At 63.2% G+C, this 56,203-nt stretch carries 53 protein-coding genes and 1 pseudogene (2 of these 54 only partly in view); 31 read left to right on the forward strand and 23 right to left on the reverse strand.

Annotation, left to right across the window (positions count from 1 at the left end):
- The 3 genes from NKH13_RS22700 to NKH13_RS22710 all read right to left on the reverse strand — a co-directional run.
- Window positions 1–2,183, reverse strand: the 5' portion of a protein-coding gene (locus NKH13_RS22700; RefSeq protein WP_352914499.1) for a hypothetical protein. It extends 1,321 nt beyond the left edge of the window; the window shows 2,183 of its 3,504 coding nt (coding positions 1–2,183); the start codon lies at window positions 2,181–2,183; the stop codon falls past the left edge of the window.
- 492 nt (window positions 2,184–2,675) lie between these two features.
- Complete coding sequence (locus NKH13_RS22705) at window positions 2,676–3,500, reverse strand: L,D-transpeptidase (RefSeq protein ID WP_352721255.1); 825 nt, start codon at window positions 3,498–3,500, stop codon at window positions 2,676–2,678.
- Window positions 3,501–3,674: 174 nt separating this feature from the next.
- On the reverse strand, window positions 3,675–4,337 hold the full coding sequence (locus tag NKH13_RS22710) for a haloacid dehalogenase type II (protein WP_292658470.1): 663 nt from the start codon (window positions 4,335–4,337) through the stop codon (window positions 3,675–3,677).
- A 151-nt stretch (window positions 4,338–4,488) separates the two neighbouring features.
- Here NKH13_RS22710 and NKH13_RS22715 point away from each other — a divergent pair, with 151 nt between their 5' ends.
- The 5 genes from NKH13_RS22715 (at window position 4,489) to NKH13_RS22735 (ending at window position 10,345) form a co-directional block, all read left to right on the forward strand.
- A complete protein-coding gene (locus NKH13_RS22715; RefSeq protein ID WP_292658468.1) occupies window positions 4,489–5,367 on the forward strand; it encodes a branched-chain amino acid aminotransferase in 879 nt (292 codons plus the stop codon).
- 107 nt (window positions 5,368–5,474) lie between these two features.
- A complete protein-coding gene (locus NKH13_RS22720) occupies window positions 5,475–6,071 on the forward strand; it encodes a superoxide dismutase (RefSeq protein WP_292658465.1) in 597 nt (198 codons plus the stop codon).
- A gap of 174 nt (window positions 6,072–6,245) precedes the next feature.
- Window positions 6,246–6,689, forward strand: coding sequence for a c-type cytochrome (locus NKH13_RS22725; RefSeq protein WP_352914504.1), 444 nt, complete (start codon window positions 6,246–6,248; stop codon window positions 6,687–6,689).
- Between the two features lie 9 nt (window positions 6,690–6,698).
- Window positions 6,699–7,649, forward strand: coding sequence for a cytochrome c (locus NKH13_RS22730; protein WP_352721260.1), 951 nt, complete (start codon window positions 6,699–6,701; stop codon window positions 7,647–7,649).
- Window positions 7,650–7,762: 113 nt separating this feature from the next.
- The gene (locus tag NKH13_RS22735) at window positions 7,763–10,345 is read left to right on the forward strand and encodes an AMP-binding protein (protein ID WP_352914506.1); all 2,583 of its coding nucleotides are present in this window, start codon (window positions 7,763–7,765) and stop codon (window positions 10,343–10,345) included.
- Here the strand turns inward: NKH13_RS22735 and NKH13_RS22740 are convergent.
- Together NKH13_RS22740 and NKH13_RS22745 are read right to left on the reverse strand one after the other, a co-directional pair.
- Window positions 10,342–10,725, reverse strand: a complete 384-nt coding sequence (locus tag NKH13_RS22740; RefSeq protein WP_352914508.1) for an SET domain-containing protein — start codon at window positions 10,723–10,725, stop codon at window positions 10,342–10,344. The genes NKH13_RS22735 and NKH13_RS22740 overlap by 4 nt on opposite strands.
- Window positions 10,726–10,815: 90 nt before the next feature.
- On the reverse strand, window positions 10,816–12,945 hold the full coding sequence (locus NKH13_RS22745) for a S9 family peptidase (protein ID WP_352914510.1): 2,130 nt from the start codon (window positions 12,943–12,945) through the stop codon (window positions 10,816–10,818).
- A gap of 114 nt (window positions 12,946–13,059) precedes the next feature.
- Here NKH13_RS22745 and NKH13_RS22750 point away from each other — a divergent pair, with 114 nt between their 5' ends.
- Window positions 13,060–13,431, forward strand: a complete 372-nt coding sequence (locus NKH13_RS22750; RefSeq protein WP_352914513.1) for an SH3 domain-containing protein — start codon at window positions 13,060–13,062, stop codon at window positions 13,429–13,431.
- A 414-nt stretch (window positions 13,432–13,845) separates the two neighbouring features.
- Complete coding sequence (locus NKH13_RS22755; RefSeq protein WP_023677844.1) at window positions 13,846–14,271, forward strand: Ros/MucR family transcriptional regulator; 426 nt, start codon at window positions 13,846–13,848, stop codon at window positions 14,269–14,271.
- 103 nt (window positions 14,272–14,374) lie between these two features.
- Here the strand turns inward: NKH13_RS22755 and NKH13_RS22760 are convergent, their stop codons facing one another.
- Together NKH13_RS22760 and NKH13_RS22765 are read right to left on the reverse strand one after the other, a co-directional pair.
- A complete protein-coding gene (locus NKH13_RS22760; RefSeq protein WP_352468926.1) occupies window positions 14,375–14,803 on the reverse strand; it encodes a SufE family protein in 429 nt (142 codons plus the stop codon).
- Window positions 14,804–14,915: 112 nt separating this feature from the next.
- Window positions 14,916–15,284 carry a DUF5330 domain-containing protein gene (locus tag NKH13_RS22765; protein ID WP_352914651.1) on the reverse strand — a complete coding sequence of 123 codons (369 nt, stop codon included), beginning with the start codon at window positions 15,282–15,284 and terminating at the stop codon, window positions 14,916–14,918.
- Window positions 15,285–15,803: 519 nt separating this feature from the next.
- Here NKH13_RS22765 and NKH13_RS22770 point away from each other — a divergent pair.
- The 3 genes from NKH13_RS22770 to NKH13_RS22780 all read left to right on the forward strand — a co-directional run bounded on the left by NKH13_RS22770 (window position 15,804) and on the right by NKH13_RS22780 (window position 18,740).
- Window positions 15,804–17,549, forward strand: a complete 1,746-nt coding sequence (locus NKH13_RS22770; protein ID WP_352914653.1) for an ATP-binding protein — start codon at window positions 15,804–15,806, stop codon at window positions 17,547–17,549.
- On the forward strand, window positions 17,524–18,297 hold the full coding sequence (locus tag NKH13_RS22775; RefSeq protein ID WP_352717386.1) for a peptidoglycan-binding domain-containing protein: 774 nt from the start codon (window positions 17,524–17,526) through the stop codon (window positions 18,295–18,297). The genes NKH13_RS22770 and NKH13_RS22775 overlap by 26 nt, the downstream gene beginning before the upstream one ends.
- A 95-nt stretch (window positions 18,298–18,392) precedes the next feature.
- On the forward strand, window positions 18,393–18,740 hold the full coding sequence (locus NKH13_RS22780) for a DUF1491 family protein (RefSeq protein ID WP_352914516.1): 348 nt from the start codon (window positions 18,393–18,395) through the stop codon (window positions 18,738–18,740).
- Between the two features lie 10 nt (window positions 18,741–18,750).
- On the opposite strand, the gene NKH13_RS22785 is transcribed toward NKH13_RS22780, so the two are convergent.
- Complete coding sequence (locus tag NKH13_RS22785) at window positions 18,751–19,761, reverse strand: DUF2336 domain-containing protein (RefSeq protein ID WP_352914519.1); 1,011 nt, start codon at window positions 19,759–19,761, stop codon at window positions 18,751–18,753.
- Between the two features lie 187 nt (window positions 19,762–19,948).
- Between NKH13_RS22785 and NKH13_RS22790 the strand changes: the two genes are divergently transcribed.
- Window positions 19,949–20,134 carry a hypothetical protein gene (locus NKH13_RS22790; RefSeq protein ID WP_292658434.1) on the forward strand — a complete coding sequence of 62 codons (186 nt, stop codon included), beginning with the start codon at window positions 19,949–19,951 and terminating at the stop codon, window positions 20,132–20,134.
- A gap of 14 nt (window positions 20,135–20,148) precedes the next feature.
- Here NKH13_RS22790 and NKH13_RS22795 read toward each other — a convergent pair whose 3' ends face one another.
- From NKH13_RS22795 to NKH13_RS22815, 5 genes are all read right to left on the reverse strand, one after another.
- Window positions 20,149–20,697: a DUF1254 domain-containing protein gene (locus NKH13_RS22795; RefSeq protein ID WP_292658433.1), complete on the reverse strand. Its 549-nt coding sequence runs from the start codon at window positions 20,695–20,697 to the stop codon at window positions 20,149–20,151.
- On the reverse strand, window positions 20,690–21,274 hold the full coding sequence (locus NKH13_RS22800; protein ID WP_352449049.1) for a DUF1214 domain-containing protein: 585 nt from the start codon (window positions 21,272–21,274) through the stop codon (window positions 20,690–20,692). Before NKH13_RS22800 ends, NKH13_RS22795 begins: the two co-directional genes overlap by 8 nt.
- A 97-nt stretch (window positions 21,275–21,371) precedes the next feature.
- Window positions 21,372–23,531, reverse strand: coding sequence for a transglycosylase domain-containing protein (locus NKH13_RS22805; RefSeq protein ID WP_352914523.1), 2,160 nt, complete (start codon window positions 23,529–23,531; stop codon window positions 21,372–21,374).
- Window positions 23,532–23,707: 176 nt separating this feature from the next.
- The gene (locus NKH13_RS22810; protein WP_352914526.1) at window positions 23,708–24,340 is read right to left on the reverse strand and encodes an NAD(P)-dependent oxidoreductase; all 633 of its coding nucleotides are present in this window, start codon (window positions 24,338–24,340) and stop codon (window positions 23,708–23,710) included.
- A 20-nt stretch (window positions 24,341–24,360) separates the two neighbouring features.
- Window positions 24,361–25,254 (reverse strand): class I SAM-dependent methyltransferase, encoded by an 894-nt coding sequence (locus tag NKH13_RS22815; RefSeq protein ID WP_352914529.1) that lies wholly within the window; start codon window positions 25,252–25,254, stop codon window positions 24,361–24,363.
- Between the two features lie 130 nt (window positions 25,255–25,384).
- Here NKH13_RS22815 and NKH13_RS22820 point away from each other — a divergent pair, with 130 nt between their 5' ends.
- On the forward strand, window positions 25,385–26,281 hold the full coding sequence (locus NKH13_RS22820) for a LysR family transcriptional regulator (RefSeq protein ID WP_352914532.1): 897 nt from the start codon (window positions 25,385–25,387) through the stop codon (window positions 26,279–26,281).
- A gap of 45 nt (window positions 26,282–26,326) precedes the next feature.
- Here the strand turns inward: NKH13_RS22820 and NKH13_RS22825 are convergent, their stop codons facing one another.
- From NKH13_RS22825 to NKH13_RS22835, 3 genes are all read right to left on the reverse strand, one after another.
- Window positions 26,327–26,488 (reverse strand): hypothetical protein, encoded by a 162-nt coding sequence (locus NKH13_RS22825; RefSeq protein ID WP_352525670.1) that lies wholly within the window; start codon window positions 26,486–26,488, stop codon window positions 26,327–26,329.
- A gap of 82 nt (window positions 26,489–26,570) precedes the next feature.
- Window positions 26,571–28,190, reverse strand: coding sequence for a chaperonin GroEL (gene groL, locus NKH13_RS22830; protein WP_352914535.1), 1,620 nt, complete (start codon window positions 28,188–28,190; stop codon window positions 26,571–26,573).
- 103 nt (window positions 28,191–28,293) lie between these two features.
- The gene (locus NKH13_RS22835; protein ID WP_352914538.1) at window positions 28,294–28,629 is read right to left on the reverse strand and encodes a co-chaperone GroES; all 336 of its coding nucleotides are present in this window, start codon (window positions 28,627–28,629) and stop codon (window positions 28,294–28,296) included.
- Window positions 28,630–28,873: 244 nt separating this feature from the next.
- Here NKH13_RS22835 and NKH13_RS22840 point away from each other — a divergent pair, with 244 nt between their 5' ends.
- Together NKH13_RS22840 and NKH13_RS22845 are read left to right on the forward strand one after the other, a co-directional pair.
- Window positions 28,874–29,146 carry a hypothetical protein gene (locus tag NKH13_RS22840; RefSeq protein ID WP_352468936.1) on the forward strand — a complete coding sequence of 91 codons (273 nt, stop codon included), beginning with the start codon at window positions 28,874–28,876 and terminating at the stop codon, window positions 29,144–29,146.
- A complete protein-coding gene (locus tag NKH13_RS22845) occupies window positions 29,143–29,409 on the forward strand; it encodes a DUF1488 family protein (RefSeq protein ID WP_023718394.1) in 267 nt (88 codons plus the stop codon). The genes NKH13_RS22840 and NKH13_RS22845 overlap by 4 nt, the downstream gene beginning before the upstream one ends.
- Here the strand turns inward: NKH13_RS22845 and NKH13_RS22850 are convergent.
- Both NKH13_RS22850 and NKH13_RS22855 read right to left on the reverse strand, forming a co-directional pair.
- Entirely contained in the window at window positions 29,406–29,630 is a 225-nt protein-coding gene (locus tag NKH13_RS22850) for a hypothetical protein (protein ID WP_352914540.1), read from the reverse strand. The genes NKH13_RS22845 and NKH13_RS22850 overlap by 4 nt on opposite strands.
- A gap of 44 nt (window positions 29,631–29,674) precedes the next feature.
- A complete protein-coding gene (locus tag NKH13_RS22855; RefSeq protein WP_352914543.1) occupies window positions 29,675–29,923 on the reverse strand; it encodes a hypothetical protein in 249 nt (82 codons plus the stop codon).
- 234 nt (window positions 29,924–30,157) lie between these two features.
- On the opposite strand from NKH13_RS22855, the gene NKH13_RS22860 reads away from it, so the two are divergent.
- The 14 genes and pseudogenes from NKH13_RS22860 to NKH13_RS22925 all read left to right on the forward strand — a co-directional run bounded on the left by NKH13_RS22860 (window position 30,158) and on the right by NKH13_RS22925 (window position 45,986).
- Window positions 30,158–30,568, forward strand: coding sequence for a DUF3168 domain-containing protein (locus NKH13_RS22860; protein ID WP_352914546.1), 411 nt, complete (start codon window positions 30,158–30,160; stop codon window positions 30,566–30,568).
- A 374-nt stretch (window positions 30,569–30,942) separates the two neighbouring features.
- Window positions 30,943–31,242, forward strand: coding sequence for a hypothetical protein (locus NKH13_RS22865; RefSeq protein WP_352914549.1), 300 nt, complete (start codon window positions 30,943–30,945; stop codon window positions 31,240–31,242).
- A 64-nt stretch (window positions 31,243–31,306) separates the two neighbouring features.
- Window positions 31,307–31,972, forward strand: coding sequence for a response regulator transcription factor (locus NKH13_RS22870; RefSeq protein WP_023718390.1), 666 nt, complete (start codon window positions 31,307–31,309; stop codon window positions 31,970–31,972).
- A gap of 10 nt (window positions 31,973–31,982) precedes the next feature.
- A complete protein-coding gene (locus NKH13_RS22875; RefSeq protein WP_352914655.1) occupies window positions 31,983–33,395 on the forward strand; it encodes an ATP-binding protein in 1,413 nt (470 codons plus the stop codon).
- A 109-nt stretch (window positions 33,396–33,504) separates the two neighbouring features.
- Window positions 33,505–33,939 carry an RT0821/Lpp0805 family surface protein gene (locus tag NKH13_RS22880; protein ID WP_352914552.1) on the forward strand — a complete coding sequence of 145 codons (435 nt, stop codon included), beginning with the start codon at window positions 33,505–33,507 and terminating at the stop codon, window positions 33,937–33,939.
- A 223-nt stretch (window positions 33,940–34,162) separates the two neighbouring features.
- The gene (ccmI, locus tag NKH13_RS22885; protein WP_352914555.1) at window positions 34,163–35,299 is read left to right on the forward strand and encodes a c-type cytochrome biogenesis protein CcmI; all 1,137 of its coding nucleotides are present in this window, start codon (window positions 34,163–34,165) and stop codon (window positions 35,297–35,299) included.
- A 3-nt stretch (window positions 35,300–35,302) separates the two neighbouring features.
- Window positions 35,303–35,746, forward strand: a complete 444-nt coding sequence (ccmE, locus tag NKH13_RS22890; RefSeq protein WP_352914558.1) for a cytochrome c maturation protein CcmE — start codon at window positions 35,303–35,305, stop codon at window positions 35,744–35,746.
- A gap of 71 nt (window positions 35,747–35,817) precedes the next feature.
- The gene (locus NKH13_RS22895) at window positions 35,818–37,806 is read left to right on the forward strand and encodes a heme lyase CcmF/NrfE family subunit (protein ID WP_352914561.1); all 1,989 of its coding nucleotides are present in this window, start codon (window positions 35,818–35,820) and stop codon (window positions 37,804–37,806) included.
- Window positions 37,803–38,270, forward strand: coding sequence for a cytochrome c-type biogenesis protein (locus NKH13_RS22900; RefSeq protein WP_352914563.1), 468 nt, complete (start codon window positions 37,803–37,805; stop codon window positions 38,268–38,270). Before NKH13_RS22895 ends, NKH13_RS22900 begins: the two co-directional genes overlap by 4 nt.
- 116 nt (window positions 38,271–38,386) lie before the next feature.
- Complete coding sequence (locus tag NKH13_RS22905; RefSeq protein ID WP_352914566.1) at window positions 38,387–39,943, forward strand: Do family serine endopeptidase; 1,557 nt, start codon at window positions 38,387–38,389, stop codon at window positions 39,941–39,943.
- Window positions 39,944–40,244: 301 nt separating this feature from the next.
- Window positions 40,245–40,919, forward strand: coding sequence for a response regulator transcription factor (locus NKH13_RS22910; RefSeq protein ID WP_254819962.1), 675 nt, complete (start codon window positions 40,245–40,247; stop codon window positions 40,917–40,919).
- A 6-nt stretch (window positions 40,920–40,925) separates the two neighbouring features.
- Window positions 40,926–42,395, forward strand: a complete 1,470-nt coding sequence (locus tag NKH13_RS22915) for an ATP-binding protein (RefSeq protein WP_352914569.1) — start codon at window positions 40,926–40,928, stop codon at window positions 42,393–42,395.
- Window positions 42,395–45,361 (forward strand): annotated as a pseudogene (locus NKH13_RS22920) (bifunctional [glutamine synthetase] adenylyltransferase/[glutamine synthetase]-adenylyl-L-tyrosine phosphorylase). The gene NKH13_RS22915 and the pseudogene NKH13_RS22920 overlap by 1 nt, the downstream one beginning before the upstream one ends.
- A 145-nt stretch (window positions 45,362–45,506) precedes the next feature.
- Window positions 45,507–45,986, forward strand: coding sequence for an EF-hand domain-containing protein (locus NKH13_RS22925; RefSeq protein WP_352914571.1), 480 nt, complete (start codon window positions 45,507–45,509; stop codon window positions 45,984–45,986).
- Between the two features lie 52 nt (window positions 45,987–46,038).
- On the opposite strand, the gene NKH13_RS22930 is transcribed toward NKH13_RS22925, so the two are convergent.
- Window positions 46,039–48,366 carry a PAS domain-containing sensor histidine kinase gene (locus NKH13_RS22930; protein WP_352914574.1) on the reverse strand — a complete coding sequence of 776 codons (2,328 nt, stop codon included), beginning with the start codon at window positions 48,364–48,366 and terminating at the stop codon, window positions 46,039–46,041.
- A 181-nt stretch (window positions 48,367–48,547) separates the two neighbouring features.
- A complete protein-coding gene (pepN, locus tag NKH13_RS22935) occupies window positions 48,548–51,193 on the reverse strand; it encodes an aminopeptidase N (protein WP_352914576.1) in 2,646 nt (881 codons plus the stop codon).
- 154 nt (window positions 51,194–51,347) lie between these two features.
- On the opposite strand from pepN, the gene NKH13_RS22940 reads away from it, so the two are divergent.
- Both NKH13_RS22940 and NKH13_RS22945 read left to right on the forward strand, forming a co-directional pair.
- Window positions 51,348–51,572: a hypothetical protein gene (locus NKH13_RS22940; protein ID WP_352914662.1), complete on the forward strand. Its 225-nt coding sequence runs from the start codon at window positions 51,348–51,350 to the stop codon at window positions 51,570–51,572.
- Entirely contained in the window at window positions 51,539–52,546 is a 1,008-nt protein-coding gene (locus NKH13_RS22945) for a DMT family transporter (protein WP_352914579.1), read from the forward strand. Before NKH13_RS22940 ends, NKH13_RS22945 begins: the two co-directional genes overlap by 34 nt.
- Here NKH13_RS22945 and NKH13_RS22950 read toward each other — a convergent pair whose 3' ends face one another.
- The 3 genes from NKH13_RS22950 to NKH13_RS22960 all read right to left on the reverse strand — a co-directional run bounded on the left by NKH13_RS22950 (window position 52,547) and on the right by NKH13_RS22960 (window position 55,034).
- Window positions 52,547–53,365, reverse strand: coding sequence for a helix-turn-helix domain-containing protein (locus tag NKH13_RS22950; protein ID WP_352914581.1), 819 nt, complete (start codon window positions 53,363–53,365; stop codon window positions 52,547–52,549).
- Window positions 53,366–53,470: 105 nt separating this feature from the next.
- Window positions 53,471–54,352 carry a uracil-DNA glycosylase gene (locus NKH13_RS22955; protein ID WP_352914583.1) on the reverse strand — a complete coding sequence of 294 codons (882 nt, stop codon included), beginning with the start codon at window positions 54,350–54,352 and terminating at the stop codon, window positions 53,471–53,473.
- Window positions 54,353–54,389: 37 nt separating this feature from the next.
- Window positions 54,390–55,034, reverse strand: a complete 645-nt coding sequence (locus NKH13_RS22960) for a hypothetical protein (protein ID WP_292660026.1) — start codon at window positions 55,032–55,034, stop codon at window positions 54,390–54,392.
- Window positions 55,035–55,274: 240 nt separating this feature from the next.
- Between NKH13_RS22960 and NKH13_RS22965 the strand changes: the two genes are divergently transcribed.
- On the forward strand, window positions 55,275–56,203 hold the 5' portion of the coding sequence (locus NKH13_RS22965; protein ID WP_352717426.1) for an electron transfer flavoprotein-ubiquinone oxidoreductase. Its footprint extends 751 nt past the window's final position; 929 of the gene's 1,680 nt are visible here — the first part of the coding sequence; it begins with the start codon at window positions 55,275–55,277; its stop codon lies beyond the right edge, outside the window.

Genomic DNA, 56,203 nt, shown 5'->3' on the forward strand with positions numbered 1-56,203 from the left:
ATGAACAGGTTTACATCGTTCTTCCCGGGGGGCGTCAGGTCCACGACAAAGCCGAAGCGGTCCCATGCCCTGATCGAGAGGGCGTCAATCCGCCATGAACTGTCATCTCCCCACTTCTCGAATTGAAAACCGATCACCTGCGCCCACGGGATTCGAAGCGAAGGCCCGTCCACGGCCTGGCCGGCCAGCTTGAGGAACGTGAACTGTTCCTGGTCGGTGTCCATACGCTCGCCGCTGTTGATGTTGTGCGCGGCATAGTCCGGCCCGGCGTCGCTCGATCCCTTGTAGACGTAGTGCAGCTCGTGCAGCTTGCTGCGCGCATGGTCGTCGGCCGTGATCACGTAGACGGTGATGTTCTCGGTAGCTTGTTCGCTGGACCAGATGCCGATCTGGAACAGCTCCAGCTCGACGTTCCCCTCCCACCACGGATCGGGCGGATCGAAGTTGGGATCGATCTTCTGGACGACTTGGTGGTTGGCGATCGCATCGCGTTTCTCGATCGCGTCGAACCCGGCCTTCAGGGTCGGATCGAGCAGCGCCGGTTCGAGCAGGTGGCGATGCTTGACCAGGGCCGCCTCGTCCAGCGCCGCCAACCGCTCGGGAAGCTTGGCCAGCACGGCCGGACGCCGCCGCACCCATTCCACTGTCACCCGGTAGTGTCGGAGCACTTCGTAGTAGAGCACGGTCAGCGTGTGGCTGTGGTTGTAATTGGAGAAGGTGCGGGTCTGGATGCTCTCCTTCTCCTCCTGCCGCGCCTGGATCACCACGGTCGAATTGAGCTCGCGTTGGGCCGAGCTGGCCTGGGTGAAACTGTCATTGACCCGCTGGACGTTCTCCGCGGCCAGATCGCGGCTGCCCGAGCTGGTCGCGGTCGATCCGCCCAGACTCCAGGTATTACCCACCGCCGCGCCAAGCCCCAGCCCGCCGGTGCCCGCGCCACCGCTGGCGCCCGAGGACCCCGCCGCGCCGCCCATGAAGGAGGAGCCTTTCTGGAGTTCCTTCAGCCCGGCCTTGACCGTTTCCGTGATTGTTCGGTCGCGGTGCGTCTGGTGTAGCACTTCTTCGGTGAGGCTGGTGGTCTCGTCGCGCTTGGCGAGGCTGTCCCATGACCAGTCGAGAACCGCGAGCCGGACCGTCTCGCCCGGCGCCAGTGGCAGGCTGTAGAGAATCTCGCCGAGCGAATGGCCGAGCGCGTACCAGGAGACCTTATACTCATCGACATAAGCGGCCCGATACCCCGCCTGGGCCGGCAGTCCGAACCCGGCCGGCGCGTCGGTGAGGCGCACCACCTGGCGCAGCACGAATTGCTGGAGCGCGAGGCTGGCCGGAAACAACTCCTCGCATCCGCCTTCGCCGACCAGCGACTTGGGGCTGGCAGCGAACGAAGCGGGCGACAGCCGCCAATCTGTCAGACCCGGATTCTGGAGCGCGCGCGGGCCCATATTGGCGATGGCAGGCGGGAGCGTGTGCCACACCATGGTGATGCGGGCGACGATCGCGTCGAGAGCGAACCGCGCCTGCGCCAGCACTTCGTGGCGGCCGGACTCGCCATAGGGGTAGACCCAGACTGCGAGCTTGAGGACCGCATCGGGATCGTCCCGCCGCGCCGCGATCGCCTCGGCCAGCAGCAGCTTCACTTGGGGCCGCAGCCGGGTGAGGTCGAACGAAGCATAGCCGACATGATCGGTGGTGAGCACGCCGAGCGGCTCGGCCCAGATCGGGGCGGTTTCTTTGGGACTATCTGCCAGCGCGAGATCGAAGCGCGGCGCGAACTCGCGGATCGATGCGAGCAGCAGCCCGGGCAACCGCGCCGGATCGATAGCGGCCATGTTCGCGGCGCTGTCATCGCGCAGCACGTCCTTGAAGACCTGCTCGAACAGCTCCCGGGTCTTTTCGAGGTCGAATAGAGACGCCAGGCTGGCATCGGTTAGCGCCTGGCCGAGCGCGGAGAGGGCGGCGGCCTCGACCCGGTCCCGGACCGCGCCGGTCGCGCTCGGATCGGTAGCGTTCAGGGCCGCGCGGATCGGTTCCCGCAGCCTTTCGTCGGCTGGCGCGCGCGGCGGCAAGATACGTGGCACCGCGATCTCGGCATAGAGAGGCAGTCGCTGGACTGGATTCCCGTTCTCCGGGTCAGTGACGAAAATGGCGAGATGGGTCGGTGGTAACGGCGCAAGCGACGGCATCGGATAATCCCCCTCAGTGATTTCCGCTCGCGAGACGTACCACATCTGGCGACGTGCTCACATTGCAAAAAGACGCAGTGCAGCAAATAAATCAGCCCTGAAAATAGTTATATCGGTCGCCGTATTCTAAAACTGGGGATGGGTTCTCTACTTGGTATTCGTGCCATTCCGATGGTCGCGCCAGTAACGAGCCGCCCTAGACGCGTGGCTGGTCGTGTGTAAGGTACGTTCCTGTCGGAGTGTTTCTTGAATCGAAGGCGGTCCGCGACCGAATCTTTGAAACCGCGAACGAGACCGGCCGCTTTCCGGCAATCGCCTTTGGCCCCTATGTCGGAGCGATTGCGGCGCAGATCTGCCGTTGGCACGCTGACGGTGGACGTCGCGTTCGGTCATAGATTACCGCATAGCGCAAAAGGTTCTTGGTTAGGCAGCTATCTGACCGGAAGCCAGCCAGAGCGGCGAAAGCCCGCCGCCCCTGCGCTTTCGACCAGCTCAGAAGATCGAATTTGTGATCGATTTTATCGGGCCGAGCAGGATCGATCCTTCCGGCACGCCGGCGTCGATCGGAATGGCTTTGCGGTTTGCTGTCGCCACCATCGGCTGGCCGATATCGGCCGTCACCACGACCGGGGTCTTGTTCGGCACACGATCGTAGAGATCGATAATGTCCTGGTTCATCAGGCGAACACAGCCGGACGACACCGACTTGCCGATCGACCTCCATTCCGGCGAACCATGCAAGCGGTAGAGCGTGTCCTGGTTGCCCTGGAAGAGATAGAGCGCCCGCGCGCCTAGCGGGTTCTTGAGCCCCCCCGGCATGCCGCCATTATCGGCGCTGTACGGCTTCAACTCCGGCTGCCGCGCTATCATTTCGTCTGGCGGCGTCCATTTCGGCCATTTCTGCTTCCATTGGACCACGGCATCGCCCGACCATTCGAAGCCGGCGCGGCCGAGCCCAACGCCATAGCGGATCGCCTGGCCGCCCGGGCGCACCAGATAGAGGAAGTGATTGGTCGTGTCGACGACGATGGTGCCCGGCTGCTGGCCGGTCGGATCGTCAACGATCTGGCGCAGGAACTGCGGGTCGATCTTGTCGACCGGTATGGCCGGCAGCTCGAAGCCGCCATCCGACATCGGCCCATACATCGTCAGATAGTCGCCGAGCGCCGGCTCGACATAGGTCGGCGGCGGTGGCTCGGCCGGCTGTTGCGACAGCGTAGTGCAACTGGAGACCGCGACCGAGGCGGCGCCAAGGGCTGCGGCGTTGAGGAAACCGCGACGGCTCAGGCGCAGAGAGGACGATGGGGGTGTGAACATGATTGCCTTTTTTAAGTCTCAAATCGCAACAAAGCATAAATGCGTCCGGTTGCGCGCAGGTGCTCGAGCACTGCCCGGCGCGATAGGCGGTTCCAATTCTGGCCGCAGGGTGGACAAACAAAGGCAAAGCTGTGACTGGATCGTCACTGTTGCGCCGAGGCAACATGTCCGGCATCAAACCCCGGAGATCAGACCTTCGAGTGACGGCAGGATCAGGGCCGGTGGAAAATCCCGGTATTCCTCTGGCTGGTTCGTGCGGTTGATCCACACCGTCCGGAAGCCGAATTTGGTGGCGCCGGCGACGTCCCAGCGGTTGGAGGACTGGAAAGAGACAGCGCCTGGATAGAGGCGCCAGCCCGTGGTGACCATATCGTAGACCGACGGATCGGTCTTGAAGCGCCTGACGCTGTCGACGGAAAAGACGTCGTCCAGGACCTGGTCGAGCGCGGCGGACTTGACGGCCGCCTCCAGCATTTCAGGCGAACCGTTGGATAGGATCGCCAGCCTTGCTCCCGATGCCTTGAGCGCTTTGAGCACGGCCGGCACCTCCGGATAGCAGTCCAGCCGCCAATAGGCTTCGAGCAGCTTCGCCTTCAGCCCGGCATCCGCGGATGGAACCTTGCGCAGGGCGAAATCGAGAGCCTGCTCGGTGAGCTGCCAAAAATCGGCATAGGCTCCCATCAGCGTCCTGACCCAGGAATATTCCAGCTGCTTGGCGCGCCATATCTCGGACAGTAACTGGCCGTCCGGCCCGATCTGGTCGGCGTGACGGCGCACGGCCGCGTGCACGTCGAACAGGGTGCCATAGGCATCGAAAACGTAAGCCGCATGGTGCATGCAACAGTTTTGAGGCTGCGCAAGGCAAGGCGCAAGCGCTGATTGCAGTCCGCCAGCCCGCTGGCCTCAACAAATCTCAGCCAAGCCGGTTGACGGCGGCCGCCAAAGCATCTTCCAATGCGCCGCAACAAGCATCGAACGGAACCTGGCAATGACACTGGCGACTGCGGCGCAATCCGCGACATGGACCTTCGTCGACGGCGACTGGTACGAGGGCAACGTTGCCATCCTAGGGCCGCGCAGCCACGCCATGTGGCTCGGCACCAGCGTATTCGACGGCGCCCGCTGGTTCGAGGGCGTCGCCCCCGATCTCGATCGCCATGCAGCAAGGGTGAACGCCTCGGCGATCGCGCTCGGCCTGAAGCCGACGATGAGCACCGACAAGATCGTCGGCCTGACCTGGGATGGGCTGAAGAAGTTCGACGGCAAGACGGCGGTCTACATCAGGCCAATGTATTGGGCCGAGCATGGCGGCTATATGGGCGTGCCGGCCGACCCGGCCTCGACGCGTTTCTGCCTTTGCCTCTACGAATCGCCGATGATCTCGCCGGCGGGGTTTTCGGTGACGGTGTCGCCGTTCCGGCGCCCGACCATCGAAACCATGCCGACCAACGCCAAGGCCGGCTGCCTTTATCCCAACAACGGCCGGGCCATCCTCGAAGCCAAGATGCGCGGCTTCGACAATGCGCTCGTGCTCGATATGCTGGGCAATGTCGCCGAGACCGGCACCTCGAATATTTTCCTGGTCAAGGACGGCCATGTCCTGACGCCGGCGCCGAACGGCACCTTCCTGTCCGGCATTACCCGCGCGCGCACCATGGCCCTGCTTGGCGAATATGGGTTCACGACGACGGAAAAGACGCTGTCGATCCGCGATTTCCTGGAGGCGGACGAAATCTTCTCGACCGGAAACCACTCGAAAGTGGTGCCGGTCACCCGTATCGAGGATCGCAATCTGCAGCCCGGACCGGTGGCCAAGAAGGCGCGCGAACTCTATTGGGAATGGGCGCATTCGACTTCGCCCGGCTGACCCGCTAAAAAGCGGCCGACGCTTCGTTTCCGGAGTTGTTCCAGACCAATCCAGTCCTATGTTAGTCCGGTATCGACACCGGATTTTTTCACGAGGGAGTACGACCGATGGCTTTTGAATTGCCCGCTTTGCCCTATGACTACGAGGCCTTGCAGCCTTACATGTCCAAGGAAACGCTGGAATATCACCACGACAAGCACCACAAGGCCTATGTCGACAACGGCAACAAGCTGGCCGCCGAAGCGGGCATGGGCGATTTGTCGGTCGAAGAGGCAGTCAAACAGTCCTTCGGCAAGAATGCGGGCCTCTTCAACAATGCCGCCCAGCACTACAATCACATCCATTTCTGGAAATGGATGAAGAAGGGCGGCGGCGGCAACAAGCTGCCGGGCGCCTTGCAAAAGGCGATCGACAGCGATCTTGGCGGCTACGACAAGTTCAAGGCCGACTTCATCGCCGCCGGCACCACCCAGTTCGGTTCGGGCTGGGCCTGGGTCTCGGTCAAGGACGGCAAGCTGGCGATCTCGAAGACGCCGAATGGCGAGAACCCGCTCGTCCATGGCGCGACGCCGATCCTCGGCGTCGATGTCTGGGAACATTCCTACTACATTGATTATCGCAACGCCCGGCCGAAATATCTCGAAGCCTTCGTCGACAGTCTCATCAACTGGGACTATGTGCTCGAACTCTACGAAAAGGCCTGATCCGTTCCAGAAAGCCCCGGCAGAACCGGGGCTTTTCTTTTTCAGCATCAGAACGACAGCTGCAAAAATTTCACGCAAGCGTGAGGCGAAGCGTCGGAATTTTTTAGCCATCCTTGCCGTTTGTCATCGGGGTGGGACCGCATCCTGAATTGCCTTCAACATGGAGCCAAGTGAATGAGAAAGCTTATCCTCGCCATCTCGATGCTCGCCTTCGCCGGTTCGGCGGCATTTGCCGACCCGGTCGCTGACCGGCAGGCCCTGATGAAGGAACGTGGCAAGATCGCCGCCGGCTTGTCGAAAGTGGTCAAGGGCGAGACGCCCTACGACGCAGCTTCGGTGCTGACGGCGTTGCAGGCACTGCAGGCCAATGCCGAGAAATTCCATGCCGGCGTCGACACGCTTTTCCCGGCCGGCAGCAACACCGGCGACACCACGGCGTCCCCAAAAATCTGGCAGGACATGGCCGGTTTCAAGACGGCTGAAGGCAAGTACCTCGCCGACGTCAAGGCGGCGGTCGCCGCAGCACCGGCGGATGCCGAGGCGTTGAAGGCACAGTTCAACACCATCGGCGGCGACTGCGGCACCTGCCATAAGGGCTACAGGGTGAAAAAAGGCTAATCCCGGCCGATGCCCTTGCTGAAGGAGCTCGTCGGCGCCGCCCTCGTTCTGGGCGGCGTCGCCGCGATTGCCGGCTGGTTCCTGTCGGCTCCGGTCAGGCTCGATGCCGCAACGCTGGCTGAGCTTGGTCCTGGCGACGCCACCAGGGGCAAGCGCATCTTCTACGCCGGCGGCTGCACATCATGTCATGCCAAGCCCGCCTCGCAAGGTGACGCCCGCCTTCAGCTGGTCGGCGGCCTTGAACTCAAGACGCCATTCGGCACCTTCGTTCCGCCGAACATCTCGCAAGATACCAGGGATGGCATCGGCGCCTGGTCGGTCGAGGACTTTGCCAACGCCATGCTGAAGGGCGTGTCACCGTCGGGCGAGCATCTCTATCCGGCATTTCCCTATACTTCCTACGCGCGCATGAAGCCGGCCGACATTGCCGATCTCTATGCATTCCTGAAGACGTTACCCGCGGTCGCCGGCAAGGCGCCCGCCAATTCGCTGGGATTTCCGTTCAATGTCCGACGCGGTCTTGGCTTGTGGAAGCTGCTCTATCTGAGCGACCAGCCGGTCGTTTCCTTTCCCGACGGCACATCGGATCCGGTGTTGACAGGCCGCTACCTAGTCGAAGGCCCCGGCCATTGCGGCGAATGCCACACGCCGCGGGACCTTACCGGCGGCACCAGGAAGAGCCAATGGCTGGCAGGTGCCGCCGCCGCCGAAGGCAGCGGCATCGTGCCGAACGTCACGTCGGGCGAGGGCGGCATCGCCGACTGGTCCGAAGCCGACATCGCCAACTATCTCGAAACCGGCTTCACGCCGGACTTCGATACGGTCGGCGGCGCAATGGTCGATGTGCAACGGAACATGGCCGTGCTGACCCCGGAGGACCGCTCGGCGATCGCCGCCTATCTGAAAGCCGTGCCGCCGCATCCCAACGGCTATCCGGCTCGCAAGAAGCCGTCGAGCTGATCCGGGAACCCTGGGAGTCACGAGGCGCATTGCAAACGTCTGCGTATTAGTTGACTTGAATACTCAAGTATCATAGGCGCTTCGGCTGGTTTTCTGGTGGTCCGAAGCTTCTCATGCCCTCTATCGACCTTGTGCCCGAAATCGCCCGTGGCGAGAGTCGCACGGCGCTTCTGTTTGCCGACGGGCGAGCGCTCTCTTATGCGGAACTCAACAGCCGTACGCTGCGCTTCGCCACGCAGCTGGGACAAGGAGAAAAGCTGCTCGTTGCCATCTCGGCCGAAGCCTCGGAGCATGTGGTTGTCGCTTATCTCGGGGCCCTGCGGGCGGGCCACGCGGTGGCCATGATGCCGCCTTGCGACGAGAGGCTGTGGAATGATTTTCTAGCGGCCTTCCAGCCGGATTTCACTTTCCGGCCAGCCGATGGCCGCTGGCGTCTCATCAAAGAGACTCGTCCCAGGAGGGACGCGCAGCCGTTGCACCCCGATCTCGCGCTGCTGCTTATGACATCCGGTAGCTCGGGCGCTGCCAAGGCGGTACGGCTTTCCTACGGCAATCTCGAAGCCAATGCGCGCTCGATCGCAGCCTATCTCGAACTATCGTCCGCCGACCGGGCCGCTTTGGTCCTGCCACTCCATTATTCCTATGGGCTGTCGGTCCTCAATTCCCATCTGATTGCCGGCGGCAGCGTGCTCTTTCCTGGCGTGTCGGTCATGAACGGCGATTTCCTCGGGGTGATCGGCGACGCCGGCTGCACAAATTTTTCCGGCGTACCGTACTCCTACGAACTCCTGGAGAGGGCGCGCTTCCGCGCCGCCGAGCTCAAGGCGCTACGCATGATGACAGTGGCGGGCGGACAACTCAGATCCGACCTTGTCCGCCTCTACCGAGACCACATGCACGCCAAGAGCGGCCGCTTCTTCGTCATGTATGGCCAGACCGAGGCGACGGCGCGCATTGCTTTCGTCCCGCCGGAAAGCCTTTCCGACAGCGAGGAGCGGATCGGCATAGCCATCCCCGGAGGCAGCCTTGGCCTTGTCGATGCCGAAGGAAAGCCGATTAGCCAATCGGGCACTCCTGGGGAACTTGTCTATCGCGGCCCAAACGTGATGATGGGGTATGGCGATCGGCGCTGTGACCTCGCACGCGGCGCCGAGCTCGAGGCACTGAATACTGGCGATATTGCCATGCGGGACGAACAGGGTTTCTTCCGCATCGTCGGGCGCAAGAGCCGCTTCGCCAAGGTTGCAGGCCTCAGGATCGGCTTCGACATCATGGAGCAGGCGCTGGGGCGGGCGGGTATCGCTGCCGCGGTCCTCGGTGACGATGATGGGCTGCAGGCCTATGTGATCGACGTAGACACGACCGGAAGGGCGCAGTGCATCCTCGCCGAGGCCAGTCGTCTCCCGGCCAACCTGGTTTGCGTTGCTGCGCGCGAGAACTTTCCCAGGCTTGCTTCGGGCAAGATTGACTATGCATGCCTTGAGCAGGAGAGGCTGAAAAGGCGGACGGAGGTCCGCTCAGAGACGGGCAGCGTGCTTGGTGCTTATAGCCGCGTATTCTATCCACTGACCGTTGGCTGCAACGACAGTTTCGTCACGCTCGGCGGGGATTCCCTCCGCTTCCTGCAGTTGATCATGGAACTCGAACGCCTTGATGTTCACTTGCCGGACGGCTGGGAACACCTGAGCATCGCCGAACTTGGCAACCGCAGTGGGAGATGGCCCTTCAAGCGCAAAGAGGCACGCGGATTGCCGACCGAGTTGGTGCTAAGGGTGATGGCAATCCTGCTGGTGGTGGTACATCACGAGACGCTCTGGCCTATTCCCGGCGGCTCCGGCGTTATGATGCTGCTCGCCGGCTTCAGCCTGGCCCGCTTCCAGTCAACCCATTTCCTAACCGGTCGATTCCGACACGCGCTAAGGCCTGCGATCGACGTCCTGATCCCCTATTTCCTCATTGTCGCGGCCTATGCAGTCGCCTGGCAGGCGGTTCCTTGGGCCTCGATGACGCTTACAGGTAATTTCGGCTATGCCGAGCCGGAGCGCCACGAGATGATTCCCTATCTTTACTGGTTCATCGAGGCCTATGCGCAGACCCTTCTCGTCTTCTCCCTCATCTTCGCCGTGCCGGCCGCGCGCAGGTTGGCGCAGGTGCGACCCTTCGCCTTCTCGCTCGGCCTGCTGGGGCTTGCCGTCGCTGCGCGTTTTTCCATCCCCCCGTTCGTCGACATCGGCAACCGCCAGATCTTTACGATCTACTGGGTCTTCCACCTCGCCGTCTTCGGTTGGTGTGCCGGTTTTGCCGACAATCCGGCAAGAAGGCTCATTTTGACGGCGTTCGCCGCGGCAGTGCTGGGCTATCTCGCTCTCTGGGAGACAGTTTGGCTCGGCACAACGGTCAAGTATCTAACCATTTTCGCGGCGCTTCTGGCTGTTCTTTACGTGCCGCGTGTTCGCTTGCCGGGCGGGGTGGGCCGTGTGGTGACGCTGATTGCTGTCTCTGCCTTTCCTATCTATCTGTCGCACCGCTTCGTGCTGGCGCCCGTGGCAAGCACGCTACCCGCTCCGTTCTTTCATCTGCTGGCGATTACGGGCGGCATTGGCATCGGTATCGTCGCCGGCAAGGCCTGGGCAAGTCTTCGTAACCTGCTCAGCAGATCTGCGATGGGACGCCAGCCGGAATTGCACTCGGTCTAGCGGTCGCCGAGGAAGTCGAAGCCGGTTTCGAAGAAGTGATTGTAATCGCAGGTCATTTCCTCGCCGGGCGCAATGTCGCGCAAGGCATAGGTCTCCTCCGGCTGCGAGACGTCGCAATTCGGGTCGTCGGCATGGTTCATGTAGCGCGCATCGTCGGCCTCGAAGACGATGTAGTTCGGGTCGCGCCGGTCCGGGTAGGCGTAGCGGTCGAGATAGGTTTTCACCGGCCCGGTTTCCCGTTCGTAGGCCGCCACCTCGATGCGGCGGTCGTATTTCGGGTCGAGCTTCCAGACCAGCGTGCCGCGGAGAATATGGTTCTTGGCAAAGACGCCGATGCCCTGGATGGGCGATTTGTCGAGATAGACATCGACGAGCAACATAGCAGATCCCTGGGTGATTGAGTGTTGGCGGCGGCTTTGAACAGGCCGCGCACTGGGTAGCGCGCGGCCTTTGCAATTGCGAGCGGAAAATCAGGCGTCGGGCCGGGCTGCAGCGGCAAGCTCGGCCTTGCCTGTCACCTTGAGCGCGAAGGCGTAGGTGAAGGCGATTTCCTCCAGCCTGGAAAACCGGCCGGAGGCGCCGGCATGGCCCGAATCCATGTTGATCTTGAACAGCACCGGATTCTCACCTGTCTTGCGGTCGCGCAACCGTGCCACCCATTTGGCCGGCTCCCAGTAGGTGACGCGCGGGTCGGTCAGGCCAGCCAGCGCCAGGATCGGCGGATAGTCGAGTGCGGCGACATTGTCGTAGGGCGAATAGGCGGCGATGGTCCGGTAATCCTCCGCCGAGGCGATCGGATTGCCCCATTCCGGCCATTCCGGCGGCGTCAGCGGCAGGCTGGCGTCGAGCATGGTGGTGAGCACGTCGACGAAGGGAACCTCGGCGACGATGCCGCCGAAGCATTGCGGCGCCATGTTGGCGACCGCGCCCATCAGCATGCCGCCGGCCGAACCGCCTTGCGCGACGATGCGATCATGCGCGGTGTAGCGTTCAACGACGAGGTGCTGGGCGACCGCGATGAAATCGGTGAACGTGTTCATCTTGTTCGCCCGCTTGCCGTCGTCGTACCAGCCATAGCCCTTGTCCTTGCCGCCGCGAACATGGGCTATCGCGTAGACAAAGCCGCGGTCGACCAGCGAAAACAGATTGGTGTTGAACGCGGCCGGCACGGTGATGCCATACGAGCCGTAGCCGTAAAGCAGGCAAGGTGCCGACCCGTCGAGCGGTGTGTCGCGGTGGTGGAGGAGCGAGATCGGCACCAGTTCGCCGTCGGCGGCAGGCGCCATCAGCCGGCGCGTGACATAGTGCTCGGGGTCGTGGCCGGACGGCACTTCCTGGGTCTTGAGCAGCACCCGCTCGCGGGTGCGCATGTTGTAATCGAAGACCTGCGCCGGGGTCGTCATCGACGAATAGGAAAAGCGCATGATCTCGGTGTCGTATTCGTAGGAGCCGGACAGGCCGAGCGAGAAGGCTTCTTCGTCGAAGGAGATCAGGTGCTCCTCGCCGCTCTTGCGGTCGCGTACGACGATGCGTGGCAGGCCTTCCTTGCGCTCGAGCCGGACCATGTGGTCCTTGAAGCCGATCACCGAAAGGATCAGCCGGCCCGCTTCGTGCGGCACCAGTTCCTGCCAGTTGGCGCGCACCGGATCATGGGCCGGCGCCGTCATGATCTTGAAGTCCTTGGCGCCGTCGGCATTGGTGAGGATGAAGAAGATGTCGCCGCCTTCCTCGAGCTCGTACTGCAGGCCGGTCTGGCGCGCCGCAACCAGCTTCGGCTCTGCGAACGGGTCGTTGGCGTTCATGATGCGGTATTCCGACGTCTCATGGTCGTTGATGCCGATCATGATCCACTCGTTGGAGCGTGTGCCGCCGACATCCATGAAGAAGCCCGGATCGGTTTCCTCGTAGATCAGCCGGTCGTTTTCAGGACTGTCGCCAAGCGCATGGAACAGCACTTTGGAAGGACGGTGGTTGGGGTCGAGGCGGGTGTAGAAAAAGCCGTCATTGCCGGCATCCCACACACCGCCGCCGCCGGTGTCCGGGACCCTGTCCGCCAGATCGTTGCCGCCGGCGAGATCGCGGACGCGCAGCGTGTAGAATTCGGAACCCTTGTCGTCGAAGGCCCAGAGCAGCTTGCTGTGGTCGTCCGAATGATCGACGCCGCCCAGGCGGAAATAGGGCTTGCCCTCGGCCTCGGCATCGCCGTCGAGCAAGATCTGCTTGTCGCCGCCGTCGCGCGCCGTGCGGAAATAACGCGGCTGCTGGCCGCCAAGCTTGAAGGAGGAGCCGTAGGCGTAGGGCCCATCCGTCATCGGCACGGAAGAATCGTCTTCCTTGATGCGTCCCTTCATTTCCGCGAAAAGCTGCTTCTGCATTTGGACCGTATCGGCCATCAGCGCCGCCTGGTAAGCATTCTCGGCTTCGAGGTGGGCGCGGATTTGGCCGTCGAGCAGGGACGGATCCCTGAACATCTCTTGCCAATTGGTGGCCCTCAGCCAGGCATAATCGTCCGTCCGCGTCATGCCGTGATGCGTGTCGAAGATCGGCCGCTTCTCCGGCTGCGGTGGGGTGGCGGTCGGAAACACTGGGGTTTTGGTCATTACGTCTCGCTATGGAAGTTACTTGAATGGCGAATGAACACGCCGATCAGCGCGGGTTCAAGGGCTACGATCTATTGTCGTGGTGCCTTCAGAAGATGGGCGGAGGAGAGGACAATGAATATTTTTTCTCGGACTGCCGCAGCCCTCGCCGTCGCTGCGATGACCCTGGCCAATGCCGGTCAATCACATGCAACTGCCTTTGCGGCTTGGCAAGTGGCCAATGTGCCGTTCGGCGACACGCTCAACGTGCGCAAATATCCTTCAGGAACCTCGCAGAAGCAGGCCGCCTATCCCAACGGGACGGTGCTGCAGATGACCGGCAAATGCACCGGTGGGATAAACCTGCTCGATCTCGCCCACCATTCGTACTGGCAGCAGAAACAGAAGATCCGCCATCACTGGTGCCAAGTCTGGCACGATCCGGCACAGAACGGCCAGTTCGTCACCGGCTGGGTCTACGGGAAATACATCACCCCGTTTCAGTGACGCAGCACGCCGCTCCGGCCGAAGGCTCACGAGCAACAGTAACGCTTCTCAACCTATGATTTTACTGAATCCGCCGATTGGCCAGGCTGTAATGCTGCCGGCAGGATCAAGCATTGAGCTCTATTTACCTGCTGCCGTCTGTGTAATGGCTGCTTGCCGCGGCGTCAGTCGATGCTGGTCTGACCAGAAAAAACGGCAAAGTTACACTCTGCACGAAAGAGTGAAGCTGAATATGAAAGATTTGACTTGCATCGCTGAATAGACCGCAAGAAGCGAATTGACTTACTTGGCGCCCAGGCCCATTAAGATACCGCGACGCGAATCGCGGAGGCTTTTTCCTGCACAAGTTCGCGCGATGCCCAGCCTATCAGAACGGGCGCAAACAGAAACAATTCTCGTTGGGGCCTGAACGCCATGGATATTACCGAAACACCTTCCAGAAACAGTGACGCGCTGATCGAGCTCACCGCCGACGTGGTGGCCGCCTATGTCAGCAATAATCCCGTGCCGGTCGGCGAATTGCCGAACCTCATCGCCGATGTCCATGCCGCTCTCGGGCGCGTCGGCGGGGCCGCCGAGCAGCCGCCTGCTGACAAGCAGAAGCCGGCGGTAAATCCGAAGCGTTCGGTGCATGACGACTACATTATCTGTCTCGAAGACGGCAAGAAGTTCAAGTCGCTCAAGCGTCACTTGATGACCCACTATGATCTGACGCCGGACCAGTATCGCGAAAAGTGGAACCTGGACCCGAGCTATCCGATGGTTGCGCCCAATTATGCGGCCGCCCGTTCGCAGCTCGCCAAGAAGATGGGTCTCGGCCGCAAGCGCAAGGGACGCTGACAAGCGGCTCTTCCGGTTTGACACTCAAACGGCGCCCGCGGGCGCCGTTTTGTATTATGGGGTCAAGGTCGAACCCGCCACGCTGCCGGCAACTGCCGTCCGGTCAGGCGGTCTGCTTCAGCGCTGCCTCGGCGTCACGCTTGATGCGCTTGACCATCGAGCGAAGACCATTGGCGCGCTGCGGCGACAGGTGCTCGTCAAGTCCGAGCGCCTTTAGCGTTGCCTCTGCGTCAGTCCTCTGGATTTCGCTGGCCGGCCGTCTCGAAAACAGCGCCAGCATGATGGCGACCAGGCCGCGCACGATATGGGCGTCGGAATCCCCCTTGAAGGTGATAACGGGATCGCCGCCTTCGCCCTGTTCGGTGGTCAACCAGACCTGGCTGACGCAGCCGGGCACCTTGTTGGCCGGTATGCGTTGCTCGTCGGGAAACGGCGGCAGCGCTTCACCCAGTTCAATCACATAGCGATAGCGGTCTTCCCACTCGTCGAGCAGGGAAAAGTCGTCGCGGATGGTCTGGATCGTCGTCGTCATTCCCCGGATATAGTCATCCGGCGCTGCCACGTCACGGAAAAAGAGGAGAAACGCCGCAGGTGCCGGGCGCGGGGAGCTTTACGGTTTGGCGATGAATTCGGCCGAAACAGTCTCAGTTCTTTGCCGGCAAGTGCACTTTCAGCGGCAAATCGACTTTCGCCGGCAAGACGATTTCCTCGGGCACGCTGCCGGTGGTCGTCACCGTATCGGGTTCAGCGGCCTTGTCGTCCAGCATGGCGGCCGCGATCTTGGCGGTCTCCTTTGCCCGGGCGGTGATGGTGTGCATTGCCGATTTGCCGGTCTCGCAAACGTCCGGCTTGCGCTCGCAGATGCCGGCGATGTCGCCGACGGCTTCGCGCGCGGCAAACAGCGCCTGGAGCGGCCCGACGCTTTCGCGGCCCGCATCATCGGAGCCGACACCCAGCGGCAGCGCCAAAAGCACCAGCGAAAACCAGAAAGCAGCTCTTATCAGAAAGCCCATCTGTCTGTCCTTTATGACGGTCATGCATTCGAACCGCACGACCCTTGTACCGCGATATTGGCACAGACGCGCAAAGGACGGCTTGTCTCGAAAGCAACAGTTTTCCTCAAATTTTAGGCAGATTCGAAACGAAGCGTTTTGAAGTTCATTAGCCTCGAAAGGCTCAGATTTTATTCAGCAAATGATAACCATCCAACCGCTTGTTTTTCCTCGTTATTTTTTGCATTGGTGACAGTTTGATGCCATCGGCCGCAACGTCAGGCGCGGGCGGTCCGGATAACGCTCCGTTTACTATGGCGGCAATTGCCCCGGTTTTTCCCCGCCGGTATCCCGATATTTGCAGCCTGCCGGGGGACGATCGGCCCAGCCTTATCCATTCCTTAAACGCTGGATGCGAGTTTCGGATCGACAAAAGCCGCCTGCAAAGCAGGGCCGTTCACGACCGGGTGCGTTGAGTTGAGTGCGATCAAGGCCAGATACGCCGAGTTGCCAGGCGCGATAGCCGCCGGTTGCGAACGGATGGTTCATCCGTCCGTCCTCGGTCAGAGCGATCGTCGCCACCACAGCCGGTTCATTGGCGTCATGCTGGCGGCTCCTTTCTTCAGCGCGGGTGCAGCGGTGACGCTGGTCACGTCGGGCATGGGGGCGGCCGTTACTGTTGCTGCGATCTTTGCGGCGTTCGGCCTTTGCTGGTTCGCCGCCCTGCTGGTGGCTGCATCGGGCAAGATGACCCTGGCCGGCCAACTCGCCGTGGTCGTCGGCAGCGTTGCGCTCGGTGCCCTTATCGCTGCTGCCGGCGGTCTGGCATCGCCGGTTGCCGTGCTCGCGGTGGCGCTGCCGTTTGAAGCCTGGTGGATCGGCCAGTCGCGCCGGGCCGTGATCTGGGGTGCCATATCGGCCCTTGTCGCAGTCCTGCTGCAGCCTTTCGCCGGTTCCGTCTTGCCGCTCGGCCAGACCGAAATCGCCGTATGGCACTGGCTGGTACCACTGGCCTGGGCGCTGACGCTCATTCCGCGTATCGCTCCGCTTCGTGGCGCTGCCAACGCACAGCTCGATCCGGCCGGCAGCGACCGGCTCGAAGACCTGATCGATGCCGTCGTGCTGCGAATCGCGGCGCATGGCGAGGTTCTGGACGCCTCGGCCAAGGCACGCACTATGCTGAGGCTGCCGCCGGAGCTGCTTTTCGGCACCGGACTTTTCGATCGCGTCCATCTGTCTGATCGCGTCCCGTACCTCAGTGCGCTGGCCGATATGCGCGATGGCGCCCTGTCGCGCCGGCTCGACCTTCGCGTCCGGCTGCCGCAGAACAGCGGCGTGACAGCCGACAATTACCAGCCATTCTCGCTCGAGATGATGCGCGCGCCGGGGCAGGAGACTGTCTTCACGCTCGTTCTGCGCGAAAACGATGAAGTGGCCGGACTGCGCCAGGAGCTTGCCGCAGCCAATGAGGCGGCTGCCTCCGCCGAGGTGGCGAAAGGACGCTTCCTTGCCGTCGTCAGCCACGAGCTGCGCACCCCGCTCAATGCCATTATCGGTTTTTCCGACATGCTGCTGCACGAGATGTTCGGCAGCTTCAAGGATCCTCGCCAGAAGGAATATGTCGGCTTGGTCAGGGATTCGGGCCAGCACCTGCTTGCCGTCGTCACCTCGATACTCGACGTATCGCGGATCGAATCGGGCGCCTACGCGACCGAACCGGAACCGTTCCGCTTCCGCGAAGCAGTCGAGATGTGCCAGTCGATGATGCGCCTGCAAGCCGAGGCAAAGACCATCGATCTGCAGGCCCAGATTGCGCCGGACGCAGGCGAAATAAATGCCGACCGGCGCGCAGTGCAGCAGATCCTGATCAATCTCGTCTCCAACGCGATCAAGTTCACGCCCGAAGGCGGCAATGTCGTCATCGGCGCCAAGCGGATCGGCTCGCGGCTGCATTTCTGGGTCCGGGACACCGGCATCGGCATCGCCGAGGAAGATTTCGCCAATCTCGGCAAGCCGTTCATGCAGATCCAGAACGACTATACCCGCCGTTTCGAAGGCACAGGGCTCGGGCTTTCGCTGGTGAAGGGGCTGGTGGCGCTGCACGAGGGCACCATGTCGATCGAAAGCATGCCGGGCGAGGGCACCACGGTGACGATCAGCCTTCCCGTGAGCGGCCCGACGGGCCGCTCGACGGAGAAGACTGGCGTGGTGCCGATGTCCGCAGCCAAAGCCAGAGCGGACGGTGGCAAAGGGGAGAGCAATGGGTCGCTCCGCAAAACAGCCTAAGGCGGTCAAACGCCGCGGCAATGCCTTCGAGCACGGAGCGATGGCGCTGGGCAGCCTGATCTCGCGCAATCCTGTTGTGGTCGGCGGCTCCACCGCATTCCTGGTGACGCTGTTCTACGTCTCGGCGAACGCTCTTTGGTACCAGCCCTTTCCCCATGCCGGCGCGTTTTTCGTCACCAGGAGCATCGAGCGCTTTCCCCGGGCGGAGAGCGACGAGCCCGAAACAACCATCAATATCGTGCGTCCGGCCGCTGCGCCGATCAAGAGCGACCCGGTCGTCGAACAGGTCCAGGGCATCTTGAAGGATCTCGATTTCTATTCCGGCACCGTCGACGGCATTCCCGGACCGAATACGCGCAAGGCCATCCAGGCCTATCAGCAGAAGGTCGGATTGAATGCCTCCGGCGAGATCGACGGCGTCCTGCTGGATCAACTGGGCGCCACGCCAAAGACCGCGGCCGTGGTTCCGCGTCCGGTGCCGCGGCCGGTCGAAACGGCCGCTGCTCCGGCCGCCATTCCGGTATCCGCACCGGCAAATGCGGCAGCGCAAACGCCTGATCCCCGCATCGTCAAGATCCAGGCCGGACTGAAAGCGTTCGGCAATGACGACATGCAATTGGATGGCGTCGTAGGCGCGCGCACCAAGGCCGCGATCAAGGAATTCCAGGCGCTGTTCGGCCTGCCCGAGACCGGCGAGCCCGACGAGATCGTCTACGTCAAGATGCGCGAGATCGGCCTGACCAACTGAGGGTCGTGACGGCCGCTTGGCGGTCGGCTCGGCAAAGACCGTTTACGGTCTTCCGGCCGATGCTGTAAGGACCGCCGCATGTCCAGGAATTTTTTATGCGCGTAACCACCGATCTGTGGGTGTCGGCGCTGTTGCGCCGGGTTTTCAGTGCCGGCGGCTTTGCCGCCGTGGTCAAGCGCGGCGCGACGGAAGCCGGCGCGGTTTTCGTGCTGGCGCGTGGCAGGCTGGGGGAGATGGCGCTGTTCGGGCCGGCGCCGCAGACGAGCTACGATTCGGCCAGGCCGGACGACCGCTTTTTCAGCCTGCTCGGCGAAGGCGACGATGCCGCCATCTTCGACGCGCGGCTGGAGCGCGAGAATAGATTCGATCCGGATATCTGGGTGGTCGAAATCGAGGCGGGCGCCATTCCCGTTGAGGAGCTTATCTCGGTCAAGACGTCGTAACGGCAAGCCTTCAGACGCGACGCGCCTTTGGGGTGGCGGTTATATCGGCGCTGTTCGGCTTGCGCAGGTCGGCATTTGCGGCGACGCGCCCAGGCTTGCGAACTATTTTCGACACGGTGTCGGCCTTCCAGCCGCGGAGCCTGTCCAACGCCGCGTCGCGGTGCAGCAGGCGGTAGCGGTCGAGGAAGATGCGGATCGCCTGCGGGTGCGGAAACTCGGTCGGATAGATGGCCGCCGTGATCAGGAACGCCTTGTCTTCACTAAGGTCGAGCGCGCGCAAGGCGGCCAGCAGCGGCGTGTAGTTGTGACTCGCAGTGAGCGTTCGCGCCGTTGAGAAATCGACTTCGAGCGCATCGGCGAGCGCTGTCTGGAAGAACGCCGCATTGCCGGTCAGCGCGGTCTCGCGCAGCTTGACGTAGGTTTGCGGCTCGACGAACGAACCGATGGCGGTGCCGCTCTCGGCGCGCATCATGGATCGCAGCCGGCGGCGTACAGTTTCGGCGGCGGCATCGGAAGCCTCCTGCCTGCTGGCATCGGCCGCAACCACTTCGGCATTTTCAGACGCGGCGTTGGCAGTCGCCTCGGGCTGTTGCGACCGTACCAGCGTCGGCCTTTCGAGCACTTTGATGAGATCCGCGATCGTTTGATTGAGATCCTTGCGGCGGGCAATGGCACGGGCATGCGGCAGGCCGTGACGCCCGATCAGCGCGATCAGGTCGACGTCGCTGAGGGCGCGCGAGCGGATGAGCAGCGGAGCGGCGATGTCGACCCGCTCCTGGCAAAGCCGCCGCACCAGCGCGGCGGGTGCATATTCGCATTCGGAAAGGGCTGCCGCGACGTAGCGGCGCGATTCAACCGAGACATTGTCGAAAAGCGGCAGCGTCAGGTCTTCGAGCTGCGCGATCTCCCGGCGCGAAGGGCGGGTGAGCGAACAGAATGCCGACACGGCGGCGCGGAACAGCCTTTCGGCCTTTCCCGATTCAGCTCCTGCTGCGATTTGCCTGAAATCCGAAGCTGACACGAAGGATACGCCCGACACTCGACACGATCTGGAGGGCGCTCTGCCGGGCTGTACCGGTTTCGCGTTTCCCAAGAACAAAGATCAATTTAGCGGCGATCCGTTAGCGCTCCGTTAACCTACTGCCTTCTTAATCGACTGTGGAGGCGTTGCGTTGTGCTCCGGGGCAACCGAGAGGAATACGCGAACCATGGGCATGGTACTGTCTTTCGTGCCGCGAACGGCGGCAACCAATCGAGCACAACAAACCGCGCCGGCGGCAGTGATCATCTTTCCCGGGGTGCGCTACGAGCAGCGGCCGCTGACGGGCGAAACGCGGCCGGCCGGCCCCGACAAGCCGGGACCTTCGGGGACATTGCCGGTACCGCATCACTGAGCATCGGAACCGGCTTAAAAATCCTGCAGCTCGCAGGAACTCTGTTCGAGAAACCGCGAGACGATCGGCTTCCAGCTGTCGTCGGGCACGAACGAACGGATGACGAACACGCCTTCCTCTATCGGCGCCTCGACGAAGATGGCCCCTTGCAGTTCCTCGGGAAGATCCTTGCGGACCTCGATCATCTGGGCCGGCGTCAGCACAACGGTGTCGAGCACGCCTGCGGTCGCGCTGTGGTCGTTGAACGAGTAGATGTTGTGGCCGCCGCGGTCATAGACCGATATTGACCAGAACGGCACCTTTCCCGGCGCCTTGACCCGCACCATCCCCTCGGCAAGGTCGAAGCGGCAAGCCGCCGCATAAAACAGCGGATCGACCGATTTCACCACCGGCGCGCCGCCGGCTTCCGCGTCGAGCCTGGTCATCTTGTAGAGATCCGAAGCCATGGCCAATCGCGACCAGGCGTCGCGTTCGGAAAACTCGGGGACGAGCAGCAGCACGATGATGTGCACGATGCCGGCGCCGAGCAGGCCGAGCAGCACGGCATGCAGCAGGCTACGCATTGCAGCCGACCTTTTGGATCTGCGGCAGCGTGACGTCCGAGAGACCGGTGCTGCTGGCGATCGGCGTGTCGTAGAACGTAAGCACCAAGTACATCTTGCCGGCGCCGCTGGTCAGCAGCCAGTTGCCGGGCGCAGGGCGGCTGCCGACGGAAATGACCACCGAATTGTCGGCCTGGCGCAGCACTTGATAGGACTGCAGCGCAGCCGGCCTCGGCTTGCCGGTCTCGACCACGCCAAGCGACTGGTCGGCGGCATAAAGCGTCCAGAACCGGGCGGTGGGAAAGCCGCCCGCAATCTTGTAGGCACATTGCCGCTTGAGCTGTTCGCCGCCGGAATCGCGCTCGGCTATGAAGGACAGTCCTTCCGCCTGTCCGAGCGCCAGCACGCCTTCGCGAGCCACGCGGGCCTTCGAATAGGGATCCGCCGTCGGCGTGCCGATATCGGGGAAGGCGGTCCATTGGCCGATCCTGATCGCGCCGACGCCGTCCTGCAGCTTCAGTGCATACCAGACGCTGCCGCCACCGCCGACGACGGCGATGGCAAGCGAAAGCAGTGTCAGGAAGGCGTTCTTGAGCATGAGGAGGCAGGGAACCGAAGGCCGGGGACTGAAAGATTGCCGCCCGGGGATATCTCGGCGCAGGGCCTTGTGGCAAGCGGCCCCGCGGAATTGGCCGTCACAGCGCCGACAGGGTCTCCGGTGCAGCGGGCGCATCGAGCACGGGTGCCGCCTGGAACAGCTTGGTCAATTCCTTCAGGGTCTGGGTGGTCCGGCTGGACAGCACCGGCGGACGCTCGGCGGCGGCATCGGCTGCTGCCTGATCGGCGTTCTTCTTTTCCGCTTCCTCGGCCTTGGCGGCAATTTCGGCATCAAAGAAGGGGTGATCGAGGCCGGGGATCGGTCTGAGGTCGATATTCTGGTGCGCATAGAGCATCAGGCGCTGCCACACCATGGCCGGCAGCGTGCCGCCGGTCATCTTGTTGGTCGCGGTGAAGTCGTCATTGCCGAGCCAGACGGCGGCCGTGTAGTTGCCGGTAAAGCCGACAAACCAGGCATCGCGGTAGGACTGGGTCGTGCCGGTCTTGCCGGCGACGACGATGTTTGGAAGGGCTGCGCGCCGGGCAGTGCCGATCACCGGCACCGCCGCCAGCATGGTGTTCATGTATTTGAGCGCCTGCTCCGACAGCACCCGGTGCGGCGGCGGCGCATCCTTGGCGAAGTCGTAGACCACCTCGCCGGTACGGGTGAAGAGTTGGCTGACGCCGTGCCGGGTTCCGGCAAAGCCGTTCTGGGCGAACACGCTGTAGCCCGTCGCCTGGTCCATTACGGTCATGCCCGACGTGCCGAGCACCATGGTCTTGTGCGATTCCAGCGGCGACTCGACGCCCATCGCCTCGGCCATCGCCTTGATCGGCTTGATGCCGAGATAATCCTTGGCCAGCCGCACCGGCACCGTGTTGATCGATTTGGCCATCGCCGTGATCAGCGTCACCTTGCCGGCCGACCCGCCATTGTAATTGTGGGGCGACCAGCTGCCCCAGGAGATCGGTCCGCCGGAAACCACCGAATCCGGCGTGAAGCCATGCTCCATCGCCGTCGCATAGACATAGGGCTTGAACGAGGAGCCGGTCTGGCGAAGTGCCTTGGTGGCGCGGTTGAACTGGCTGGCGCCGTAGTCGCGGCCGCCGACGATCGCCCTGACCGCGCCATTGGTCTCGATGACGACGATGGCGCCCTCGGTGACGTTGTATTCCTTGCCGAACTGGCGGAGGTGGAACTCCATCGATTCTTCGGCCGCCTTCTGGATGTTGGCGTCGAAGGTGGTGTGGGCGACGAGCGAGTGCGGGCCGCCTTTGGCGGCGATCTTCTTGACCTCGTCGAAGGCCCAGTCGAGGTAATAGTCGGGGCTCTTCTGCTCGCCGCGGTCGACGATTTCGGCCGGGTGCAATCTTGCCTGCAGCACCTGGCCTTCGGTCATGAAGCCGGAATCGACCAGGTTGGACAGCACCACATTGGCCCGCGCCCGGGCGGCGGGCAGGTTTATGTGCGGCGCATATTTGGTCGGCGCCTTGAACAGGCCGGCCAGCATCGCCGCCTCGGCGAGGTTCAGGTCCTTGACGCTCTTGCCGAAATAGAAATCGGCTGCCGCCTCGATGCCGAAGGTGCCGCCGCCCATATAGGCGCGGTCGAGGTAAAGCTGCAGGATTTCCTTCTTCGACAGATTGGCTTCGAGCCACAGCGACAGGAAGGCTTCCTTGATCTTGCGCTCGAACGTCCGTTCATTGGTCAGGAACAGGTTCTTGGCCAGCTGCTGGGTGATGCTCGAGCCACCCTGGACGACGGAATTGGCCCGCACATTCTCGAATATGGCGCGCGACAGGCCGAGCACATCGATGCCGTAATGGTCGAAGAAACGGCGGTCCTCGGTGGCCAGCACCGCCTTGATGACATGGTCGGGCATCTCGTCGACCGGCACCGAATCGCGCTGGATGATGCCGCGTTGGCCGATCTCGTTGCCGTAGCGGTCGAGGAAGGTGACGGCGAAGTCGCCTTGCGTGCGCCAGTCGCCGGCGGTTATCTGGAAGGCCGGCAAGGCCAGCGCCAAAAGCACGACGATGCCGCCGGCACCGAGCGTAAAGCCTTCACTCAACAGTTCGATCAGGCCGCGGCGCCAGCCGCCGACGCGGAAACGCCGCGAGAAGATGGTCGCCGTCTCCCAGAACTGGCGTGCCCTGAAGCCGATTTCGTAGACCGAGGAATCGATCCACGCATCCACCGCCAGCAGCCTTGCGGCGATCGGACCTCTTCTCTTGCGTGGTTGCAAAGGACTGGCCATTCCAGGATCCGGCTGCGGCGATGCCGCCAACTGAGAAACCGCATGCCGGCAATTTCACGGCGGCGCGCCGCTATGACTATTCGTCCATTTTGGCGCTGCCTACAAGGGCGATGAAGATAAGGGCGATGAAGATACAGCGGGAGGTTTGTCGAGGGGAAGACGGCTCCCGCGAGGCGTCAGCGAAGGATGCTGACCGCCCTGCGCGAGTAGGTGGTGTCGTTAATCTGGGCGAGCATGAAGGCCGCTACGTCGGCCCGCGCCAGTGTCGGCAGCAGCGACGCCGCCCGGATGCCATTGCCATGGCGGAATTCACCCGTTGCCGCTCCATTGCTCAGCTTGGGCGGCCGCACGATGGTCCAGTCGAGACTGGATTGAACGATCAGGCTTTCCTTCATCTCATGGTCCTTCACCTCATTGCGCAGCACCAATGGCACGATGATGTTGCCGAACAGGGGGCCTTGTTGCCACCGGCCGTCGCGAACCCCCAGGAATGAAAGATAGATCAGCCGTTCTGGGCCGGCCTGCTGCATGGCCGCGACGATGAAGCCGATGCCCGCAACCACGGCCGGGTCGCGTCTCAGCGGCACGCCGCCCCCGAGGCAGCTGAAGACCGCATCATGTCCGACAACGGTGCGTTCGACCGCCTGTCGATCGGCGACATTTCCGACAATCACCCTCAGATTTTCGTGGCTGATGGCAAGCTTGCCGGGCGTGCGGACGAAGGCGGTCACCGCATGGTCCTTTGCCAACGCCGCTGAGACGAGCTCACGACCTGTCGCGCCGGAAGCACCAAAGATCAGCAGCTTCATTGTCCGCTCCCTGCAAACCGTTAGCCTGGCTTGCGCCCGGCGACGAAGGCGACCGGCGCTCCGGTTGGACCGGACAGCAGCCGGCTATCGGCATAGCCGCTCTGATCGACCAGCTCCTGGGCTGCGCCTTTTTCGAAGACCGTGCCGCCCCACATTGTGGTGCGGAAGCGGGCGAGGGCGTCCCCCAGTGCGTCGGGTCCGGGATTGATCATTGCCAGCAGCAGCCAGCCGCCGGGCCGCAATGCGGCGTGGCTGCGCCTGACGATGAGCCTGACATCCGGCTCGGGGATGAAGGCGCTTGGCACGAAGACCAGATCGAACGCGTTCATGTCCGCGATATCCTGCCCGAGGCCGGTGCGCAGTTCGATGCGATGTTCGAGCGCGGCCGCCCGGACGTTGGCGGCGGCCTGTGCGATGGCTTCGGGCAGGGGATCGATGCCAACCGCCTTCAGGCCGGGCCATTGCCGAAGCATCGACACCGACAATGCGCCGACGCCGACGCCGATATCCAGGAACGCTGCGCCCGGTGCAGCGAGCCTCTCCGGCAAATCGGCAAGTTGTGGCGCGATCATCCGCTTCAGCAGCGCCGGGAAGCCAGACGAAACATCGCCGAAGGCCTGCCGCAAACCGGCTTCCAGGCCCTCCGCGCTTTCGGAGGAGCCCGACAGCAGCTTGCCACCTGAAAGCAGGTCGACCCGGATGCTGGCCAGCACCGGCGCAAGTTCGATGACGCCAGCACTTGCCACGACATCGGCGGCGCCGAGTTCGGCGAGCACGGCTTCTGTGCGCCGGGCGGCACTGCCATCGAGTGGCGTGCCGGAAATACGCGCCTCCATCGCCAAACCGAGCGCCACCAGCGCATTGGCCGACGTCGCGAGCCGCGCCACCATCGTTCGCAAACCTTCGATGTCCATCGATCGCTTCCCTGAATTGGATCTGGCCTATTCTCGCGCGGACGACATATTCGGGGACATTTGCAATTTCCGGACATCTTTGTGCAAAACTGCACAGGTGCGCGGCTGGGAATTGATCTAGAATGGGTTCGTGATCAGAACCGGCGAACCGGACTGGAATGATTTGCGCTATTTTCTCGCTGCCGCCCGCGCGGGAACGTTGTCGGGAGCGGCGCGCGCACTCGGCGTGCGTCACACGACGATCAGCCGGCGCCTCGCTGCTCTTGAAGGAGCGCTCGGGGTTTCGCTTGTCGTGCGAACGCGGCAGGGCATCGAGATCACGCCGCTTGGCCGGACATTGCTGCCGCTCGGCGATGATCTTGAACGTATCATGGAAGCACTGACGACCCTCGTGCGTTCGGGCAAGAATAGCGTTCGGCTTGCACTGCCGTCCGGGTTCAGCCCTCTTTTTGCAGAGCGTATAGCTGCATTCCACAAGGGCCATCCGGATATCAATCTTGAACTGACGAGCGGCAGCAGGCCTGTGGACCTGCAGCACGGCGAGGCCGATCTCGCGGTCAGGATCGGCACCGTGGCCGACGACGATTTGATTGCGCAGAAGCTTTGCGTTGCGGGCTGGTCAATTTATGCGTCCCAGCGCTATCTCGATCGCCATCCAATGCCCATCGATCCTCGCAATCTGGCTGGACACGAGATCATTGGATTTCACGCAAGCCTCGCCGGCGTACCCGGCGCCAAGTGGATAGAGGCGCACGGCGCCGGCGCGACAATAGTCTTTCGTGTCGCCGAAATGACCGAAATGCTGGCAGCGGCTCTGAGTGGCGCCGGTCTGGCGGTAATGCCCTGCATGTTGGCCGAAGCCGAACCGCGGATGGTGCGCCTTGCCCCCGACATTCTCGGCAACCATCCGGTGTCGCTCGTCTATCGCCGCGAAATCGGGGCGGAGGCGCCGGTGCGCGCCGTCATCCGCTTCGTTGCTACGGTCATCAAGGACCATGCCGTGCTGATCAGCGGCGAGACGCGGTAGGGGTCTGGTTCCGCGCTTGCGCGAGGTGCCGAGGATTGGCAGTCGTCACATGGGACGCTTGTCCGCGATCTTTTTCGGGTCGCGGCCTATCGTGCCGGCGTCGGCTTTCCTGTGCTTGTCGGCAAGCCTGCGAATGCGATCGAAGCGGCTTTCCTCGGCCACTTTGGTCTTCGCCGCCGCATTTGGCTTCGGGACGAATGCGATCATGGATCGATCTCCTTGCCGATGGTGCGCGCCGGGGAAGATACCCCGGCGGCTGTCTTTCAGGCTTGTTTCCGGCAGCGGCTGGTCAATAGCCCATGGCGCCGGTCGAAGCAGCGGCTTCCTTGGCCGAAACGTCGGTGATCATGGCTTCAGCAGTGATCAGGAGCGCGGCAATGGAGCCCGCGTCCTGCAGCGCCGTCCGCACCACCTTAGCGGGGTCGACGATGCCGGCCTTGATCATGTCGACATAGACCTCGTTCTGGGCATCGAAGCCCTGATTGTGGTCCTTGCTGCCGGCGAGCTTGCCGACGACGATCGAACCTTCGACGCCGGAATTCTCGGCAATCTGCCGGATCGGCGCTTCGAGCGCCCTCGACACGATCGAAATGCCCGCCGTCACATCGGCATTGGCTCCGGTCAGCCCGTTCAGCACAGCCTTGGCGCGCAGCAACGCGACGCCGCCGCCGGGAACGATGCCTTCTTCCACGGCGGCGCGCGTGGCATTCAGCGCATCGTCGATGCGGTCCTTCTTTTCCTTGACCTCGGATTCGGTGGCGCCGCCGACGCGGATGACGGCAACGCCGCCCGCCAGCTTGGCGAGACGTTCCTGCAGCTTCTCCTTGTCATAGTCGGAAGTGGTTTCCTCGATTTGCCCCTTGATCTGCTGGACGCGCGCCTGAATGGTGGTCTTCTCGCCGGCGCCGTCGATGATCGTGGTGGTGTCCTTCTCGATCAGCACGCGCTTGGCGCGGCCGAGCATGTCTATGGTGATGTTCTCCAGCTTGATGCCGAGATCCTCGGAAATCATCTGTCCGGCGGTGAGCACGGCGATGTCTTCCAGCATCGCCTTGCGGCGGTCACCGAAGCCAGGAGCCTTGACGGCCGCGACCTTGAGGCCGCCGCGCAGCTTGTTGACGACCAGCGTCGCCAGCGCTTCGCCCTCGACGTCCTCGGAGATGATCAACAGCGGCCTTCCGCTTTGCACCACGGCTTCGAGGATGGGCAGCAGCGCCTGCAGATTGCCGAGCTTCTTTTCGTGGATGAGCACGTAGGGGTCTTCCAGCTCGGCGCGCATTTTTTCGGCATTGGTGACGAAATAGGGCGAGAGATAGCCTCGGTCGAACTGCATGCCTTCGACGACGTCGAGTTCGGTTTCGGCGGTCTTGGCTTCCTCAACGGTGATGACGCCGTCATTGCCGACCTTGTCCATCGCCTTGGCGATCATGGCACCGACGCTGGTGTCGCCATTGGCGGCAATGGTGCCGACCTGCGCGATCTCGCCTGAGGACTTGACCTTCTTGGCGCGGGCCTGGATTTCCTTGACGACGGCGCTGACGGCAAGGTCGATGCCGCGCTTGAGGTCCATCGGGTTCATGCCGGCGGCGACGAATTTGGCGCCCTCGCGCAGGATGGAAGCGGCAAGCACTGTGGCGGTGGTGGTGCCGTCGCCGGCGAGGTCGTTGGTCTTCGAGGCCACTTCGCGCACCATCTGTGCGCCCATGTTCTCGAACTTGTCGGAAAGTTCGATTTCCTTGGCCACCGTCACCCCGTCCTTGGTGATGCGCGGCGCGCCATAGGCCTTGTCGATGATGACGTTGCGGCCTTTGGGGCCGAGTGTCACCTTGACGGCGTTGTTGAGGATTTCGACACCGCGCAGCATGCGGTCACGCGCGTCGGTGGAGAATTTGATTTCCTTGGCAGACATGATTTTTTTCCAGTTCGGTTGGTCGTGGCAAGACGCTTGCAGCGCGCCTGAATCAAAGCTTGGAGCATCCTTTGCGCGCCCGGCAGGGCGCGCGGCATTCCAATCAGGCGGCCTTCTTGGCAGCCACGGTCTTGTCGATGCCCATCTCGCTCTTGTCGATGATGCCCATGATGTCGGCCTCCTTCATGATCAGAAGGTCCTCGCCGTCTATCTTGACCTCGGTGCCGGACCATTTGCCGAACAGGATGAGGTCGCCGGCCTTGACGTCGAGCGCCATCAGCACGCCGCTTTCGTCCCGCGCGCCCGGCCCGACGGCGATCACTTCGCCTTCCTGCGGTTTCTCCTTGGCATTGTCGGGGATGATGATGCCGCCCTTGGATTTGGTGTCGCTTTCGGCGCGCCGAATGACGACGCGATCGTGGAGTGGCCGGAATTTCATGGGGACTCTTTCTGGGGCCGGCTTAGGCGGCCGCCCCTCTCTATAGGCGCTCTGGCACTCGATTGATAGGAGTGCCAAAAAATATTCATACGGCATGTCAAATATTGAATGTATTATTTTGCTAGGCCATCCCCCGGTGTTCGGGGCCTTGCCGAATATTAATGAAATTGAATTTCTGTCCTTGAACACCTATTTTACGGTGAAGCTCACATTCACGACTTTCGCTGCAAGGGAGATTTTACCGATGGCCGAAGGCAATCAGAACATCATGGAAAAAGCTCAGGCTCGCTTCATGGAAAATCAAAAGAAAACAGCGGAGCGGAACAAAGCAACTGCCGAATATCTCTCGGAGGCGAAGGCCAGGATGATCAAGACGGCGAAGCTGAGGGAATTGCGACTGGCCAAGGAAGAGGCGGATCGCGCGGCGGCAGCTCTGAATCCGGTCGCCCCAAAGAAGAAGCGGGCGGCGCGGACAGTCAAGCAGGCCGTATCCGCATCGACGGAGGCCAAATCATGAGCCTGACATTTCCCAATCCCAGCCGCAGCTACGACGAGGCAAGCAAACGCATCCGCTTCGTCGGCCATGACGGCATGTTCCAGATTTCGTTCTCTGTCGCAACCGATGCCATCTCCAAAGTGCAGCCGGGAACGGCGGCCTCGGAAGCTACCTATCTGGCGGCCTTCGACACGGCTTCCAGCTCAATCCACGATGTCGCCAGGAATGCCTATGCCCGCACCCGCAGGAGCATATATGTGCTGACTGCGGCCGATTTTCGCTAGATCCGTAGCGATCCGTTCACAAGACGCTTTCTTGGGGCTTCCGGTCCGCCTTCGCCCGCCGCGATGTCACGACTGTTCAGCCGATCGACCATCGCGCCCGCATCGCGCGTGTTCATGCCGACCATGGGTTGCTGCTTGAGCTCGACCCGCTGGCCGGTGAAGACGTCGAAGACGGTCCAGCTGTGAGGACGTTCCATACGCAGCGCGTAGCGGTTTGCCATCTTGGCGTCCTTTAGTTTCCGCCCGATCGATGAATGTCGCTCGGTCAGGCTTGGGCGACGAAGAATACTGCCGCCAGGACAAGCACCGTCCACAAAACGACGGACAGCTTCAGGGCCAGGCTACCGTGCGCCGAGAGCAGCTCCCGAGTGCGGTTGACCAAATTCTTGATGGTCATCGACATGGTCGGCGCCGCGATCGCGACCGGCCGCGCCCTGGCTCCAAGCTTTCCGAAAACAGGCAGCAGCGATGGCTCGCGCACGAAAACGACCTCGAATGTTTGGAAACCAGACATCTTCATAGCATCGTTCTTCGAACTCCCTGCATGCCAAATGAATTCGCCAGTTGGCATTGCCCTCAAGGGCGTTCGTGACGCGAAACGTCGCGGGTTGCAGGAGCAGGGCTTATTTCCGAGATCATGAAGGTTCATAATCCGCATGAGACGCGCTGATTCGCGCTTTGCCGGGATGCCGTCATGCAACGCAGCTACGCAGCCGGGAGGTCGACGCGACGGGCGAGGGGCAAGACAATGACCGCGCCGGCCGTCGAATTGCAGAGGGCCATATTCGAGGCAGTGAACGGCGATCCCGACCTGTCGGCGGCACTGGGCGATGCAAGATTGTTCGACCATGCGCCGGAAAATGTTGCGTTCCCCCACATGACCTTCGGTCGCACCAGCGTCTACGACTGGGCGACGGGGATGGAGAACGACGCCGAACAGTTGCTGACGTTGCATGTCTGGTCGAAATCCGAGGCCAGCAACGAAACCAACGACATCATGGACCTGGTCAGCACCCGCCTACGAGATGCGGCGCTCTCGCTTGGCGAGCATCGCCGCGTCCATCTCAAGCTCGAATTCGCCGAAGCCCGCTACGACGAGGACCTTTCGGCCCATCACGGGCTGCTGCGCTTCCGCGCCGAGATCAAGGACGAGGGCTGACCACCGGGCACTTTCCGCAAAATCGGGCAATTTTGTTCTTGCTTTGTGCCGGCAGCTATGCTACTAATTTGGATATGGTGCTGATTGGCCCCAGCGACCCGCCCCGAGGCGGGTTTTTTGTTTTCAGGTTCGGTTCGCCTGAACTGCCATCGGTTGCCTTGGGCCGGATGCTTCGTCCTCCCAAATGATCCTGCCCGCCAGATGATGCCGGTTGTCGGCGAAGGATTGGAGGGCTAGGTTAAACATTGGCGATTTCGCGGGCCGGGCGGCGAAATGGCAATCCGGTAATCTCGCGCTTCAGGGGTGTGGCGGGCATGCATTCAAGCGTTCACCGTTCATATCACGTTCAGCACCGGCGCGTTAGAACGCTGGCCATGAAAACCCTTCGCTCCCACTTCCGGACCGCGGCACTGGCGCTCTCAGTCGCCGGTCTGCTTGCGTCGCAAGCGATGGCGATCCCCGCTGTCGCGCCCGAGCAGCCCCAGCCGGTCGTCCTCGCCGCGTCCGACTGCTACGCGATCGGCCAGCAGGTGGCGGAGCAGAATGGCGGCACCTTGGCCAAGGCCTCGCAGTCGACACGCGGCGGCCAGCCGGTCTGCGTCATCGTCGTGCTCGTTCCGGGCAAGGACGGGCAGCGTCCCCGTCGCTCGGAGATCGTCGTTCCGCTGAACTGAACCGTGCCGTTTCCCAGTCTGCCGGAATCGGCCTATATCTGAACAGCTTCAACAGGCCTTCCGCATGCGCGTACTCGTCGTCGAAGATGACAAGGATCTCAACCGGCAGATCGGCGACGCGCTGGTCGATGCCGGCTATGTCGTCGACCGCGCTTTCGACGGCGAGGAAGGGCACTTTCTCGGCGACACCGAGCCCTACGATGCCGTAGTGCTCGACATCGGCCTGCCGCAGATGGACGGCATCAGCGTGGTCGAGCGCTGGCGGCGCGGCGGCCGCAAGATGCCGGTACTGATCCTGACGGCACGCGACCGCTGGAGCGACAAGGTTGCCGGCATCGACGCCGGCGCCGACGACTACGTCACCAAACCTTTCCACATCGAGGAAATCCTGGCCAGAGTACGGGCCTTGATCCGGCGTGCCGCCGGGCATGCCTCGTCCGAGCTGACCTGCGGGCCGCTGCGTCTCGACACCAAGGCCTCCAAGGCCGACGTCGACGGCGTGCCGCTGAAGCTGACCTCGCACGAATTCCGCTTGCTTGCCTACCTCATGCACCATATGGGCGAGGTGGTGTCCCGGACCGAACTGGTCGAGCATCTCTACGACCAGGATTTCGACCGCGATTCCAACACGATCGAGGTCTTTGTCGGACGGCTTCGCAAGAAGATGGGCATCGACATGATCGAAACCGTTCGCGGCATGGGCTACCGCATGCGTAAGCCGGAGGCGTAACGCGGAACCGCTGCCTACAAAACCCGCCGTCTCGAACACGCCGTCGCTGCGGTCATGGCCGCGTTCGGTGGCGTTTCGCGTCATCGCCTTTTCCACGGTCTGGGCGATCCTCACTCTGGTCGTCATCTTCACCTTGATCACCACGCTCTATCGCCAGGCCAGCGAGCGCGGTTTCGACAGCCTGCTTTCGGCGCATCTGTTCAACCTGATCGGCTCGGTCGGCGTTTCCGAAAGCGGCCAGTTGACGGGCGCCCCCGACCTTGGCGATTTGCGGTTCTCGGAGCCGAATTCCGGCTGGTACTGGTCGGTCGAGCCTGCCTCGGAAGGCGTGCACGGCGATCTCCATTCGTCGTCGATGACCAAGGTGATCCCGTCGCCAAGCGTTGCCGAGGTGCCCTTCAATGCCAGCTTCCAGCGTAGCTATTCAGCGGACGGCATCGAAGGCGAACAACTCGAGGTGTTCGAGAGCGAGTTCGTCCTCGATGCGAAAAACCGCGCCGCGCGCTTCCGCGTCATGGGCAACCAGACCGAGCTCGAGCAGGAAATCGCCACCTTCCAGCGGCGCCTTTTGACCTATCTGTCGCTGTTCGGCGTCGGCATGATCGCCATCAATGCGATTGCCATCCTGCTCGGCCTGCAGCCATTGCGCCGGGTCAGGAATGCGCTTGCCATGGTGCGCGAAGGAACCGCGCAACGCCTCGACGGCCGTTTCCCGGCCGAGATCGAACCGCTCGCCAACGAGACCAATGCGCTGATCGAGAACAACAGGCGTATCGTCGAGCGGTCGCGCACGCAGGTCGGCAACCTGGCGCACTCGCTGAAGACGCCGCTTGCCGTGCTGCTCAACGAGGGGCGGGCGCTGGGTGGCGCCAAAGGCCAGCTGATCGCCGAGCAGGCCGCTTCCATGCAGAAGCAGGTGGATCACTATCTGCAACGTGCCCGCGTCGCTGCGCAGCGCGACAGCGTCGTCTACCGTACGCCGGTGACACCGCTGGTCCAGCGCATGGTGCGGGTGCTGCAGAAGCTCAACCCGCAGACGACGCTTTCGCTCTCACTGCCGGCCACCGACATCGTTTTTGCCGGCGAACGCGAGGATCTGGAGGAGCTGCTCGGCAATCTGCTCGACAATGCGATGAAATGGGCAAGGAGCGCGGTCGCCGTTTCCGTCAAGCCCGTTGCCGGCGAGGAAGGTGCGGCCAGTCTGTTCGAGATTAGCATCGAGGATGACGGCCCCGGCATTCCCGACGACAAGGCGCGCGAGGTATTGCAGCGCGGACGGCGTCTCGACGAGACAAAACCGGGCAGCGGGCTCGGACTTGCCATTGTCGCCGACCTTATCAACGAGTATGGAGGCGTTCTGGCGCTGGAACGATCCGTCATGGGTGGATTGAAGGCGATGGTTCGGTTGCGGAGCCTTCAGTAATGCTTCTCCAGGTGGCCGGCTGCGGCCAAATTTCCGACAAACATCGACATTATGGCCGCGTCAGCCTGCTGACAGCGCGGCGGTCCAGCTCAAGAAAGCCGGTATTGGCATGAAGATTCGCGTCGCGCTCGTTTCCGCCCTGCTCGCCGTTTCCGGCTGTACGACGCTCGGCAAGGGCCAGGCCGTTACGGTGACGCCGGCCGCCACGCCTCCCAGCGGCGCCAAGGTGGCGACGACGATCATCTCCGCCATGGGCGGCGGCCTCGTCGGCGGCTCTATCGGCGCCGGCCTGAGCGAGACCGAGAAGCGCAGCGCGCTCGAGGCGGAATACAAGGCGCTTGAATACACGGCGAGCGGCCAGAAAGTGGCTTGGAAGAGCGACAGTTCGGCCCATCGCGGCGAAGTGGTCGCCGCCCAGCCCTATCGCGTCGGCTCACAGGACTGCCGGCAATACACCCATACGGTGTTTACCGGCACCGCCGGCGCCACCGCGCGCGGGACGGCCTGCCGCAATGCCGACGGCAGCTGGACGCCGCTGACGTAGCTGGCCCGGCCGTCGATCCGCCGATTCCGGTCCGGCACTAAAGCGCGTCGCGTTCGACCGGCCTCATGCGACGCGCTTTAGGTTCTTGTTTTGATGCATGGTCGTTATCGCAAAACCGCTGCACACTTTTGCGCGACATGCATTATCGATCGGAGCGGCCCCGCCAAAGCGTCGCAGCACGCTTGTGTTGGCAGGGCAAGGGTCTCGTTCTATTGGAAGAGCCATGCTGTTCTGGGTCATAGCCGCAATCCTGACGCTGGGCGCAAGCCTGGCGGTGCTGCTGCCGTTGGCCGGCGGCTCGAAGAACGCGTCCGCTGCTAGCGATCACGACCTTGAAGTCTATCGCGACCAGCTGGCCGAGCTTGACCGCGATATGGCGCGTGGCCTGATCCAGCCAATGGAGGCCGAAGAGGCGCGCGCCGAAATCGCCCGCCGCATCCTTCGCCTGAGCGATGCCGGCCAGGCCGACGAGACGGCGACGCAGCCGTCGCGGTCGACAAGGCTGGTGGCGACGGCTGCCGTGCTGGTTGTTCCGCTGGTCAGCTGGGGCCTCTATGGCCAGCTCGGGTCACCCGACCTGCCGTCGCAGCCACTCAGCGAACGCCTGGCCAAGAACCCCGCCGACAGCTCGGTCGACGAGCTGATAGCCCGCGCCGAAGCGCACCTGGCGGCCAACCCATCCGATGGCCGTGGCTGGGACGTGCTGGCGCCGGTCTATCAGCGCATGCAGCGATACGCCGATGCGGTGACCGCTTATCGCAACGCCATCCGCCTCGACGGCGACAGCGCTGCCCGTCAGGCGGGTCTTGGCGAGGCGATCGCCAATGCGGCCGGCGGCATTGTCTCGGCCGAAGCGCAGGCGGCTTTCGAGGCGGCGTTGAAGCTTGATCCGGCCAATCCGAAGGCCTCGTTCTATCTCGCCATGGGCATGGCACAGGAAGGCCGCATAGCTGAAGCCACGGCGGCCTGGCAAAAGATGCTTGCCGCCTTGCAGCAGGGCTCGCCGTGGCGCGGCGCCGTCGAGCAGGCGCTGGCCGAATCCGCCGCCCGCAGCGTCGCTTCGGAAACGCCTGCGAAAGGGCCGAGCGCCGAGGATATCGATGCTGCTTCCTCGATGTCGCCGCAGGACCGGCAAGCCATGATCAGCACCATGGTTGCCGGCCTCGACGAAAAGCTTCGGCAAAATCCGCGCGACGAGGAAGGGTGGATGCAGCTCGTTCGTTCCTATGCCGTGCTGGGCAAGACAGATCAGGCGCGTGACGCGCTCAATCGCGGTATCGCCGTCTTTGGCGCGGACAGTGACCAGGCCAGGAAATTCACCGCCTTTGCTGCCTCGCTCGGCGTGACGGCGACGGAGTAGACGATGACGCGCAAGCAGAAACGACTGTCGGTGATCGCCGCAGGGCTGGCGTTTCTCGGTGTTGCAACCGGGCTGACGTTCTATGCGCTTGGCCAGAAGGCCTCCTATTTCTACATGCCGGCCGATCTGGCCACCGCCAGCCTTCAGCCGGGCCAGCGCATCAGGCTCGGCGGACTCGTCGAAAAAGGCACAGTAGAGCGTAGCCAAGGCGCCACCGTCGCCTTTTCGGTGACCGACAACCAGGAGGACGTCAAGGTTACCTATACCGGCATTCTTCCCGACCTTTTCCGGGAAGGGCAGGGCGTGATCACCGAAGGCTCGTTCGGCCCTGACGGGGTCTTTGTCGCCGACAGCGTGCTGGCCAAGCATGACGAGACCTATATGCCCAAGGAAGTGGCCGACGGCCTCAAGGCCAAGGGCGTATGGAAGGAGAGCAAGAGTGAGTAGAAAGGTTCCGCAAAAGTGTTCCACGGTTTTGCGGCAAGAACCTGCGGCAAAACCTAGCGAGCGCGGCTACAATGGTTGAAACCGGACATTTCGCCCTGGTCCTGGCGTTTGCGCTGGCCCTGGTGCAGACGATGGTGCCGCTGTTTGGTGCGCGCACCGGCAACCATAAGATGATGGCCGTCGGCGCACCGGCTGCGCTGACCGGCTTTGCCTTGACGGCGCTGTCTTTCGTGGCGCTGGCAACCGCCTATGCAGGCTCCGATTTTTCGGTTGAGAGCGTCTGGGAGAACTCGCATTCGCTGCAGCCGCTGATCTACAAGATCACAGGAACCTGGGGCAATCATGAAGGCTCGATGCTGCTCTGGGTGCTGATCCTGACCTTCTTCGGCGCGCTCGTCGCCGTCTTCGGCGGCAATCTTCCGGCGACGCTCCGGGCCAATGTGCTTGCCGTGCAGGGAGCGATCGGCGCCACTTTCTTCCTGTTCATCCTGACGACGTCGAACCCGTTCGTCAGGCTCAATCCGGCGCCTATCGAGGGACGCGACCTCAACCCGATCCTGCAGGACCTCGGCCTCGCCATCCATCCGCCGCTGCTCTATCTCGGCTATGTCGGTTTCTCGATCTGCTTTTCCTTCTCGGTCGCTGCCCTCATCGAGGGCCGCATCGACGCTTCGTGGGCGCGCTGGGTAAGGCCGTGGACATTGGTTGCCTGGATGTTCCTCACCGGCGGCATCGCCATGGGCTCCTACTGGGCCTACTACGAGCTCGGCTGGGGCGGCTTCTGGTTCTGGGACCCGGTCGAGAACGCATCCTTCATGCCGTGGCTGGCGGGCACGGCGCTGCTGCATTCGGCGATCGTCATGGAAAAGCGTTCGGCGCTGAAGATCTGGACGCTGCTTCTGGCGATCCTGACGTTCTCGCTGTCGCTGCTCGGCACCTTCCTGGTGCGTTCCGGCGTGCTGACCTCGGTGCACGCATTCGCCACCGATCCGACGCGTGGCGTTTTCATCCTCTGCATCCTGACGCTGTTCATCGGCGGCTCGCTGGCGCTGTTTGCCTTGCGCGCCTCCCGGCTGACGGCCGGCGGCCTGTTTCACCCGATCTCGCGCGAAGGCGCGCTGGTCCTCAACAATCTGTTCCTGACCACCGCCACTGCCACCGTGCTGGTCGGCACGCTCTACCCGCTCGTCGTTGAAGCCCTGTCTGCCGACAAGATCTCGGTCGGCGCGCCGTTCTTCAACCTGACATTCGGCCCGCTGATGGTGCCGCTGCTGGTCGTCGTGCCGTTCGGGCCGCTGCTCGCCTGGAAGCGCGGCGACATTTTCGCGGTCGCCCAGCGCCTGATGGCGGCTTTCGCGGCGGCGCTGCTCGTCGTGCTGGTGACGGCCCTGTTCATCGATGGCGCTTCGGTGTTGGCGGCACTCGGTGTCGGCCTTGCCTTCTGGCTGATCTGCGGCGCGCTCACCGATCTCGCCGTCAAATCCGGCTTCGGCACTGTCGCGCCCGCCACCATGCTCAGGCGCTTCGCCGGCCTGCCGCGCTCGGTCTTCGGCACAGCACTTGCGCATCTCGGCCTCGGCCTGACGACGCTCGGCATTGTCGGCACGCTTTGCTTCGGCACCGAAAAAATCCTGTCGATGCAGGCCGGCGAGACCGTCGAACTGTCCGGCCACAAGCTGCGCTTCGAGGGGCTCTACCCGGCCCAGGGGCCTAACTACAGCGAGGATCGCGGCCGCTTCGCCCTGCTTGGCGCCGACGGCAGCGTCGACGGCGAGATCACCTCGGCCAAGCGCTCATATCCGGTGCGCCAGATGACCACGACCGAATCCGGCATCAGGACGATCGGCTTCAGCCAGCTCTATCTCTCGCTTGGCGACGAGGGCAGCGATGGCTCCGTCGTCGTTCGTCTGTGGTGGAAGCCGCTGGTTACGCTGATCTGGGGCGGCGGACTGGTGATGATGGCGGGGGCGGCGATGTCGCTGCTCGACCGCCGCCTGCGCGTCGGCGCGCCGTCACGCCGCAAGCCGGCGGCCGCCGTGCCATCGGCGAGCCCGCCATGAGCCAAAGGGTCACGCTGGCCTCGCTGGTCCTGCTGCTGGCACTGGTGTTCGCCGGCGCCGCGCAGGCGGTCAAGCCCGACGAGGTGCTCGCCGACCCGGCGCTCGAGGCACGGGCGCGCGCTTTGTCGGAAGGCCTGCGCTGTATGGTCTGCCAGAACCAGTCGATCGACGAGTCCGATGCCGACCTCGCCCGTGACCTGCGCATCCTTGTGCGCCAGCGCCTCGTCGCCGGCGACACCGACCGGCAGGTGATGGACTATGTCGTTTCGCGCTACGGCGAATTTGTGCTGCTGAAGCCACGCTTCAATCTGCGCAATGTCTTGCTCTGGGGGACGCCAGTTCTTCTACTGCTCGTTGGCGGGACATTCATCCTGCTGGCCGCCCGCTCGCGCCGCTCGACCGCGACCGCTGCATTAACTGCCGAGGAACAGGCGGCGCTGGACAAGATGCTCCGCCGCGATTGATCGATACATTACGAAAGTTTCATGTACCGGAAATGGCGCCGTAATGTGCGGCTCTCTATTTCCTTTGTCGAGGATGCCAATCAAGGGGCGTCCCTTGAAAAGAGGATACGAGAACCATGAATGTTGCCCCCAATTCATATCTTCGCACGCGCAAACGCCTGCTGGCCGCGGCCGCATCCCTGGCCATTGCCGGCGCGATCGGCTTCGGTGCTGTTGCCACCGGGACAGCCCCGGTTCTGGCCGACGCCGTGCGTGTCGAGGCACCGCAGGTCCCGAGCTTCGCCGATGTGGTCGAGCGTGTTTCGCCGGCGGTCGTCAGCGTGCGCGTCAAGGCCAAGATCCAGTCGACGGCCGATGACGGTTCCGGCCAGATGGACGACGAGGACGGCCTAGGCAATCTTCCCGACAATCCGCAGCTGCGCCGGTTCTTCCGCGAATTCCGCGGCTTTGGCGATCAGGGCGGCGATCAGGGTCCGAACGGAATGCGCCGTTTTGGACACCGTGACCGCAACAACGACCAGCCGCGGCCGGTGGCGCAAGGGTCGGGCTTCTTCATCTCCGATGACGGCTATCTCGTCACCAACAACCATGTCGTCGAGGAGGGCACCGCCTTCACTGTGGTGACCAATGACGGCAAGGAACTCGACGCCAAGCTGATCGGCACCGATCCGCGCACCGATCTTGCCGTGCTCAAGGTCGATGACGGCAGCAAGTTCACCTATGTCGACTTCGCCGATGATTCCAAGGTTCGCGTCGGCGACTGGGTGGTGGCTGTCGGCAATCCGTTCGGCCTCGGCGGCACGGTTACCGCAGGCATCGTTTCGGCCCGCGGCCGCGATATCGGCGCCGGTCCCTATGACGACTTCATCCAGATCGATGCCTCGGTGAACCGCGGCAATTCGGGCGGCCCGACCTTCAACCTCAACGGCCAGGTCGTCGGCATCAACACCGCGATCTTCTCGCCGTCGGGCGGCAGCGTCGGCATTGCCTTCGACATTCCCGCTTCGACCGCCAAGCAGGTCGTACAGGATCTGATGAAGAACGGCACCGTGCAACGCGGCTGGCTCGGCGTCGAAATCCAGCCGGTCACCTCCGAAATCGCCGAATCGCTTGGCCTTGGATCCGGCAAGGGCGCGCTCGTTGCCAGCGCGCAGGACAACGGTCCCGGCAAGAAGGCCGGCATTACCGCCGGTGACGTGATCACCCAGGTGGACGGCAAGGACGTTGCTTCGCCGAAGGAGCTCGCCCGTCTGATCGGCGCTTACCCGCCCGGCAAATCGGTCGACGTCACGGTGTGGCGCAACGGCAAGAGCGAGGCGGTCAAGGTCGATCTCGGCAAGCTGCCGTCGAGCGACAACCAGGCCTCGGCCGACCAGCAGCCTGCCCCCGCGCCGAAGACCGACACGCTCGCCGATCTCGGCCTGACCGTCACCAAGTCCGACAATGGCAAGGGCCTTGTGGTGACCGATGTCGACCCCGACAGCGATGCCGCCGATCGCGGCATCCAGCCCGGCGACGTCATCACCTCCGTCAATTCGACGGAAGTGAGCGGCACCGGCGACGTCGACAAGGCGATGGCCGACGCGGTGAAGTCCGGCCGCAAGGCGGTGCTGATGCAGATCACCCGCGACGACAGCAACCGCTTCGTCGCACTGCCTGTCGCCAAGGGCTGACGACCGCTTCGACTTTTCCGGTGCGGCGGTTTTCAATACCCCCGAGCCGCCGCACGGGAAAGCACGGGGCCTGAATACGTTAGTCAGTCATCGTGTTCCGCCCCAGCGGCAGCGGGCTTCCCATCGCCCGCTGCCGCTCGAACATGCCGCTCAAAGCGTGAAGCGGCTTTAGGCTACGGCATGCTAAAACAAAGACTTAGCGGGTATCCCTGAATCACTTTGTTCGCGATACGTCATGGAGAAGGCCACGATGCATATGCCGGCCACTCAATCTTCCAGCGAAATCGCGTATAACGGTTCTATGAAGATTCTCGTCATAGAAGACGATCGCGAGGCAGCCGACTACCTGCAGAAGGCGTTCGCCGAGGCCGGCCATACCGCCCATGTCGCCGGCGACGGCGAAACCGGCTTCGCGCTCGCCGATTCCGGCGACTATGACGTCATGGTCGTCGACCGCATGATGCCGCGCCGCGACGGCCTGTCCGTCATTGCCGGGCTCAGGTCCCGGGGCAATACGACGCCCGTGCTGATCCTGTCGGCGCTCGGCGAAGTCGACGACCGGGTCACCGGTCTGCGCGCCGGCGGCGACGACTATCTGACCAAACCCTACGCCTTTTCCGAACTGCTCGCCCGCGTCGAGGTGCTGAACCGCCGCGCCAGCGCCAGGGAGGCCGAAACCGTCTACCGGGTCGGCGATCTCGAACTCGACCGGCTGTCGCACTCGGTGCGGCGCGCCGGGCGTGAGATAACGCTGCAGCCGCGTGAGTTCCGCCTGCTCGAATATTTGATGCGCCATGCCGGCCAGGTGGTGACGCGCACCATGCTGCTCGAGAACGTCTGGGACTACCATTTCGATCCGCAGACCAACGTCATCGACGTTCATATCTCGCGGCTGCGAGGCAAGATCGAGAAGGGCTTCGACAAGCCGATCCTGCACACGGTTCGCGGCGCCGGCTATATGCTGAAAAGCGGCTAGAACCCCATGGCTCTTTCCGTGCCGGCCATCATGAGGACGACGGCAGCGCGGCTTTCAGCGCTTTATCTTCTGCTTTTTGCGCTGTGTGCGGTGTTGCTGGTCTTGTACATGACCTCGCTCTCGGCGCGCATGCTGACTGCCCAGACGCAGGAGACGATCAACGACGAGGTGCTCGGCCTGGCCCGAGCCTATCAGCGCGGCGGCCTGCCGGTGCTCGTCCGCGTCGTCGAGCAGCGCTCCCGCCAGCCCGGCGCCAATCTCTATCTGATCGCCGATGCCAACGGCCAGATCCTGACCGGCAACGTGCAGAGCCTCCAGCCGGGCGTGATCGAGGCCGAGGGCTGGACCACCGAACCGTTCTCCTACCGCCGCTTCGGCGAGGGCGAGCTCGAGCGGCAGCGCAACCCGGTCTCCGACCCGAACGAGCCCGCCCAGAGCGAAGTACAGGCCGAAGGCGAGAAGGGCCATAACGCCATTGCCCTGGTGCTGCGCCTGCCCAACCAGATGATCATGCTGGTCGGCCGCGACCTCGGCGAGCCGGAGCGCTTCCGCGCCGTCATTCGCCGCGCTCTGATGCTGGCGCTCGGCATGATGGGCGTCGGCGGGCTGCTGATCTGGTTCTTCGTCGGGCGCGCGGCGCTGAAGCGCATCGACAGCGTGTCGGAGGCGAGCCGCCGCATCATGGGTGGCGATCTTTCCGGCCGGCTGCCGGTCACCGGCGCCGGCGACGAGTTCGACCGGCTATCGGAAAACCTCAATTCCATGCTGGCCCGGATCGCCACGCTGAACGAGGGCCTGAAGCAGGTCTCCGACAACATCGCCCACGACCTGAAAACGCCGCTGACCAGGCTGCGCAATCGCGCCGAGGCGACGCTTTCCGGCAAGCACAATACCAGCGACTACGGGCAGGCGCTGGAAGGAACGATCGCCGAATCCGATCAGCTGATAAAGACCTTCAACGCCATCCTGATGATCTCGCGGCTGGAGGCCGGCTATTCCTCCGAAAGCACCACCAGGGTCGATCTGGCCGCTGCCGTGCACGACGTTGTCGAACTCTACGAGCCGGTGGCGGAGGAGGCGGGCGTGACGCTCGAAACTTCGGTGCAAGGTTCCTTCGTCGTCAACGGCAATCGCGAGCTGATCGGCCAGGCGTTGTCCAACATCGTCGACAACGCGATCAAATATTCGACCGACTCGACCTCCAGGCCTACGGTTCGCGTGACGCTGGAGCGTGTCGGTAGCGAGATCAGGCTTGCCGTGTCCGACAACGGCCAGGGTATTCCCGACGATGTCGACCGCGCCAGGGTGACCGAGCGTTTCGTGCGGCTGGAAAAGAGCCGCTCGCAGCCGGGTTCCGGCCTTGGCTTGAGCCTCACCAAGGCGATCATGACATTCCACAATGGACGGCTTGAGCTTCTGCCCGGCAATCCCGGATTGTCGGTCGTCATGAGTTTTCCCGGGCGGGAGGATCGCTGATGGTAGCGAGGATGGCAGTGCGACGCCTCGAAACGGACTGGTTGTTGAAGCCGGCGATAAAGCTCGTTCCGCTGGATGCAAGCCGCGCCAGGCAGGAATTGTCGGAGATCGCCGACGCCGCGCGGCAAAAAGAACTGCCGCGACTGGCGAAATTTCTCGCCGGCAAGGGGGTCGTCCAGGATTTCCTCGCCGCCGTGTTCGACCTATCGCCGTTCCTGCGCGATACCGCGCGCCGCCGGCCGCGGATACTCGATGCGCTTTTCGACGGGACCATCGAGGCGCGGCTGTCATCGATCGGCGCCGCGGTCGACAAGGCAGCACGCGTAGAGGCCGTCTCCGAAAGCAGCCTGATGATGGAGCTGCGCCAATGCAAGGCGGAGGCGCATTTCCTGATCGCCTTGGCCGATCTCGCCGGCGAGGCCGAGACCTCGCTGACGGTGAGGCGACTGAGCGACCTTGCCGACGCCTGCACGCGTGCGGCCGTCGATTTCCTGCTCCGCGACGCGCATGAGCAAGGCAAGCTCCGATTGCCGGATGCCAAAAATCCGGCGCGACGCTCGGGCTGGATCCTGCTCGGCATGGGCAAGCTCGGCGCGCATGAGCTGAACTTTTCCTCCGACATCGACCTCGTCGTCTTCTTCGACCCCGATGCGCCAGCTCTCGTCGATCCGCTCGATGCAACCGAGCTGTTTTCGCGCCTGACCCGCCGGCTGGTCCGCATTCTCCAGGACCGCACCGAGCACGGTTACGTCTTCCGCACCGATCTCAGGCTTCGTCCCGACCCCGGCTCGACGCCGCTGGCGATCCCGGTCGAGGCGGCGCTGCGCTACTATGAGGCGCGCGGCCAGAACTGGGAGCGCGCCGCCATGATCAAGGCGCGCCCGGTGGCCGGCGATGTTGCCGCCGGCGCCGTGTTCCTAAAGGAACTGCAGCCCTATATCTGGCGCAAATACATGGACTATGCGGCGATTGCCGACGTCCATTCGATCAAGCGGCAGATCCACGCCCACAAGGGCCATGGCGAGGTCGCGGTCAAAGGCCACAACGTCAAGCTCGGTCGCGGCGGCATCCGCGAGATCGAGTTCTTCGTCCAGACCCAGCAGCTCATCGCCGGCGGCCGCTTCCCCTAACTGCGCGGCCGCGAGACCGTGCCGATGCTCGGCGAGCTCGCCGCGCGCGGCTGGATCACCGCCGACGCGCGCGATGCGCTCACCAGGCAATACTGGTTCCTGCGCCGCGTCGAACACGCCATCCAGATGGTTGCCGACCAGCAGACGCATATCCTGCCGGAGGACGAAGAGGGGCTGGAGCGCGTCGCCCGCATGCTAGGCTTTGCCGATGCGGTAGGCTTTGCCGAAACGTTCCGCGCGGCGCTGCACCAGGTCGAGCGCCACTATGCAGCGCTGTTCGAGACCGCGCCGGAGCTTTCGGCCGGCATCGGCAATCTGGTCTTTACCGGCGACGTCGACGATCCCGATACCCTGCAGACCTTGCAGCGGCTCGGCTTCCAGCGGCCGAGCGACATCTGCCGGGTTATCCGCGGCTGGCACTTCGGCCGCTACCGCGTCACCCGGTCGGCGGAGGCGCGCGAGCGGCTGACGGAACTGACGCCGGCGCTGCTGCAAGCCTTCGGCCAGACGCGGCGGGCGGACGAGGCGGTGATCCGCTTCGACGAATTCCTTGCCGGCCTGCCTGCCGGCATCCAGCTGTTTTCGCTGCTGCAGTCGAATCCGGCTTTGCTGAAGCTGATGGCGACTATCATGGGCGCGGCACCGCGGCTGGCCGCCATCATCACGCGCCGGCCGCATGTCTTCGATGGGCTGCTCGATCCGGCGCTGCTGAGCGAACTGCCAAACCGCGCCTATCTGTCGGCGCGCCTTGCCGCCTTCCTCGAAGGCGACAGAGCCTATGAAGACGTGCTCGACCGGCTGCGCATCTTTGCTTCGGAGCAAAAATTCCTGATCGGCGTCAGGCTGCTTGCCGGGTCGATCGACCCGCCGCGCGCCGGCCGCGCTTTTTCCGATCTCGCCGATCTGACCATCGAGGCGGCATTGCAGGCGGTGATGGCGGAATTCGCTTTGCGTCATGGCTATATTGCCGGCGGCCGGGTCGCGCTGCTCGGCATGGGCAAGCTCGGCAGCCGCGAACTGACGGCGGGCTCCGACGTCGACCTCATCCTGCTCTACGATCACGACGCCGATGCGGAGGAGTCCGACGGCGACAAGCCGCTTGCCCCGTCGCATTACTACAGCCGGCTGACGCAGCGGCTGATCGCCGCCGTTTCCGCGCCGACCGCCGAGGGCGTGCTCTACGAGCTCGACCTTCGCCTGCGGCCGTCCGGCAACAAGGGGCCGGTGGCCACGCATGTCGACGCCTTCAAGAAGTATCAGCGCCAGGACGCCTGGACATGGGAGCACATGGCGCTGGCGCGCGCCCGCACGATCGGCGGCGATGCCGAGCTCTGCCGCGAGGTCGAGGGAGAGGTTGCCGCAGTGCTCGCTCTGCCGCGCGATCCAGCCAAGGTGATGGCCGAGGCATCCGAGATGCGCGCCATGGTCGACAAGGAGAAGCCGCCGCGCGATCCCTGGGACATCAAGCTGATCCCGGGCGGCCTCATCGATCTCGAATTCATTGCCCAGGTTGCTCTGATCACGGGAAAGATCGAGGCAGGCCGCAGGGCCACCGGCACGGCTGAGGTCCTGTCGCGCCTGGCGCCGGATTTCGCCAGCGCCCAGGTCAGGCAGGAATTGGTGGATGCCTATTCGCTCTATCTGGCGCTGACCCAGATGATACGGCTTTGCCTCACCGGCGCGTTCGAACGCGACGACGTTCCGCCAGGGCTTTCGGATCTGCTTCTGGCGGTCACCGACCTGCCGGATTTCGGGGTCCTTGAAGCGCATCTCAACGAGACGTCGCAGAAGGCCAGAAAGGATTTCGACCTTCTGCTTCGTGCCAAACAACCGTGACGGCAACCAGCCGTACGGGCGAGAGCATCGGACCCCAAATTGCGACCTGTTTTTGGGAGGTTCCGATGTTCAATCAAAGAGGTAGAGCGGGGGATTGAAGGTCCGCCGCTCTAGCATCGGGGTGACGATGCAACAGGAGAAGACCATGAGAAAGACAACCAGACTTGCACTCGTATTCGCAGCCCTGGCCGGCGCCGTCGGCACCGCAGCCTATGCAGACGAGCAGTCCGGCGCCGGGCCGCGCGACGGCATGATGATGCGCCTCGGCAAGGTCATGAAGGACAATGACGGCACCATCACCTTCGACCAATTCTCCGACGCCATGAACGTGCGGCTGAAGAAGATGGTCGCCGACAATGGCGGCAAGCTGACCGTGGCACAGCTCGCCGACGCACTGGAGAAGGCGCGCTTCGAGCAGATGGCCAGGCGCATCATCGCCCGTTACGACACCAAGGGCGACGGCACGCTGACCGCCGACGACATCGCCAGCCGTCAGAAGAAGGTCTTCGCCATGCTCGACCGCGACAATGACGGTAAGATCGAGAAGAACGAACTGCCGAAGGTTCCCGGCCGTCACCGCCAATGGGACGGCGAGGGCAATGATGGCGCTGACGGCATGCAGTGAGAATTTGAAAACTGCTCCGGCGCCGCGAGCCGCCGGAGACTTATTTTGTCGTTCAGGCAGCGGCCCTGACCGCCTGCGCGGCTTTCTTGATCGGGATGCGTACCGAGACGATCGTGCCGACGCTTTCGGTCGAGCGGATCTTCAACGCGCCACCCTGAAGCTCGGCCAGCGAGCGCGAGATGGCGAGTCCGAGGCCGGAGCCGGCATGGCTCTTGGAGAACTGGTTTTGCACCTGTTCGAATGGCCGCCCGAGCTTGCTCAGCGCCGCCTTCGGGATGCCGCAGCCATTGTCCTCGATCGTCAGGATCAGCGCGCTGGAAATGCTGCGGGCTCTGACCGAAATGTGGCCGCCTTGCCCGGTGAACTTCACCGCATTGGACAGAAGGTTGATGAGGATCTGCTTGATCGCCCTGCGGTCGGCGAACAGCGTCAGCGAATCGGCGATGCGGGTTTCGACGGTGATCGACTTTTCCGCCGCCTGCAGAGAAACGACGCGAACCGTCTCCCTGATAAGCGGGCAGAGATCGATTTCTTCCTGATCCAGCGCGAACTGGCCGGCCTCGATCTTCGACATGTCGAGGATGTCGTTGATGACGCCGAGAAGATATTTGCCGCTGCCGTTGATGTCGGTGGCATACTCTTCGTAACGCGGCGAACCCAGCGGCCCGAACAGTCGCCGTTCCATCAGTTCCGAGAAGCCGATGATCGCGTTGAGCGGGGTGCGCAACTCGTGCGACATGTTGGCCAGGAATTCGGATTTGGCCCGGTTTGCCGCTTCGGCCCGTTCGGTTTCCTTCATGTATTTGCGATTGAGCTCGACGAGCTCACGAGCCCGTTCCTCTTCCGCGCGGCGGGCAAGGCTGAGGTCATGGATTGTCGCCATCAGCCGGCGCTCGCTGTCGACCAGCTTCTCCTGGTGCAGCTTGATCTGGGTGATGTCGGAGCCGACCGAGACGGTGCCGCCGTCCCTTGTCCTTAACTCGTTCACCTGCAGCCAACGGCCGTCGGCAAGCTGGCGCTCGAAGGTCACGCCACCCTGCGGTCCATTGGTATTGGCAAGCCGCCGCTCCGAGGCGAAGGCCAGCATGCGTTCTTCCAGCACGGCGCGTGGGGCGCCCGGCATCACGTCGCGGTCCGACAGGCCGTTGTCCTGCTGGTATTTGGAATTGCACATGATCAGACGCTCGGACGAATCCCACAAGACGAAGGATTCGTTGATGTTTTCGATGGCCGTCCTCAGGCGCAGGTCCGCGGCTTCGGAGCGCAGCGCCAGGTGCCGCTGCTCGGTGACGTCGACGGCGATGCCGATCAGCTGGATCTCCGGCGCTTCCGGATCGATAACCTGTGCTCTTGCGCGCATCCAAACCCATTGCCCGTCGGCATGGCGCATCCGGAACACCTGGTCGATATGGTCGATCTCGCGTGCGACGATCCTGCTGGCGAGTTCGAACAAATCGCCGTCCTCGGGATGAATGATTTCGTCGACTTCGCCGAACGACAGCATCGTGTCGCAAGGCTCGTAGCCCAGCATGTCGTACATCGAGCGCGACCAGTACATCTTGCCGCGCACCATGTCCCAATCCCACAGACCGCAGCGGCCGCGTACCAGCGCCATGTCGATGCGCTGGTGGGCTTCGAGATAGATGCGGTCGGCGGTCTGGGCACGCGCCGCCTGGCCGAAATAGGCGTAGAGGATGATGATCAGCACGCCGGCCGTCAGCACGAACAGCGTGACGTTGAGCGAGACCGTCTTGCGCCAGGCGTCAAAGACTGCCTCCTGCGGCACAAACGCTGCTGCGGCACCCCTTCGGCCATTCGCCAGGCTCACTGCCGCGTACCAGTCCTGTCCGCCGATGCTGACCTCCATCACCCCGGCGCGGTTGCCGAACATGAACAGCGGCTGCCCGCCCTGGACGACTCCATCGAGCGATCGCCCCTCCCAGCGCATCGACTGCGGCGATACGGCAATAATCTTGAAAGCGCTGTCGGTGATCGCCAGTACGTGGCTTCGCCCCATCGCGCCCTGACGACCGGTGCTCTCCAACAGGTCCTGGATTGCGCCGGGCGCGGAAACCACCGTCGCGTCGGCGGCGATCGAACTGGCCAGTTGGCCGGCGGCCAGCGCAAGGATCGCCTTGGCGTCGCGCTCGATCTCGTCGCGCTCGTTCATCAGCGACAGAAAGCGCAGCACTGCGATGATCAACAGAAAGATGATGATGAGGGCCGGTATCGATCGCCGCAACAGCGGCTCGGCTGCCAGCAGCCGTCGGTAGGCAGGTTCGGCGATGAGCCGCGTATTGCCTGCGAGACCGTCGCTTCGCGCCTCGCGTCGCTCAAACGCCGTCCCACCGGGCGCGCCCCACGCGTCCGCCTTCGCCATAAATGGCACTCCCCGATTTTCAATCTGCTTGGCGATCCGGCAACGCCGCACTTCCGAATCGTCAGTAAAGAATCAAACGTGATTCGCCTTGTCCAGAGGCGCGGCGAAAAAAGATTAAAAATCGACTAAAATAACGGGGTTTTCGGGCGGGATGGCATTGTGGTGGTGAGTTGGCGCGTTGTCAGGCGAGGGTGCGCTCGACGATGTCTCGCAAATCGGCCGACAGCTTCTCGGTATTGGCGATCGAAAGCAACGCCTCCCTTGCCTTGGCCTGCCGCACCGGTTCGAGCGAGCGCCACGACCTGAGCGCCGTCGCCAGCCTGGCAGCCACCTGCGGGTTGCGTTTTTCGACCTGCAGCACCGTTTCGACGAAAAGCCGGTAGCCCTCGCCGTCGGCGCTATGGAAGCCGGTCTGGTTGGCACTGCAGAACGTGCCGATGAGCGCGCGTACCCGGTTCGGGTTGGCCATCGAGAACGCCGGATGGCTGGTCAAGGCGCGCACCGCGTCGACGGTTTGCGGGCCGGGCACGCTGGCCTGGATCTGGAACCATTTGTCCATGACCAGCGGATCGGTTGCATATTTCGCCTCGAAATCGGCCAGCGCCTTTGTCGCCTCAGGTGAGCCGTGGTGACGGTGCGCAAGCACGGTCAATGCCGCGGCCCGATCCGTCATGTTGGTCGCCGATTGGAAGTGCCGGGCAGCGAGTTCCGCACCTCCCGGCAACAAGGAGAGATAATCCAGCAGGACATTGCGCAGCGCCCGCCGCCCGGCACTGGCCGCATCCGGGCTGAACGGACCATTGTCGGCGAGCCGATCGTAAAGTTTGGAGAATATCTCGCTGTTGGCCTCGGCGATCGCAACCGTCAGCGCCTCGCGCGCCGTGAAAATGGCGTCAGGGTCGATGTTCTTGCCGATGTCGCGGGCGATATCGGCCTCGCCGGGCAGCGCCAGCGCCAGTGCCCGATAGGCCGGTTCGAGCGCTTCGTCGCCGGCTATCTTGCCGGCAAGCTCGGTCAGCCGGGCGCTGAACTCGGGTTGCCTGCGGTCCAGGACCTGACGGAAGGCTGCAATCAGCGCATCGGTCAAAAGCGTGTTGAACGACTGCCAGCGCGAGAAGGCGTCGCTGTCGTGGCCAGCCAGAAAAAACTGGTCGTCGGGCCGCTGCTCGACCGAAAGCGTCACCGGCGCCGAAAAGCCACGGTTGAGCGACATGGCCGGACGCTCGGCAATCTCGGAAAACCTGACGACATGGCGGCGCTTGCGGATATGGATGACGCCGTCCTCGACATTCGCCCCTTCGACGCCGCTATGGGCTATCGCCTCGCCACCGGCGCCAACCAGGCCGAAGGCAAGCGGAATGTGCATCAGCCGCTTGCGGCTTTCCGACGGTGTTGACGGCACTGACTGCTCGATTTCGAGCGTGAATTCCCGCGCCGCCGGATTATACGCCGAACTGACGGTCAGGTTCGGCGTACCGGCCTGATGATACCACAGCGAAAACTGCGACAGGTCGCGACCCGAGACGTCTTCGAACACTTTGATGAAGTCTTCGATCGTCGCCGCCTGGCCGTCGTGACGCTCGAAGTAGAGGTCCATGCCGGCGCGGAACGTCTCGGCGCCGAGGATAGTATGGATCATGCGCACGACTTCCGAGCCCTTTTCGTAGACCGTCGCCGTATAGAAATTGTTGATCTCGCGGTAGCGGCGCGGCCGCACCGGATGCGCCAGTGGCCCTTGGTCCTCGGGAAACTGATGGGCGCGTAGCGTACGAACCTCGGCTATGCGCTTGACGGCGCGCGAGCGCTGATCGGCGGAGAATTCGTGGTCGCGGAAAACCGTCAGGCCTTCCTTCAGGCAAAGCTGGAACCAGTCGCGGCAAGTGATTCTATTGCCTGTCCAATTGTGGAAGTACTCATGCGCGATGATGGCCTCGATATTGGCGAAATCGGTGTCGGTCGCGGTTTCCTGGTCGGCCAGCACATACTTGTCGTTGAAGATGTTGAGACCCTTGTTCTCCATCGCGCCCATATTGAAGTCGGACACGGCGACGATGTTGAAGACATCGAGGTCGTATTCGCGGCCGAATGCCTCCTCGTCCCATTTCATTGACCGTTTCAAAGCGTCCATGGCGTAGCCGGCGAGCCTCTCTTTGCCCGGTTCGACATAGATTCCGAGCTCGACCTTGCGACCAGACAGGGTAACGAAACTGTCCGAGATCTTGCCGAGGTCGCCCGCCACCAGCGCAAACAAATAGGACGGCTTGGGGAACGGATCGTGCCAGACCGCATAGTGCCAGCCGGCGGCAAGCTCGCCGCCGTCGACCGGGTTGCCGTTGGACAAAAGCAACGGCGCCTCACGGCGCTGAGCTTCGATGCGCACCGTGTAGACCGACAGGATGTCGGGACGGTCGAGGAAATAAGTGATGCGGCGAAAGCCTTCGGCCTCGCATTGCGTGCAATAGACGTCGCTGGAGCGATAGAGGCCCATCAGCGCTTCGTTCTGCGCCGGCGCCAACACGGTTTCAATTCTCAGCTGGAAGCGCCTTGCCGCAGGGGGGCTGATGATTGTCAGTTGATCGGGCGTGGCGAGAAAATCCGCAGGGCTCGGTTCGTGGCCGTCGATGGCGATGCTGCGCAGCGTCAGCCCGTCGCCATCCAGCACCAGTGGCACCGACGCCGCAATCCCGTCGCGACGTTCGACCGTCAGCACGGCGGTGACATGTGCTGCTTCAGGCGAAAGGCGGAAAGTCAGGCTGGTTTCCGGAATGAGATAATCACTGGGGCGATAGTCTTCGAGCTTGAAGACCTGGCCGGTATCTGTGCGCATTCCTTGATTTTTCCTGTCGATCCGGGAGCGGCGGGCGGGTCCGCTGGTCCAAATAATTTGAAGTCTGCGCTCTTTACACGAAACGCTCCCTCGACAAAACTGCAGCGACGTCTATTTCAGGCGATCATTTCCCAAGCATCATCGCGAGGCTTCCATGACCGTCGTCACGCCGAAATTCGGGATGAGCGCCTCTGTGTTGCGTCGCGAGGATCAGGCCTTCCTCAAAGGCGCCGGGAAGGCGGGTACGATCGGGTCGACGCATGCCGCGCTCAATGCGGTGACCGACGCGCTCTACCGCGCCTACGGCATCAGGCATATCGACATGCCGGCAACGCCGGCGCGCATATGGGCGGCGATCGAGGAAGCAAAAGGGGCGTGACAGCCGAACCGGACTTGCCAGTGCTTGCTGCCGGCGACCACGCCGGCGAACACAGCACGCTGACCGGGATCGTGCTCAAGATCGTATCGGTGGCGGTCTTCGTCGGCATGTCGTCCTGCATCAAGGCGGCAGGCACCGTGCCGGCGGGCCAGATCGTCTTCTTCCGCTCCTTCTTTGCCATCTTTCCGATCATCGCCTTCCTCGCCTTCCAGGGAAAACTCGGAACGGCCTTTTCGACAAAGCGCCCGCTCAACCACATTGCGCGCGGCGTCGTCGGTGTCTGTGCCATGGGGCTCGGCTTCTTCGCGCTGACGCGGCTGCCGCTGCCGGAGGCGATCACGCTGAACTACGCGCAGCCGCTGCTGGTCGTGGTGTTCAGTTCGATCTTCCTCGGCGAAGCCATCCGCATCTATCGCTGGAGTGCGGTTGCCGTCGGCCTGGTCGGGGTGCTGATCATCTCGTGGCCGGAACTGACGCTGCTCAGTTCGGGCGCTGCCCTTGGCGATCAGGAGGTGCTCGGCGTCATCGCCGCCCTAATAGCCGCGGCGATCTCGGCCATCGCCATGCTCCTGGTTCGCAACCTCGTCCAGAGCGAGCGGACGGCGACCATCGTGCTGTGGTTTTCGGTAACTGCGAGCGTCATGGCGCTGCTTTCGCTGCCATTTGGCTGGCAGGCGCTGACGCCAGCACAGGCGGGGCTTCTGATTGCCGCGGGTTTTTGCGGCGGGCTTGGCCAGATCCTGATGACCTCGGCCTATCGCCATGCCGAGGCTTCCGTCGTGGCACCTTTCGAATACACTTCGATGATCCTCGGCGTCGTCGTCGGCTATCTGGTCTTTGGCGACGTCGCAACGATCAACATGCTGGTCGGCGGCATGATCGTGGTTGCGGCGGGGATTTTCATCATCTGGCGCGAGCGCCAGCTGGGTCTCGAACGCACCCGCACCCGCAAGGCCGTCGCGCCGGAAGGGTGATCAGCCCTTCGCTGCGTCGGTCCGCTCTTTCGCCAGCCGCATCAGCACCGCCCGCGTCTGCTCGTCGGCGGGGAAAAAAGATTCGATCGCCAGCTCCGACAGCGTTACGTCGAGCGGCGTGCCGAACACGGTGATGGTGCTGATGAAGGACAGCACCGCGTCGCCATGGGCAAGCTTGAGCGGATGGACAATCGCGTTCGGTTCGACCGGCGCCGGCCGGCTGCCTTTAAGGCCGGACGGATAGGCCCGAAGCTCGCGCTCGAGCTCGACCAGAACCGGATCGGCGGTAGCGTCGTTCTGCCGCTTCAGCCGCTCCAGAAGATGCGTCCGCCATTCCGCAAGGTTGACGATGCGCGGTGCGATGCCGCCGGGATGCAGGCTGAGGCGCAACACGTTGACCGGCGGCTTCAGCAGGGAGGCATCGGCGACATTGGCGAGGAACGGGCCGATGGCGGCGTTCGCCGACACCAGGTTCCAATGCCGGTCGACGGCAAGCGCCGGGAAAGGCTCGTGCGCCTTGAGCACGGTCTCGACCGCCGCCATCGCCGGTGCCATCGAGGCATCGTCAAGTGGTCGTTCGCTGAAGCTCGGGGCAAAGCCGGCGGCCAGCAGCAGCTGGTTGCGCTGCCTGAGCGGGATCGAAAGCTGCTCCGCCAGATGCAGCACCATATCACGCGAGGGTGCGGCGCGGCCGCTTTCCACGAAACTCAAATGCCGCTGAGAGATCTCGGCCTCCATAGCAAGGCCGAGCTGGCTCATGCGCCGGCGTGTACGCCATTCGCGAATGAGACTGCCGGCGGAAATCTGGGCTGCTGTCATGACGAGATGACTAGGTCGGCAGTGGGCGCATTTCAATTACCTGCGAGGTCATGATGCCGCCCTTCCTTCCTCGCAAGAGGAGAACGGAAGACGCGCTCGGCAATCTTACCCAAGCGCCCGCAACTTCGCCCTCACTTCGAGGAAATCCCGCCATGCCAGCTTCTTGTGCGCCGGCGTTCTCAACAAATAGGCCGGATGCAGGGTCGGCATGGCCGGAATGGCGACGCCGGACGGGGTCGTGTGGACGCGCCAGTTGCCGCGCAGCCGTAATATGCCTTCGGAGGTGTTGAGCAGGGTCTTTGCCGACGGGCCGCCGAGGTTGACCAGCACCTTCGGATTGACCAGTTCGATCTGCCGCTCGATGAACGGCCGGCAGATCTCGGTCTCGTGCGGCGTCGGCGTGCGGTTGCCCGGCGGCCGCCAGGGAATCACGTTGGCAATGTAGGCAGATGTCCGGTCAAGACCGATCGCGGCCAGCATGCGGTCGAGCAGCCGGCCCGAGCGGCCGACGAACGGCAAGCCCTCTATGTCCTCGTCGCGCCCCGGCGCTTCGCCGACCAGCATCACCTCGGCAGTCGGATTGCCGTCGGCGAACACCAGGTTCTTGGCGGTGAATTTGAGATTGCAGCCGTCGAATGCCGCCATGTGCTGGCGAAGCTCGTCGAGGCTTGCCGCTGATCTCGCCAGTTGCCGCGCCAATGCCGCTTGCGCCTCGTCGGGCACCGTTGACATGGCCGGGGACGTTCGCACTGCCGGTGCTGTATTCGGTCTCTCGCCCATTTCGGCGCGCGACACGCTCGTCGAGCGTTGTGGCGCCGCATTTTCACCGGCCGGCATAGCGGCCGCCGCAGGCACCCGCACCGGTGGCCTGGCTTCTGCAAACCTGTTCACCGGCTGTTCTTCAAGTGCCTCGTCGACGCCGGCGCTGGCGTAGAAGGCCAGCAGCTCGGCGAGATCGGCTCGGCTATTGTGGGGGGCGGCAGTCATGGTTTCACATTCGGCCGCGGCGCTTGAATTTGCAAGTTCAGCTCGACGGTATGCGCGGATCCTGCACCAGATAGAACGTCCAGCGCGGCGTGTAGTCGGTGATCAGGAAATAGAAGCTGGCGGTCTTCAGCGGGTCGATCTTGCCGTTCTTGAACAGCAGGCGGTCATAGGGTTCGAAATTGCGGTCGAAATCGGCGTAGCTGCTCGACCAGATATTTTCGGGGGTTTTGTTACGCTGGTCGAACGACAGGCCGTCGCCGAACACGCTCGGCTGGTCGAGGATCTCCTGGAGTTCGAACTGGAACTCGACCCAGGCCTGGCCGCTATTGTTGAGCACGTCGATGCGCATATACATGAGACCATTGGCGAAGTCTCCCGCCTTGCCGAACGGCTGGATCGGCTTTGTCGTGCGAATGGCCAGCGTTACCGGCGTCGCTGAATTCAGCTCTTCGGTGATGACCAGCGGATCCTCCTTCGTGCCGATGCCGGAAGCCCCGGTGATGCGGAAGCCGCCGCGCTCGTCGGAAAAGGAATAGGCGCCGGTCGCCCAGACCAGTTGCTGCTCGGCATGGGCATCGAGGGCCGTCAGCGACAGAAGCGCCAAGAGTGCCGCACGGCAAATCCGGCCGGGCGTGAAAAAAAAGCGCGTCGATGAAAAGCCAGCCGGCCCGAATATGCGCATGGCGGGAAGTATGGCCGATAAGCAAGCTGTCGAACAATTAAAAAAGGTCGGTGCGACATATCTCTGCAAACGGAATAGGATTGAAGATTGATGCTCGACAAGGCGAATCTGTGCGGCAGGACGTGACTTTTTGACGAAATCGGTATTGTCACGTCCGCGCCGGTTTCCCGTCGCTATTTGATGCGCTATGCAGCGCGTGAGCCAGCAAGATGCCGGGACTAGCGAGCCAGTGAGGGGTCGATGAGCGATATCGAACGCGAAAGCATGGAATTCGACGTGGTCATCGTCGGCGCCGGCCCGGCCGGCCTTGCCGCCGCGATCCGTCTCAAGCAGGTCAATCCCGAGCTTTCCGTCGTCGTGCTGGAAAAGGGCGGCGAAGTCGGCGCGCACATCCTGTCCGGCGCCGTCGTCGATCCGATCGGCATCGACCGGCTGCTGCCCGGCTGGCGCGAAGAGGAGGGTCATCCCTTCAGGACACCGGTCACCGACGACCATTTCCTGGTTCTCGGCCCCGCCGGTTCGTTCCGTCTGCCCAATATCCTGATGCCGCCGCTGATGAACAATCACGGCAACTATGTCGTCTCGCTCGGCAATGTCTGCCGCTGGCTGGCGACAAAGGCCGAAGCGCTGGGCGTCGAGATCTATCCGGGCTTCGCCGCGGTCGGCCTGCTCTACAACGAGGCCGGTGCGGTCACCGGCGTCGTCACCGGCGACATGGGCGTCGAGAAGGACGGCACGCACGGTCCGGGCTTTGCGCCGGGCATGGCGCTGATGGGCAAATATGTCTTGATCGGTGAGGGCGCGCGTGGCTCGCTCGCCAAACAGCTGATCGCCAAATACCGCCTTTCCGACGGCCGCGAGCCCGGAAAATACGGCATCGGCCTCAAGGAACTCTGGCAGGTCAAACCGGAAAACCACCGGCCGGGCCTTGTCCAGCATTCCTTTGGCTGGCCGCTCGATATGAAGACCGGCGGCGGCTCCTTCCTCTACCATCTCGAGGACAACCAGGTGGCAGTCGGCTTCGTCGTTCACCTGAACTACAAGAACCCCTATCTGTCGCCCTTCGACGAGTTCCAGCGCTTCAAGACCCACCCGGCGATCCGCGGCACCTTCGAAGGTGCCAAGCGGCTGGGCTATGGTGCCCGCGCCATCACCGAAGGCGGCTGGCA

Source organism: Mesorhizobium sp. M1348 (assembly GCF_040317925.1).
Taxonomy (GTDB): Bacteria; Pseudomonadota; Alphaproteobacteria; order Rhizobiales; family Rhizobiaceae; genus Mesorhizobium.

Coding starts and splice junctions, on each gene's coding strand:
- NKH13_RS22705 (WP_352721255.1), bottom strand. CDS start 3,500: ATGTTCACACCCCCATCGTCCTCTCTGCGCCTGAGCCGTCGCGGTTTC.
- NKH13_RS22710 (WP_292658470.1), bottom strand. CDS start 4,337: ATGCACCATGCGGCTTACGTTTTCGATGCCTATGGCACCCTGTTCGAC.
- NKH13_RS22715 (WP_292658468.1), top strand. CDS start 4,489: ATGACACTGGCGACTGCGGCGCAATCCGCGACATGGACCTTCGTCGAC.
- NKH13_RS22720 (WP_292658465.1), top strand. CDS start 5,475: ATGGCTTTTGAATTGCCCGCTTTGCCCTATGACTACGAGGCCTTGCAG.
- NKH13_RS22725 (WP_352914504.1), top strand. CDS start 6,246: ATGAGAAAGCTTATCCTCGCCATCTCGATGCTCGCCTTCGCCGGTTCG.
- NKH13_RS22730 (WP_352721260.1), top strand. CDS start 6,699: ATGCCCTTGCTGAAGGAGCTCGTCGGCGCCGCCCTCGTTCTGGGCGGC.
- NKH13_RS22735 (WP_352914506.1), top strand. CDS start 7,763: ATGCCCTCTATCGACCTTGTGCCCGAAATCGCCCGTGGCGAGAGTCGC.
- NKH13_RS22740 (WP_352914508.1), bottom strand. CDS start 10,725: ATGTTGCTCGTCGATGTCTATCTCGACAAATCGCCCATCCAGGGCATC.
- NKH13_RS22745 (WP_352914510.1), bottom strand. CDS start 12,945: ATGACCAAAACCCCAGTGTTTCCGACCGCCACCCCACCGCAGCCGGAG.
- NKH13_RS22750 (WP_352914513.1), top strand. CDS start 13,060: ATGAATATTTTTTCTCGGACTGCCGCAGCCCTCGCCGTCGCTGCGATG.
- NKH13_RS22755 (WP_023677844.1), top strand. CDS start 13,846: ATGGATATTACCGAAACACCTTCCAGAAACAGTGACGCGCTGATCGAG.
- NKH13_RS22760 (WP_352468926.1), bottom strand. CDS start 14,803: ATGACGACGACGATCCAGACCATCCGCGACGACTTTTCCCTGCTCGAC.
- NKH13_RS22765 (WP_352914651.1), bottom strand. CDS start 15,284: ATGGGCTTTCTGATAAGAGCTGCTTTCTGGTTTTCGCTGGTGCTTTTG.
- NKH13_RS22770 (WP_352914653.1), top strand. CDS start 15,804: ATGGTTCATCCGTCCGTCCTCGGTCAGAGCGATCGTCGCCACCACAGC.
- NKH13_RS22775 (WP_352717386.1), top strand. CDS start 17,524: ATGGGTCGCTCCGCAAAACAGCCTAAGGCGGTCAAACGCCGCGGCAAT.
- NKH13_RS22780 (WP_352914516.1), top strand. CDS start 18,393: ATGCGCGTAACCACCGATCTGTGGGTGTCGGCGCTGTTGCGCCGGGTT.
- NKH13_RS22790 (WP_292658434.1), top strand. CDS start 19,949: ATGGGCATGGTACTGTCTTTCGTGCCGCGAACGGCGGCAACCAATCGA.
- NKH13_RS22795 (WP_292658433.1), bottom strand. CDS start 20,697: ATGCGTAGCCTGCTGCATGCCGTGCTGCTCGGCCTGCTCGGCGCCGGC.
- NKH13_RS22800 (WP_352449049.1), bottom strand. CDS start 21,274: ATGCTCAAGAACGCCTTCCTGACACTGCTTTCGCTTGCCATCGCCGTC.
- NKH13_RS22805 (WP_352914523.1), bottom strand. CDS start 23,531: ATGGCCAGTCCTTTGCAACCACGCAAGAGAAGAGGTCCGATCGCCGCA.
- NKH13_RS22810 (WP_352914526.1), bottom strand. CDS start 24,340: ATGAAGCTGCTGATCTTTGGTGCTTCCGGCGCGACAGGTCGTGAGCTC.
- NKH13_RS22815 (WP_352914529.1), bottom strand. CDS start 25,254: ATGGACATCGAAGGTTTGCGAACGATGGTGGCGCGGCTCGCGACGTCG.
- NKH13_RS22825 (WP_352525670.1), bottom strand. CDS start 26,488: ATGATCGCATTCGTCCCGAAGCCAAATGCGGCGGCGAAGACCAAAGTG.
- groL (WP_352914535.1), bottom strand. CDS start 28,190: ATGTCTGCCAAGGAAATCAAATTCTCCACCGACGCGCGTGACCGCATG.
- NKH13_RS22835 (WP_352914538.1), bottom strand. CDS start 28,629: ATGAAATTCCGGCCACTCCACGATCGCGTCGTCATTCGGCGCGCCGAA.
- NKH13_RS22840 (WP_352468936.1), top strand. CDS start 28,874: ATGGCCGAAGGCAATCAGAACATCATGGAAAAAGCTCAGGCTCGCTTC.
- NKH13_RS22845 (WP_023718394.1), top strand. CDS start 29,143: ATGAGCCTGACATTTCCCAATCCCAGCCGCAGCTACGACGAGGCAAGC.
- NKH13_RS22850 (WP_352914540.1), bottom strand. CDS start 29,630: ATGGCAAACCGCTACGCGCTGCGTATGGAACGTCCTCACAGCTGGACC.
- NKH13_RS22855 (WP_352914543.1), bottom strand. CDS start 29,923: ATGTCTGGTTTCCAAACATTCGAGGTCGTTTTCGTGCGCGAGCCATCG.
- NKH13_RS22860 (WP_352914546.1), top strand. CDS start 30,158: ATGACCGCGCCGGCCGTCGAATTGCAGAGGGCCATATTCGAGGCAGTG.
- NKH13_RS22865 (WP_352914549.1), top strand. CDS start 30,943: ATGAAAACCCTTCGCTCCCACTTCCGGACCGCGGCACTGGCGCTCTCA.
- NKH13_RS22870 (WP_023718390.1), top strand. CDS start 31,307: ATGCGCGTACTCGTCGTCGAAGATGACAAGGATCTCAACCGGCAGATC.
- NKH13_RS22880 (WP_352914552.1), top strand. CDS start 33,505: ATGAAGATTCGCGTCGCGCTCGTTTCCGCCCTGCTCGCCGTTTCCGGC.
- ccmI (WP_352914555.1), top strand. CDS start 34,163: ATGCTGTTCTGGGTCATAGCCGCAATCCTGACGCTGGGCGCAAGCCTG.
- ccmE (WP_352914558.1), top strand. CDS start 35,303: ATGACGCGCAAGCAGAAACGACTGTCGGTGATCGCCGCAGGGCTGGCG.
- NKH13_RS22895 (WP_352914561.1), top strand. CDS start 35,818: ATGGTTGAAACCGGACATTTCGCCCTGGTCCTGGCGTTTGCGCTGGCC.
- NKH13_RS22900 (WP_352914563.1), top strand. CDS start 37,803: ATGAGCCAAAGGGTCACGCTGGCCTCGCTGGTCCTGCTGCTGGCACTG.
- NKH13_RS22905 (WP_352914566.1), top strand. CDS start 38,387: ATGAATGTTGCCCCCAATTCATATCTTCGCACGCGCAAACGCCTGCTG.
- NKH13_RS22910 (WP_254819962.1), top strand. CDS start 40,245: ATGAAGATTCTCGTCATAGAAGACGATCGCGAGGCAGCCGACTACCTG.
- NKH13_RS22915 (WP_352914569.1), top strand. CDS start 40,926: ATGGCTCTTTCCGTGCCGGCCATCATGAGGACGACGGCAGCGCGGCTT.
- NKH13_RS22925 (WP_352914571.1), top strand. CDS start 45,507: ATGAGAAAGACAACCAGACTTGCACTCGTATTCGCAGCCCTGGCCGGC.
- NKH13_RS22930 (WP_352914574.1), bottom strand. CDS start 48,366: ATGGCGAAGGCGGACGCGTGGGGCGCGCCCGGTGGGACGGCGTTTGAG.
- pepN (WP_352914576.1), bottom strand. CDS start 51,193: ATGCGCACAGATACCGGCCAGGTCTTCAAGCTCGAAGACTATCGCCCC.
- NKH13_RS22940 (WP_352914662.1), top strand. CDS start 51,348: ATGACCGTCGTCACGCCGAAATTCGGGATGAGCGCCTCTGTGTTGCGT.
- NKH13_RS22945 (WP_352914579.1), top strand. CDS start 51,539: ATGGGCGGCGATCGAGGAAGCAAAAGGGGCGTGACAGCCGAACCGGAC.
- NKH13_RS22950 (WP_352914581.1), bottom strand. CDS start 53,365: ATGACAGCAGCCCAGATTTCCGCCGGCAGTCTCATTCGCGAATGGCGT.
- NKH13_RS22955 (WP_352914583.1), bottom strand. CDS start 54,352: ATGACTGCCGCCCCCCACAATAGCCGAGCCGATCTCGCCGAGCTGCTG.
- NKH13_RS22960 (WP_292660026.1), bottom strand. CDS start 55,034: ATGCGCATATTCGGGCCGGCTGGCTTTTCATCGACGCGCTTTTTTTTC.